The organism is Streptomyces sp. NPDC050264, from assembly GCF_040655895.1.
GTDB lineage: Bacteria > Actinomycetota > Actinomycetes > Streptomycetales > Streptomycetaceae > Streptomyces.
The window spans coordinates 418,522-474,722 of record NZ_JBFAKV010000001.1 but is presented as its reverse complement, the minus strand read 5'-3'; the positions used below and the strand labels follow the sequence as shown (position 1 = coordinate 474,722).

Below are 56,201 nucleotides of genomic sequence, written 5' to 3'. Positions count from 1 at the left end.
TGACGCGTGAGTGTGCCGTTGCGGCCCGGATGTGCCGCGGTCCGGGTGCCCGCCCCACACTGGCCGCAACGCGTCTTTCCGTGCGGTGAAGCGGCTGGCATTCTGCCGTACATGGGGGATTTGAGTCGGATCAGCCGGGATGTGCGAAGGTCGCGGGCCCCGCGAGTACTGGCCGTCGCGGGCATCGTGGCCGCTGCCGTGGCCGGCGCCGTCGCGTGTCAGCCGACCGACGGGGAACTGAACGTGACCACGGTCTCCGTCACGACGGAGAAGCAGGCCACGGAGGAGCTGAACCGGCAGCACGCCGATGTCGCCTGGATCAGCTGCAAGGGCACCTACACCGACGGCAGTGGCACGCCCGGCAGTTCGTCGCCGAGCGAGGTGACCGTGGACTGTGACGGGAAGACCAAGGACGGCAAGGACATCACGATCAAGGGCTGGGTGTACGGGGTCGTCCCCGACAAGTGTGTGCGCGGCAACCTGATCGCACGGGTCGACGACAAGGTCTGGTTCCACCTCCAGGTCCTCGGCAACTGCGCCGCGTCGGACACGGCGACGCCCACGTACACGCCTGAGGAGCCCCCGAAGGACGAGCCTCCTAACGAAGAGCCTCCTAACGAAGAGCCCCCGAAGGAAGAGCCCCCGCAGGACGAGCCCACCGAGCACGAGCCCACCGAGCACGAGCCCCCGCAGGATGAGCCGCAGCCCGGACCCACGCAGACCGTGACCGAGACCGTCACCGTCCCGGAGCCCGACTGCAGCTGCCCCCAGGACAAGTGAGTCGAGCACGAACTGATCAAAAGACCGACGCGCGGGCTGCCGCAAATTTAGGGTGGGCGGGGTGACGAATCCTGCCTACCTCCGGTTCCCGCACCTGCACGGCGAGTTGGTGGTCTTCACCGCAGAGGACGACGTGTGGGCCGCGCCCCTCGACGGCGGCCGCGCCTGGCGCGTCAGTGCCGACAACGTGCCGGTCACCCACCCCCGGATCTCCCCGGACGGGACGACCGTCGCCTGGACGTCGCGGCGCGACGGCGCACCCGAGGTGCACGTCGCCCCGATCGACGGGGGAGCCGCCGAACGCCTCACGTACTGGGGGAGCTGGACGACCACCGTGCGCGGCTGGACGCCCGACGGCCGGGTCCTCGCCACCAGTACGCACGGACAGGCCTCGCTGCGGCGCAGCTGGGCGCGGGCCGTGCCGCTGGACGGCGGCCCCGCCGACACGCTGCCGTACGGGCCCGTCGGCGGTGTCGCGTACGGCCCCGACTCCCAAGTGCTGCTGCTCTCCGCCCTGATGGGGCGGGAAGCCGCCTGGTGGAAGCGGTACCGGGGCGGCACCGCGGGCAAGCTGTGGATCGACCGGGAGGGCGCCGGCGACTTCGTCCGGCTGCACGAAGGCCTCGACGGGAACATCGAGTACCCGATGTGGGTGGGGGAGCGCCTGGCGTTCCTCTCCGACCACGAAGAGGTCGGGGCGCTGTACTCCTCCCTGGCCGACGGGTCCGGGCTGCGGCGGCACACGCCCGTCGACGGTTTCTACGCACGGCACGCCGCCACCGACGGGACCCGGGTCGTGTACGCGAGCGCCGGTGAACTGTGGGTCGTCGACGACCTGGAGGCGGGGGAGACCCGGCGGCTCGACGTGCGGCTCGGCGGGCAGCGGGTCGATCTGCAGCCGCGGCCCGTCGACGCCGCACGCTGGTTCGGCGCCGCCTCGCCCGACCACACCGGACGCGGCAGCGCGGTCGCCGTGCGCGGGGCCGTGCACTGGGTGACCCACCGCTCCGGGCCCGCCCGCGCCCTCGCCGCCGAGCAGGGCGTACGGGCCAGACTCCCGCACACGTTCCGCGTCGACGGCGAGGAACACGTGGTGTGGGTGACCGACGCCGAGGGCGACGACGCGCTGGAGTTCGCGCCCGCCACCGGGGCCGCGCCCGGCGCCACACCCCGCCGGCTCGGGGCCGGGCAGCTCGGCCGGGTCCTCGGCCTCACCGTCGCGCCGGACGGCGGCCGGGTCGCCGTCGCCGCGCACGACGGGCGCGTCCTGCTCGTCGAGCGCGACCTGGGTGACGTACGGGAAGTGGACCGCAGCGAGGACGGGCACGCGTCCGGGCTCGCCTTCTCGCCCGACTCGGCGTGGCTCGCCTGGTCGCACCCCGGACCGCACGGCCTGCGCCAGCTCAAGCTCGCCAACACCGCCGACCTCGCCGTCACCGAGGCGACCCAGCTGCGATTCCGGGACTACGCGCCCGCGTTCACCCTCGACGGCAAGCACCTGGCGTTCCTGTCGGCCCGCTCCTTCGACCCGGTCTACGACGAGCACGCCTTCGACCTGGCCTTCGTGGGCGGGTCACGGCCGCATCTGATCACCCTCGCCGCGACGACCCCGTCACCGTTCGGGCCGCAGCGGCACGGGCGGCCGTTCGAACCGGCGGACACTCCCGGGGCCGAGACTCCGGACAGCGAGGGCGCGCCCGCCACCCGCGTCGACCTGGAAGGGCTCGTCGACCGCATCGTGCCGTTCCCCGTCGAGGCCGCCCGCTACTCGACCCTGCGCACCGCCAAGGACGGCGTGCTCTGGCTGCGGCACCCGGTGCACGGCGTGCTCGGCGACTCGCGCGCGGACCGCGGCGACCCGGACCCGAAGACCCGCCTGGAGCGCTACGACCTCGCACAGCAGCGCATCGAGGAACTCGGTGCCGACGCCGACCACTTCGAGGTCACCGGCGACGGCAAAAGAGTGCTGCTGTGGACCGGCGAAGTGCTGAAGGTCGTACCGAGCGACCGGCGGCCCTCGCACGACGACGACAGCGACACGAACATCACCGTCGACCTGGCCCGGATCAGCCAGCGCGTCGACCCGGCCGCCGAATGGCGGCAGATGTACGACGAGACCGGCCGCCTGATGCGCGACAACTTCTGGCGCCCCGACATGAACGGGGTGGACTGGGACGGGGTGCTGGAGCGCTACCGGCCGGTCCTCGACCGGGTCGCCACGCACGACGACCTCGTCGACCTGCTGTGGGAGGTGCAGGGCGAACTCGGCACCTCCCACGCGTACGTCGTACCGGGCGGCGGGGGCGGCTCCGCCGCGCACCGGCAGGGGCTGCTCGGAGCCGACATCTCCCGGTCCACCAGCAACAGCGGCCCCCAGGGCGCGCCGCAGTGGCTGGTCGACCGGGTGCTGCCGTCCGAGACGTCCGACCCGCGCGCCCGCTCCCCGCTCGCCGCGCCGGGCGTCGCCGTACGTGCCGGGGACGCGATCGTCGCGGTCGGCGGGCGGCCCGTCGACCCGGTGACGGGACCCGGGCCGCTGCTCGTCGGCACGGCCGGCAAGCCGGTCGAGCTGACCGTGTCGCCCGCGGGCGGCGGAGATCCGCGGCATGTGGTCGTGGTGCCGGTGTCGAACGAGGAGCCGCTGCGCTACCACGCGTGGGTCGCCGACCGCCGCGCCTACGTCCACGAGCAGTCGGGCGGGCGGCTCGGCTATCTGCACGTGCCGGACATGCAGGCGCCCGGCTGGGCGCAGATCCACCGCGACCTCAGCGTGGAGGTCTCCCGCGAGGGCCTGGTCGTGGACATCCGGGAGAACCGCGGCGGACACACGTCGCAGCTCGTCGTGGAGAAACTGGCCCGGCGCGTCGTGGGCTGGGACGTGCCGCGCGGCGCCCGCCCCTCCAGCTACCCGATGGACGCGCCGCGTGGTCCTGTCGTCGCCGTCGCCAACGAGTTCTCCGGCTCCGACGGCGACATCGTCAACGCGGCGATCAAGGCGCTCGGCATCGGGCCCGTCGTGGGCGTCCGCACCTGGGGTGGCGTCATCGGGATCGACAGCCGGTACCGGCTGGTCGACGGCACGCTGGTGACGCAGCCGAAGTATGCGACCTGGATCGAGGGTGTCGGGTGGGGGCTCGAGAATTACGGGGTCGATCCCGATGTGGAGGTGGTCGCCGCGCCGCAGGACGCTGCGGCTGGGCGTGACCCGCAGTTGGACGAGGCCGTACGTATCGCTCTGGCGGCGCTTTCCGATGACCCGGCGAAGGTGGCACCGGGGTTGCCCTAGCCGATGTCGTCTGCCGGCCGGTGGGGGCTGGTCGCGCAGTTCCCACCGGGCCGCACCCGCCGACGGATCAACAGGGCAGACGCCGCCGCCCGCCCCACAGAGCTGATCGATACGATGCCGCCGTACGGAAACGCCCCGCAAAGGAGACCCGACGTGACCGGCGAACCCCAGGCCGACTGCCTGTTCTGCAAGATCGTCGCGGGGGACGTGCCCGCCACCCTCGTCCGCGAGACCCCGACCACCATCGCGTTCCGGGACATCAACCCCCAGGCCCCGACGCACATCCTGGTCATCCCGCGCGTCCACCACCCGGACGCCGCCTCCCTGGCCGCCGCCGAACCGGAGATCGCCGCGGACGTGCTGCGCGAGGCCGGCGAGGTCGCCAAGGAGGAGAAGCTGGAGAGCTACCGCCTCGTGTTCAACACGGGCAGCGGCGCGGGCCAGACCGTCTTCCACGCGCACGCCCACGTCCTGGGCGGCCGCGGCCTCCAGTGGCCCCCCGGATAACTCACCGTGTCCGTAAGGGAATTCGTCATCCTCGGCACCGCCAGCCAGGTGCCGACCCGCCACCGCAACCACAACGGCTATCTGCTGCGCTGGGACGCCGAGGGCATCCTCTTCGACCCCGGCGAGGGCACCCAGCGGCAGATGCTGCGCGCCGGTGTCGCCGCGCACGACCTGAACCGGATCTGTGTCACCCACTTCCACGGCGACCACTCGCTGGGGCTCGCCGGGGTCATCCAGCGCATCAACCTGGACCGCGTACCGCACCCGGTGACCGCCCACTACCCGGCCTCCGGGCAGCGGTTCTTCGACCGGCTGCGGTACTCCACCGCGTACCGGGAGACCGTCGGTATCACCGAGGAGCCGGTGAGCGGGGAGGGCGCGGTGCTCGCCGACACGCCCGCGTACCGGCTGGAGGCGCGCAGGCTGTCGCACCCCGTCGAGTCGTACGGGTACCGCCTCGTCGAGCCCGACGGGCGCCGGATGCTGCCCGAGCGGCTCGCCGCGCACGGGATCACCGGCCCGGACGTGGGGCGGATCCAGCGCGAGGGGGCCCTCGGCGGCGTCACGCTCGCCGACGTCAGCGAGGTGCGGCGCGGACAGCGCGTCGCGTTCGTCATGGACACCCGGCTGTGCGACGGGGTGACCGAACTCGCCGACGGCTGCGATCTGCTCGTCATCGAGTCGACCTTCCTCGACGAGGATCATCAACTCGCTTCGGATCACGGGCACTTGACCGCCGGGCAGGCGGCCCGCGTCGCCCGCGACGGGAACGTGCGCCACCTCGTACTGACGCACTTCAGCCAGCGCTACGGCGACCCGGAGGAGTTCGCGCGGCAGGCGCGCGCCGCCGGGTTCGACGGGGAGCTGACCGTCGCCCGCGACCTGGACCGGGTACCCGTGCCGAAACGGCTCTGAGGCCCTGACCTGCGCACACCTGCGTACGATGCTCGGATGTCCCTCGCACCACTCGCTCGCATCCCCAAGGCCGAGCTGCACCTGCACATCGAAGGCACCCTCGAACCGGAGCTGGCCTTCGCCCTCGCCGACCGCAACGGCATCACGCTGCCGTACGCCGACACAGAGGCGCTGCGCAAGGCCTATCTCTTCTCCGACCTGCAGTCCTTCCTCGACCTCTACTACGGCCTGATGGCCGTACTGATCACCGAGGACGACTTCGAGGCGCTCGCCGACGCCTATCTGGCGCGCGCCGCCGAGCAGGGCGTGCGGCATGCCGAGATCTTCTTCGACCCGCAGGCCCACATGGCGCGCGGCGTCGCCATCGGCACGGTCGTCGAGGGCCTCTCGCGGGCGCTCGCGCGCAGCGAGGAGCGGCACGGCGTCTCCACCAAGCTCATCATGTGCTTCCTGCGCGACCAGTCCGCCGAGTCGGCGATGGAGACGCTGGAGGCCGCGAAGCCGTACCTCGACCGGATCGTCGGCGTCGGCCTCGACTCGGCCGAGGTCGGCAACCCGGCCTCGAAGTTCCGCGAGGTGTACGAGGCCGCGGGCGAACTGGGCCTGCGCAAGGTCGCGCACGCGGGCGAGGAGGGTGACCCGTCGTACGTGTGGGAGGCCCTGGACCTGCTCGGCGTCGAGCGCGTCGACCACGGGCTGCGGTCCCTGGAGGACCCGGAGCTCGTCGCGCGTCTCGTACGCGACCGGATTCCGCTGACGCTCTGCCCGCTGTCGAACGTGCGGCTGCGCGCCATCGACGTCCTGGAGGAGCACCCGCTCGTCGCCATGATGGACGCCGGGCTGCTGTGCACGGTGAACTCCGACGACCCGGCCTACTTCGGCGGGTACGCCGGAGACACCTTCCACGCCGTGCACGAGGCGCTCGCCCTGGACCACGAACGGTTGCGTGAGCTCGCCCGCAACTCGTTCGTGGCGTCCTTCCTCGACGGCAGCGAAGAGGAAGAGGCGCTGCGGGCCCGCTATCTCGCCGAGGTCGAGGCGTACCCGCTGGACGACATCTCGGGCTGAACCCCGTCCGGGCCCGCCGTCGTGAACTCCACCGCGGCGACGGCGGGCACCTCCAGCGGGAAGATCTCGACGACGGGCTGCTCCAGCAGACCCGACGGCGGGACGATCGCGCCGACCGGGGCGCCGCTGCGGCGCCGGGCCGCACCCGGGAACAGCGGGCGTCCCGCGGTGTGCAGGGTGATCGCGGTGAGCGGCACCGCCAGCAGGAGCAGCGTGGCGGCGAGCGCCGTGCCCATCGCGGGGAAGCCGACCGCCTGCGACACGGAACTGCCCACCAGCGGGCCGCACGCCGTGCCGAGCGAGGACGCCGAGCCGACGAGGACCGCCCAGCGGCCGCGCGGGTCGAGCGAGGCGCCGAGGCCCAGCAAGTACGAGAGCACCACCGGGTAGAGGGTGTTCCAGGCGATCTCGCCCGTCGCGAAGGAGCCCAGACCGTCGGCGCTCGCGCTGAGCGCGATGCAGCCGGCGATGGCGGCCGTGCCGACGCCGATGGGCAGCGCGCGGCCGAGGCGGGTGCCGAGCGCGCCCGCGCCGATCACGCCGAGCAGGCCCGCGCCGAGCGCCACCGCGAACACGCTGCCGACCGTGACCTCGCTGAGGCCGGCCTGGACGGTGCCGATGCGGCTGCTGACGCCCCACAGGGAGTTCTGCGCCATCGACCAGCAGACGATGACCGCTGCCAGGGCCGTGCCGGAACGGGCGTACGGGAGCGGCGACTTGAGGGTGTGGTCGGTCTGGGCCGGACTGTTGTCCGGGCCCGCCGGGTCGGGCAGCCGGTGCGTCGCGGGCCACACGGCGAGTGCGGTGACGGCGAGCGCGGCGAACGGCAGGGCGTGGCCCGTCGGGCTGACCCGGGGGATCGTCAGGTAGAGGGCGCCCGCGAGTGCCGAGACGGTCAGCAGGCCGAGTGTGGACGCGCGGTGCGGGTCCTTCTGGGCGGCGATCCCGGTGGCCGCGACGGCCGTTGCCGTACCCGAGCCGAAGCCGCCGATCATCGCACCCGCGACGACCAGGGGGACGAAGGTGGACAGGGCCGCCGTGCCGTAGCCGACGGCGGCGAGGAGGAGCCCGGCGCGGGCGGCGCGGCGGGCGCCGACCCGTTCGACGCGGGACGCGAGCGTGAAGCCCGCGGTGGCCGAACTGAGCAGCAGCGTGCTGCCGATCAGACCGGCCTGGGTGGGGGAAAGGCGCAGGCTGTCGGCGAGTCGGCCGACGACCGTGGGCAGCAGGTAAGCGGCGAGGTAACCGGCCGTGAAGAGGGCTATGAGAGCCGGCCGGGGGGTGCGCGAAGACACGGGCGTTCCTGAAGACGGACCCCGCTGCCTTGGACGCTGTTTTGGGCAAGGGGGTGGTAAGGAAAGGGAGTGGGGAGCGCGACGTCTTTGCGAACGGGACCGAACCGGGGACGTTGGGGCGCGGCCAATTTGTATCAAGCCGAAAGGGCCCCACAAAAGCCGGGGCTGTGTGACCTGTGGCACATTCGGTTTGGTGGTGGTTCGGCCGGGTAGTCGAGGGCCTTTTCGGCAGGCGGCTAACGCCAGTTGGGGGTGCCCGAGGGGCCGCGGTGGGTGGCCGTCTCGATGCGTGCGCGGGTTTCGCGCATGACCGCCACGATCCGCTCCTCGTGCTCCGCCGTCAGTCGCGCGACCGGCACCGAGCAGCTGATCGCGTCGTGCGCCGGGGCCGCGTAGCGCAGCGCGAAGCCGAAGCCGACGATGCCCTCCACGCCCTCCTCGCGGTCGACCGAGTAACCGCGGGCACGGGTCGCCGCGAGGTCGGCGGCGAGGGCCTCGCGGGTGGTGTGGGTGTTCCCGGTGGCCGGGACGTACGGGCCGGGCGGCAGCTGCGTGTCGGAGCGCTCCGCGAGCAGTGCCTTGCCGAGGGCGCCGACGTGTGCGGGCAGCCGGCGGCCGACCCGGGTGATCGTGCGCAGGTACTCGTGCGATTCGCGGGTCGCCAGGTACGCGACGTCGAAGCCGTCGAGGCGGCCCAGGTGGATCGTCTCCCCGAGCGCCTCGGACGCCTCGTCCAGATGCGGGCGGGCGGTGCGGACGTACGGGTCGGTGTCGAGGTAGCTGGTGCCGGTCAGCAGGGCGTGGATGCCGATGCCGTAGAGCGAGCCGGTGACGTCGGTGCGGACCCAGCCGCGCGCGATGAGCGTCTGCAGCAGCGCGTACATGGAGCTGCGCGGCACGGCCAGCTCGTCGGCGAGCTCCTGGAGGCGGACGGGGCGGTCGCCGCGGGCGGCCAGCACTTCGAGCAGGTCGACGGTGCGGGCCGCGGACTTCACCTCGCGGACACCGCCCCTGGGCTGCGCGCTCTCTTGCTCCGTGTGCTGGTCCGGCATGTGCCGATCGTACGGCGATGACCGTAAGGCGATGACGGGCGGTGACCGGCGAGGGGGCCGGGGCATTGACGGTCCCCGTCCGCGTATCTAATCTCCATCTACATGTGTGGATGGCATCTACGTACGGAGACAGAAGGGCGTCACGACGACGTCGTGACCCGGCTGCGGGAAGGCATGGCGGGCGGCGTCCTCTCCTTCCCCCTGACGAGCTTCGACGACGACGACGGCGCGCTCGACCTCGACAGCTACCGCGAGTACGTCGCCGCCCAGGTGGCGACCGGACCCGGCGCCGTCTTCCCGGCATGCGGCACCGGCGAGTTCTTCTCGCTCGACGAGGACGAGTACCGGCAGGTCGTCACCGCCACCGTCGAGGAGACCGCCGGCCGCGTGCCCGTCGTGGCCGGCATCGGATACGGCTGGGCGCAGGCCGTGCGGTTCGCCCGCATCGCCGAGGAAGCGGGGGCCGACGCGCTGCTCGTCCTGCCGCACTACCTGGTGCGGGGACCGCAGAGCGGACTCGTCGCCCAGGTCGAGCAGATCGCCGCGCGGACCCGGCTGCCGCTCATCGTCTACCAGCGCGACCAAGTCGCCTTCAGCGCACAGTCGTTGACCTCGATCGCCGCCCTGCCGAACGTCATCGGCCTCAAGGACGGCCACAGCGACCTCGACCAGCTGCAACGCCTCACGCTCGCCGCGCCCGACGGCTTCCTCTTCTTCAACGGAGCCGCCACCGCCGAGGTCCAGGCCCGCGCCTACGCGGCCGTCGGCGTCCCCGCCTACTCCTCGGCCGTCCACGCCTTCGCGCCCGAGATCGCCGCCGCGTTCTTCACGGCGCTGCGGGACGGGGACGACGCGCGGGTGCGCCAGCTGCTGCGCGCGTTCTACATCCCCTTCGTCGAGCTGCGGGACCGGGTCCCCGGATACGGCGTCTCGCTCGTCAAGGCCGCCGCCCGGCTGCGCGGACGCCCCGTCGGACCGGTGCGCGCGCCGCTCGCCGACCCCACCCCGGCCGACCTCGCCGACCTGGAGCGACTGCTCGCCGCCGGCCTCGACCTCGTATCCGAAACCGCCGAAACCGCCACCGCAGGAGCCGCCCGATGACCGATCCGACCATCACCGACGTCCGCCTCACCCCGATCCTCGTCGCCGACCCGCCGCTGCTCAACACACAGGGCCTGCACCAGCCGTACACGCCCCGGCTCATCGTCGAAGTGGTCACCGCCGACGGCGTCACCGGGGTCGGTGAGACCTACGGTGACGCCAAGTACCTGGAGCTCGCCCGGCCGTTCGCCGACCGGCTGATAGGCCGTCAAGTCTCGGATGTGAACGGGCTGTTCACCGTCGCGGACGAGGTCTCCGTCGACGACGCGCGCGTCCAGAACCAGGTCGACGTCGGCGGCCTGCGCGGCGTCCAGACCGCCGACAAGCTGCGCCTGTCCGTCGTCTCCGGCTTCGAGGTGGCCTGCCTCGACGCGTTCGGCAAGGCGCTCGGCCTGCCCGTGCACGCGCTCCTCGGCGGCAAGCTCCGCGACTCCGTCGAGTACAGCGCCTACCTCTTCTACAAGTACGCCGATCACCCCGCAGGCATCGCGAGCGAGAGGGACGACTGGGGCGCGGCCCTCGACCCGGCCGGCGTCGTCGCGCAGGCCCGCCTGTTCAACGAGCGCTACGGATTCGAGTCCTTCAAGCTCAAGGGCGGCTGCTTCACCCCCGACGAGGAGATCGCGGCGGTCCGCGCGCTCGCCGAGGCCTTCCCCGGCAAGCCACTGCGCCTCGACCCCAACGGAGCCTGGTCCGTGGAGACTTCGCTCAAGGTCGCCGACGAACTCAGGGACGTACTGGAGTACCTGGAGGACCCGGCACTCGGCACGCCCGCCATGGCCGAGGTCGCGGCCAAGGCCGGCGTCCCGCTCGCCACCAACATGTGCGTGACCACCTTCGCCGAGATCAAGGAAGCCTTCACCACCGGCGCCGTCCAGGTCGTCCTCTCCGACCACCACTACTGGGGCGGCCTGCGCAACACGCAGCAACTCGCCGCCATCTGCCGCACGTTCGGAGTCGGCATCTCCATGCACTCCAACACGCACCTGGGCATCAGCCTCGCCGCCATGACGCACGTCGCGTCCACCGTGCCGAACCTGCACCACGCCTGCGACTCCCATTACCCCTGGCAGTCCGAGGACGTGCTGACCGAGCGCCTCACCTTCGAAGGCGGCCGGGTCGCCGTCTCCGACGCGCCGGGCCTCGGCGTCGAACTCGACCACGCCAAGCTGGAGTTGCTGCACCAGCGGTGGCTGGACGAGAACTTCGCCGCGATGCGCGACCGCGACGACGCGGCCGCCATGCGCGTCCTCGACCCCGACTGGGTCACCCCGGCCGTGCCGCGCTGGTAGCCCACCGCCTTCGGTCCAGCCGCACAAAGGAGTGCCGCTCGTGTCTGCAGCCGTCCCCGCCCCCACACCCGCCCCGGTGGAACACCCGCCCGCCGTTCAGTCGGCCATCCGCAAGATCTTCCGCCGCGTCGTCCCGCTCTTCTTCGTCATGTTCGTCGCCAACTACATGGACCGCGTCAACCTGGGCTTCGCCCAGGACCAACTCCGCGCCGACGTAGGCCTTTCCGCCGCCGCCTTCGGCCTCGGCGCCGGCATCTTCTTCATCGCCTACGCCATCTTCGAAGTCCCCAGCAACATGCTCATGGAGCGCTTCGGAGCGAAGGTCTGGCTGACCCGCATCATGATCAGCTGGGGCGTCGTCGCCACCGCGATGGTCTTCGTGAACAGCCCCGGCATGTTCTACGCCCTGCGGTTCCTGCTGGGCGTCGCCGAAGCCGGGTTCTTCCCCGCCGTCATCTACTACTTCTCGCGCTGGCTGCCCGACTCGCACCGCGGCCGCGCCACCTCGGTGTTCCTGATGGGCTCCGGCACCGCGACCGTGATCGTCGGACCCATCTCCGGCGCCCTCCTGGAGATGCACGGCATCTGGGGGCACTCCGGCTGGCAGTGGATGTTCTTCATCGAAGGCATCGTCTCGGTGGCACTCGGCTTCGTCGTGTACCGCTTCCTCGACTCCAGCGTCGAGGCCGCCACCTGGCTGACGCGGGAGGAGAAGGACGGGCTCGTCGCCGTCATCGACGCCGAACAGCACGAACGCGAGGAAGGGCGTGCCACGGCCCGTGTCTCGCGGTGGAAGCTGCTCGCCGACCCACAGATGCTGCTGTTCCTGTGGATCTACTTCGCGATCAACGTCGCCCTGTACGCCGTGACGTTCTGGCTGCCCTCGATCGTCGACGACATCGGCGGCCTGAGCGAGTTCCAGGTGGGGCTGCTCACCGCCGTCCCCTGGCTCTTCGCCATCGCCTCCGTGTACGTCTCCGGGCGGCTGTCCGACCGGATCGGCAAGCGGCGCCCCATCCTCGTGGCACTGCTGCTCGTCGGCGGCGCCGGAACACTGCTCGCTGTGTTCGTCTCGCCATGGGTGGGGCTCGGCGCTCTCTGCCTCGCGGCCGTGGGCTTCAAGCCGGCCTCGCCGATCTTCTGGACCATCCCGCAGAGCTACCTCGACGCGCGGGCCGCCGCGCCCGGCATCGCCCTCATCAACTCCATCGGCAACCTGGGCGGATTCGTCGCCCCGACCGCGTTCGGGCTCATCGAGGACGCGACCGGCTCGACCAAGGGGGGACTCGTCGGGCTCACCGTGGTCGGGTTCCTCGCCGCGCTGAGCGTCCTGCTCGTGCGGGGCGGTGGCCGCAACGACGTCGTGCGCGGGGCGCGGCGGACGCCGCCGGACCCGGCATCGGCCCCGGCGTCACGGATCGTGGGTGGTGGGGCGGCGCGTGTGACGGGCTGATGTCAACTGCCGTTGTACGGGCCCACTTCATGCACACTGGCCGGACCCGTACCACTGCAGGGAGAAGGACGTGACCCCCACCGAACCGGCCCACACGGACCCTCTCGCGGCGCTCCGCGCGCCCGGCGACCCGGCCTGCGACGTGTACCTCACCGGCACCGTCTTCCTCGACATCGTCTTCACCGGCCTGGACAGCGCGCCGGTACGGGGCACCGAGTCATGGGCGCGCGGCATGGGGTCGAGCCCCGGAGGCGTCGCGAACATGGCCGCCGCCCTCGCCCGCCTCGGCCTGCGCACGTCGCTGGCCGCCGCCTTCGGTGACGACCACTACGGCGAGTACTGCTGGGACACCCTGGAGCGCGGCGAGGGCATCGACCTGAGCTACTCGCGGACCGCGCAGGGCTGGCACTCGCCCGTCACCGTCTCCATGGCGTACGAGGGCGAACGCACCATGGTGAGCCACGGGCACGAGCCGCCCCCGCAGGAGCCCGCGCCCGCCTGCCCGCCCCGCACGAGAGCCGCGATCGCCGCCCTCGTCCCCGGGGTCGACGCGCCCTGGATCGCCGAGGCCGCGCGTGCGGGGACCCGGGTCTTCGCGGACGTCGGCTGGGACGACACCGGCCGTTGGGACCTGGCGGCCCTGGCCGACCTCCGGCACTGCGAGGCGTTCCTGCCGAACGCGGAGGAAGCGATGCGCTACACCGGGACGTCCTGTCCTCGGGCGGCGGCGCACGCCCTCGCCGAGCACGTACCGCTGGCCGTCGTCACGCTCGGTTCCGAAGGCGCGTACGCCGTGGACGGGCGGACCGGCGAGACGGCGTCCGTCCCGGCCATCGAGGTCGAGGCGCTCGATCCGACCGGGGCGGGGGATGTCTTCGTCGCCGGGTTCGTGACCGGCACGCTCGCGGGGTGGCCGCTGGCCGACCGGCTGGCGTTCGCCGGGCTCACCGCGGCGCTGTCGGTGCAGGAGTTCGGGGGGTCGTTGTCGGCGCCCGGGTGGTCGGAGGTCGCCGCGTGGTGGCGGCAGATCCAGGCGTACGAGGAGCGTGGCGAGCAGGATCCTGCGGCGCTTGAGCGGTATGCGTTCCTGGAGCCGCTGCTGCCGGAGGCGGGGCGGCCCTGGCCGCTTCGGCGTGCCGTGCCGACCATTGGGTTCGGACGATCCGCCTGACGCCTGAAGGGAGGGCGGCCGTCTGGGGTGTTGCTTTGCGGCTTTCCGTTGTCTCCGAGAGGTGTCGGGGTGGGTCCGGTGCCGCCCGCGGTATGTCCGTGCTCGCCGGGTGCGCGAATCAAGCCCCTTGGGGGGTCCCTCGGACGGAGCCCGGGGGAGATTGAGGAGCGGGGTCCGGGGCGGAGCCCCGGGGCTGGACGACGGCGCCGGGGGCGTGACCGGGCGGCGGCGATAAGAGCGCGGGAAAAGGCTACGGGTCCAGCAGCGGGGCGTCGTACGCTGGGGAACGTCAGACAACGGCTGTCACAAGGAGACTGCGGCCCTCAGAGCCCGCCCATGACGCAGACACCATCCAGCGCCCGTAGCGCAGGGCAGGAGCAGGCACGCGCGCAGTTCACCGTCCCGGCCAAGCACCCCATGGTCGAGGTGCTGGGTTCCGGTGACGCCCTGCTGCGAGTGATCGAGAAGGCTTTCCCGGCGGCCGACATCCATGTCCGGGGCAATGAGATCAGCGCGACCGGGGAGCCGGGGGAAGTCGCCCTCGTCCAGCGCCTGTTCGACGAGATGATGCTGGTCCTGAGAACAGGGGCACCGATGACAGAGGACGCCGTGGAGCGCTCCATCGCCATGCTGAAGGCGACGCAGAGCGGTGAGGGCGACGGCACGGAGACCCCGGCCGAGGTGCTCACGCAGAACATTCTGTCGTCCCGCGGCCGCACCATCCGGCCCAAGACCCTGAACCAGAAGCGGTACGTCGACGCGATCGACAAGCACACCATCGTCTTCGGGATCGGGCCCGCCGGCACCGGCAAGACCTACCTGGCCATGGCCAAGGCGGTGCAGGCCCTGCAGTCCAAGCAGGTCAACCGCATCATCCTGACCCGGCCGGCGGTGGAGGCGGGCGAGCGGCTCGGCTTCCTGCCGGGCACCCTCTACGAGAAGATCGACCCGTACCTGCGCCCGCTCTACGACGCCCTGCACGACATGCTCGACCCGGACTCCATTCCGCGACTGATGGCGGCGGGGACCATTGAAGTGGCGCCGCTGGCATATATGCGTGGCCGTACTCTCAATGACGCCTTCATCATCCTTGACGAGGCCCAGAACACGAGCCCCGAGCAGATGAAGATGTTCCTGACCCGGCTCGGGTTCGAGTCGAAGATCGTGATCACCGGTGACGTGACGCAGGTCGACCTGCCGAACGGGACGAAGAGCGGGTTGCGGCAGGTGCAGGACATCCTCGAAGGCCTCGACGACGTGCACTTCTCGCGGCTGTCGTCCCAGGATGTCGTGAGGCACAAGCTGGTCGGCCGTATCGTCGACGCGTACGAGAAGTACGACACCGAGAACGGTACGGAGAACGGCACCCGCAAGGGCCGTCCCAGAGGGACCCAAGGAAAGTAGTACGAGAGCGCCATGTCGATCGACGTCAACAACGAGTCCGGAACCGAGGTCGACGAGCAGGCGATCCTCGACATCGCCCGCTACGCGCTCGCGCGGATGCGTATCCACGCCCTCTCCGAGCTGTCGGTGATCGTCGTGGACGCCGACGCCATGGAGCAGCTGCACGTCCAGTGGATGGATCTGCCGGGGCCGACGGACGTCATGTCCTTCCCGATGGACGAGCTGCGGCCGCCGATGAAGGACGACGAGGAGCCCCCGCAGGGGCTGCTCGGGGACATCGTGCTCTGTCCCGAGGTCGCGAAGAAGCAGGGCGAGGACGCGCCCACGCAGCACTCCATGAACGAGGAGCTGCAGCTCCTCACGGTGCATGGGGTGCTGCATCTGCTCGGGTACGACCATGAAGAGCCTGACGAGAAGGCCGAGATGTTCGGGCTCCAGGCCGCCATCGTCGACGGATGGCGCGCGGAGAAGGGGATGAGCGGGCCGTCTCCGGCGCCGACCGTGTCATGAGTCCTTCGCTGATCGCGGGCGCCGTCGCGCTGGTCGTCGTCGCCTGGCTCGCCGCGTGTGCCGAGGCCGGTATCGCCCGGACGTCCAGCTTCCGCGCCGAGGAGGCCGTCAGGTCCGGGCGGCGCGGCAATGCCAAGCTCGCCCAGGTCGCCGCCGACCCGACCCGGTATCTGAACGTCGCGCTGCTGGTGCGGGTCGCCTGCGAGATGGCCGCCGCCGCTCTGGTCACGTACGCGTGCCTGGAGGAGTTCGCGGCGACCTGGCAGGCGTTGCTCGTCGCCATCGGGGTGATGGTGCTCGTCTCGTATGTGGCGGTCGGGGTTTCGCCGCGGACCATCGGGCGGCAGCATCCCCTCAACACCGCTACCGCGGCCGCGTACGTGCTGCTGCCGCTGGCCCGTGTGATGGGGCCGATCCCGCCGCTGCTGATTCTGATCGGCAACGCGCTGACCCCGGGCAAGGGGTTCCGGCGCGGGCCGTTCGCCTCCGAGGCCGAGCTGCGCGCCATGGTCGACCTCGCCGAGAAGGAGTCCCTCATCGAGGACGAGGAGCGCCGCATGGTGCACTCCGTCTTCGAACTCGGCGACACCCTCGTGCGGGAGGTCATGGTGCCGCGCACCGACCTTGTCGTCATCGAGCGGTACAAGACCATCCGGCAGGCCCTCACGCTCGCACTGCGGTCCGGATTCTCGCGGATCCCGGTGGTGGGCGAGAGCGAGGATGACGTTGTCGGGATCGTCTATCTGAAGGATCTCGTCCGGAAGACCCATATCAACCGGGACGCCGAGGCCGAGCTCGTGTCGTCCGCCATGCGGCCCGCCACCTTCGTGCCCGACACCAAGAACGCCGGTGATCTGCTGCGCGAGATGCAGCAGCTGCGCAACCACGTCGCTGTGGTCATCGACGAGTACGGCGGCACGGCCGGCATCGTCACCATCGAGGACATTCTCGAAGAGATCGTCGGCGAGATCACCGACGAGTACGACCGGGAGCTGCCGCCCGTCGAGGAGCTGGGCGACGACCGCTTCCGGGTCACCGCACGGCTCGACATCGGCGACCTCGGCGAGCTGTACGGCATCGAGGAGTACGACGACGAGGACGTGGAGACCGTCGGCGGGCTGCTGGCGAAAGCGCTGGGCCGGGTGCCCATCGCCGGGGCCTCGTCCGTGGTGACCCTGCCCGACACGCGGCAGCTGCGGCTCACCGCCGAGGCCGCCGCCGGCCGCCGGAACAAGATCGTGACCGTGCTCGTCGAGCCCGTCGGACCGGGCGAGGAGGAGAAGGCCGGGTGACACCGCGGGAGCTGCGCGCACTGTGTCTGTCGTTCAACGCGACGGTGGAGGAGTTCCCGTTCAACCCGGAGACCTCCGTCTTCAAGGTACTGGGGAAGATGTTCGCGCTCAGCTCCCTGGACGGCCGGCCGCTGACCGTCAACCTCAAGTGCGATCCCGAGGACGCGGTGCGGCTGCGCGGCGAGTACGAGGGCGTCATCGTGCCCGGCTGGCACATGAACAAGCGGCACTGGAACACCGTGACCGTGGGCGGACTCCCCGACGGGATGGTCCGGGAACTGGTCGAGGACTCGTACGACCTGGTGGTGGCGGGCCTGCCGCGCGCCGAGCGGCTCAGGCTCGACCGTCCCTGACGCCCCACCCCGTCGCCGCGTGCGGCGGGGCGGCCTCCTTATGCTCACCCCATGACTGAGAGCACCGACCTCGGCCCCGAGGACCTCAAGATCGTGACCCTGGCCCGCTCCGCGCGGGCGCGCAACGGTGTGCCCGAGGGGGCGGCCGTGCGTGACGAGACGGGGCGTACGTATGTCGCGGGCACCGTCGCCCTCGACTCCCTGAAGCTGAGCGCGCTGCGCACGGCCGTCGCCATGGCCGTGGCGTCCGGCGCGGAGTCCCTGGAGGCGGCGGCCGTCGTCTCCGGCGCGGATGTCCTGCCGGACGAGGACGTGGCCGCCGTACGTGATCTGGGCGGGGCGGGCACTCCGGTGTTCCTGGCCGGGGCCGACGGTGTCGTGAAGGGCGCGCTGCAGGCCGGCTGACGTGTCCCGCGTCACAAGATCGGCGTAGCGCGCCGGTGCAGGTGAACAGGGTCACATCCGGGTGTACCGGGGTCCGACGCCTCGGTGCGGCGGACGTGAGGCGTTCGGGTGGCGGGGCCCGCGAGGCCCGGCCGGGGGACCTTCGGCCCGGGGCGAAGGTCCCGCCGGGCGGCTGCCCGGCATCGGGACGAAAGTCCCTCGTGGGGGGTCGAACGCCGGATGCGGGCGGCGGCCGTCAGCCGTCACGGTGGAGCAGTTGCCCGATGCGCCGGACCTCCGGCCAGGGCACGTTCCCCGTCCCCGAACAAAGGCACCGCTTCGTGTTCTCCGCAGCCCGCACCACCGCCCGCACCGTCCGATTCCGTCACCTGGCCACCACCGCGGCCCTCGCGGGAGCGAGCGGCGTGCTCGTCCTCGCCGGTACCGGAAGCGCCTCCGCGGCGACGGCATCGGAAGGCACCTGGCAGGCCGTCGCCCAGTGCGAGTCGGGCGGCAACTGGTCCGCCGACACCGGAAACGGCTTCCACGGCGGCCTGCAGTTCACCGACTCGACGTGGTCCGCCTACGGCGGCTCGAAGTACGCCTCCTCCGCCGACCAGGCCACCAAGAGCCAGCAGATCTCCGTGGCGAACAAGGTCCTCGCCGCCCAGGGCGCGAACGCCTGGCCGGTGTGCGGCCCGAAGGCCGGACTGTAAAGAGCGCACTGCGCGGAGCGGGCTCAGACGGCGTCCGGGCCCCGCTCGCCGGTGCGCACCCGCACCACGCTGTCCACCGGCACCGCCCACACCTTGCCGTCGCCGATCTTCCCGGTGCGCGCGGCCCGCACGATCGCGTCCATCGCCGGTTCGGCGTCCTCGTCCCCGACGACGACCTCGATGCGCACCTTGGGTACCAGGTCGACCTGGTACTCGGCGCCCCGGTACACCTCGGTGTGCCCGCGCTGACGCCCGTAGCCGCTGGCCTCCGTCACCGTCAGGCCGAGCACGCCCAGCTCCTGCAGCGCCGTCTTGACCTCGTCGAGGCGGTACGGCTTGACGACCGCGGTGATCAGCTTCATGGCGCGACCTTTCGGGCGGCGGGGGCGGACGCGGGGTGGACCGTGGCGCCCAGGACGCCGTGATCGTACGCACTCTCCGCGTGCGCCGTCTGGTCCAGGCCCGTCAGCTCCTCCTCGGCCGATGCCCGGAAGCCCATCACCTTGTCGATGGCCTTCCCGATCCCGTACGTCACGAGGAACGTGTACGCGGCCACGACCACCACGGCGAGCAACTGCTTGCCGAGCTGCGCGAACCCGCCCCCGTAGAACAGGCCCTGCCTGTCGGCGGATCCGGTCATCGCCGACGTCGCGAACAGGCCGATGAGGACCGTGCCGACGACTCCGCCGATGAAGTGCACGCCGACGACGTCCAGCGAGTCGTCGTAGTCGAACTTGAACTTCCAGGCGACGGCGTACGAGCAGACGACACCGGCCGCGAGTCCGACGACGGCCGCGCCGAGCACGCCCACGACCCCGCACGCCGGAGTGATCGCGACCAGGCCCGCCACGGCGCCCGAGGCCGCGCCGAACGTCGTCGGATGCCCGTCGCGCCGGTGCTCCACGAACAGCCAGCCGAGCAGTCCGGTGCAGCCCGCGATCAGCGTGTTGAACAGGGACGCCGCGGCGAGCCCGTTCGCGCCGAGGGCCGAGCCGCCGTTGAAGCCGAGCCAGCCGAACCAGAGCAGGCCCGCGCCCATGACCACCATGGGCAGGTTGTGCGGGCGCATCGCGTCCTTCTTGAAGCCGATGCGCGGGCCGAGGACCAGGCACAGCGCGAGGCCCGAGGCGCCGGAGGCGATCTCGACGACGAGCCCGCCCGCGAAGTCCAGGGCGCCCAGGTGGTTCGCGATCCAGCCGCCGGGGCCCCAGACCCAGTGCGCCACGGGAACGTATACGAGCAGCGCCCATACGGGGACGAAGACGAGCCACGCGGCGAATTTCGTGCGGTCCGCGACGGCTCCGCTGATCAGCGCCGCGGTGATGATCGCGAAGGTCAGCTGGAAGGTCGTGAACAGGAAGGTGGGGACGGTGCCGGTGAGCGAGCCGGGGCCGACGCCGGCCATGCCCGCGTGCTCCAGGCCGCCGATCAGTCCGGCGAATGAGTCGTCACCGAAGGCGAGGGAGTACCCCGCCACCAGCCAGACCACCGTCACGAGCGCGATCGAGACGAAGCTCATCATCAGCATGTTCAGGACGCTCTTCGAGCGGACCATGCCGCCGTAGAACAGCGCGAGGCCGGGGGTCATCAGCAGGACGAGGGCGGTGGCGGCGAGCAGCCAGGCCGTGTCGCCGGTGTCGAGGGCGGGGGCTTTCGCTACGGCGAGGGGGACGGTCACGGGTTTCCTCCGGGTGGGGGCTGCCGTAGAGCGTCACCGGCCCGGGTTTCCGAATCCGCACCCAGGCGTTTCCGTCATGTTTCGTATTGCCGAGCGGTTACCGGAACCTCACGGTACTGCGGGGCTTCCCGGATCAGGGACAATGGGCGCCATGAGCGTTCGTACCCAGTCCTCCCAGCCGTCGGATTCGTCGGACCCCGGCCACCGCGCCGGCTTCGCCTGCTTCGTCGGCCGCCCCAACGCGGGCAAGTCCACCCTCACGAACGCTCTGGTCGGCAAGAAGGTGGCGATCACCGCCGACCAGCCGCAGACCACGCGGCACACCGTGCGCGGCATCGTGCACCGCGAGGACGCGCAGCTGATCCTGGTGGACACCCCCGGCCTGCACAAGCCGCGCACCCTGCTCGGCGAGCGTCTCAACGACGTGGTCCGCACCACCTGGGCCGAGGTCGACGTCATCGGCTTCTGCCTGCCCGCGAACGAGAAGCTCGGCCCCGGCGACCGGTTCATCGCCAAGGAACTCGCGTCCATCAAGAAGACGCCGAAGATCGCGATCGTCACCAAGACCGACCTCGTCGACAGCAAGACCCTCGCAGAGCAGCTCATCGCGATCGACCAGCTCGCCGTGGAACTCGGCTTCGAGTGGGCCGAGATCATCCCGGTCTCGGCGGTCGGCAACGAGCAGGTCGACCTCCTCGCCGACCTCATCGCCCCGCTGCTGCCCGAGGGCCCCGCCCTCTACCCGGAGGGCGACCTCACCGACGAGCCCGAGCAGGTCATGGTCGCGGAGCTGATCCGCGAGGCCGCGCTCGAAGGCGTCCGCGACGAGCTGCCGCACTCCATCGCCGTCGTCGTGGAGGAGATGCTGCCGCGCGAGGACCGCCCCGCCGACAAGCCGCTCCTCGACATCCACGCCTTCGTCTACATCGAGCGCCCCAGCCAGAAGGGCATCATCATCGGCCCGAAGGGCAAGCGCCTCAAGGACGTCGGCATCAAGTCCCGCAAGCAGATCGAGGCGCTGCTCGGCACGCCGGTCTACCTCGACCTGCACGTGAAGGTGGCCAAGGACTGGCAGCGCGACCCGCGCCAGCTGCGCAAGCTCGGCTTCTGACCTCGTCTACGTGCTGGGGGTCAGGTCCTGGAGGCCGACGACCCGCAGCAGTTCGAGCCGGTCGTACGTGTCCGTGCCCGGCCGCGCCGAGTGCACGACCAGCATCTGGTCGTGCCCGCCGCTGAGCAGCACTTCGCAGTCCAGGTCCAGGACGCCGACCACCGGGTGCAGGAAGCGTTTCGTCGCCGCCCGTCGCACGGCCACCTCGTGCGACGCCCACAGCTCCTCGAACTCGGCGCTGGCGCGCCGGAGTTCGGCCACGAGGGCGGCGGGGCCCGGCTCGTCGGGACGTGCCCCGACGACCGCCCGCAGATTCGCCACGTGCGCCCGGGCGTGCGTCCGGTAGTCCTCCGGCGGGACCAGGGCGCGGGCGGCCGGGTCCGTGAAGTAGCGGCGGATCATGTTCTCCCCGGTGTGCTCGCCCGACAGGGCCACCGCCATCGGGTTCTGCGCGAGCACCTCGCCCCAGTCGCTCAGCACCTGCGCCGGGGTGTCGTGCAGCCGGTCCAGGATCAGCAGCAGCCCCGGCCGCACATGGCCCGAGGAACCGCCCGGGCGCGGCGGCTCCTCGCCCGCCAGATGGAACAGGTGGTCGCGCTCGTCGGCCGTCAGGCGCAGCGCCCGGGCCAGCGCGGTGAGCATCTGCCGCGAGGGGTGCGAGCCGCGGCGCTGCTCCAGGCGCGTGTAGTAGTCCACGGACATCCCGGCGAGCTGCGCCACCTCCTCGCGGCGCAGCCCCGGCGTACGGCGCCTGGCACCCGCGGTCAGGCCCACGTCGGACGGGGCCAGGCGGGTGCGGGCGCGGCGCAGGAAGTCGGCGAGTTCGGTCCGGTTCACCCCTCCAGGGTCGCGCGGTACGCCCGTCTTATCCAGGGCGTGCCGGTCCCTGGATAAGGGCGTCTCTCCCGGCGCGGCGCGCTTTCGCCCACGGTGGTGTGCATGGCTACGACGACGAGGAGGCGGCCATGCTGACATTGGTGACAGGCGCGACGGGGCAGGTCGGGCGGCGGTTCGTGCCGAGGCTGCTGCAGAGCACGGCGCCCGGCGACGAGGTCCGGGTCCTGGTGCGGGACGCGGCCCGCGGCGAACGGTTCGCCGAGCTGGGCGCGCAGGTGGTGATCGGCGATCTGCGGGACGCCGGCGTGCTGGGCAAGGCGACGGCTGGGGCGGACGCGGTGGTGAACGTCGCCGCGGCCTTCCGCGGAGTGCCGGACGAGGAGGCCCGCGCGGTCAACCGGGACGCGGCGGTCGAGCTGGGGCGGGCCGCGGTGGCCTCCGGCGTGCGGCGGTTCGTGCAGGTCAGTACCGGGCTGGTGTACGGCCGGGGGCGCGGCAGGCCGTTCGTCGAGGACGACGCGACCGTTCCCGGGGGCCATCTCTGGGGCGCCTACCCCGAGTCCAAGGGGGAGGCGGAGCGGGCGCTCGGCGCGCTGGACGGCCTCGACGACCTGCGGATCGGGCGGCTGCCGTTCGTGTACGGCGACGGGGATCCGCATATCGCCGATGTGATGCGCTGGGCGCCGTCCTGGCCCGCCATGCGGCGGCTGCACATGGGTCACCACGCGGATGTGGCTCAGGGTCTGCAGCGGTTGCTGTACGCGCCCGGCGCGCGGGGCGTCTACAACATCGCCGACGACGCCCCTGTCACCACGGTCGATATCTACCTGCTCAATGGGGTGCCGGTGCCGGACGAGCTGCACGAGAAGGCGGACCCGGATCCCTGGGTCGGGGTGATGTCCACGGACCGGATCCGTCGGGAACTGGGCTATCGGCCGTTCTTCCCGTCGGTCCGGGTCGCCCGTGACATGGGCGCCCTGTAGTCCCGCTCCTCAATCGCCGGACGGGCTGGAGGTGGCGGCGGGGCTCGCACCGGCGATCAGCGCCGTCCCCACCGGGCGGAAACCCAGCCGCGCATAAATACGGGCCACATCATCGTCCCCGGCCGACAGGAACACCGTAGGGACGCCGGAGGCCACCGCATCGGCGACGAGCGCCCCTGTCACCGCCAGACCCAGCCCCCGCCGCCGCGCCGCAGGCAACGTGCCGACCCCCGCGATCTCCGACACGTCCCCGACGGGCAGGTGCATACCGGAGCTGAGGACCACCCCGTTCTCGACGGCCGCCGCGAGGACCGTGCGGCCCGCGCGGATCCGGTCCTGGAAATCGGGCACGCTGCCGTCCGCGGCCCGCGCCGTGAGTTCCGCGGTGAGTTCGGCGGCACCCGCCGGGCCCACCGTGGTGCCGGGGTACGCGAACGCCACGTGCGGCAGCGCCAACGCCCCGGCCAGGAACGGGTCCTGGGCGTCGAGGACACGGACCAGGGGGTGCGGGGCGGGCACCGGGGCCGACGCGTCCCGCGCCATCAGCGGGTACGCGCCGACCCGCAGACCCGCCGCCTCGACGGCCGCCCGCATCCCCGGCGTCGTCTCCGCCACCCACTCGAACGCCTCGGGCAACCCCAACTCCCGCTGCCGCGCGCACACTTCCCGTACGTCGCGGGTGCTCGGCGGCGGCGCGTCAGGGCGCAGCGCGGGCCGCGCGTAGTAAGGCCAGCCCGGCCCCTCCCGGACGAAGAGGGTGAGCGAGCCGAACTCCTCCACGCGGGCGGCGGCCCGCGGCACCGTGTCGTAGTACCGCTCCAGTCGGTCGAGGAGAGCGGGTGGCGGAGGGAGGGCGTCGGCGGCGGTCATAGGGGCGCAGGCTACGGCATGGCCGTCAGTCCACCGCCTTGATCTTCCGCACGAGCAGCGCCCCGAGAACCGGGACACCGTGCGGTCGGAGAGGGCGCCGAACAGCGGGTTCGCGGCCAGCGACACCATCGCGCCGACGCCCGTCACCCAGGCGAGCAGCGTCTCCTTGGACAGGCCGGTGCCCGGCGCGAAGTGCTCGGACTGGGTGGCGAGCAGGATCTGCAGCGGCCCGTACCAGCCCACCCGGATCGCGCCGTTGGCCAGCGACAGGGCGGTCGTCCAGCCACGCCCGACCCGGTCGGCCGGTTCCCGCAGCGCGCCTGCCGTCATCCCCGCCGCGCACGCAGCGCGTCCCGCAGCCAGCCGTACGACGCCTTCGGGGTGCGTACCTGGGTGTCGAAGTCGACGTGCACGAGCCCGAAGCGCTTCGTGTAGCCCTCCGCCCACTCGAAGTTGTCGAGCAGCGACCAGACGAAGTAGCCGCGGACGTCCACGCCCGCCTCCAACGCCCGGTGCAGCGCCCGCAGATGGCCGTCGAGGTAGGTGATCCGCTCCTGGTCGTCGAGGCCCTCGTACGCGCAGCCGTTCTCGGTGATCACCAGGGGCGGCAGCCGGTCCCCGTAGCGGTCGCGGAAGCCGGTGAGGAGCGAGGTGAGGGCGTCCGGGACCACCGGCCAGCCGAAGTCCGTCGTCGGGTACCCGGCTATCTCCCGGACGGAGAAGGGGAGTTCGGCCGGAAGCGTGAGTCCGGAGAACTCGACGTCCGCCGGGCCCGGCGCGCCCACCTTCGTCGGCTGGTAGAAATTGATCCCGTACCAGTCGAGCGTGGCGTCGGAGATCACTGTCAGGTCGGCGGCCACGTCGTCGCCCGGCATCAACTCGGCGAAACCGTCCGGGTATCGGCCGAGCAGCAGCGGGTCGGCGAAGAGCCGGTTCAGGATCACGTCGTACAGGTCCGCCGCCCCAATGTCGGCCGGGTCGTCGGAGGCGGGCCAGGTCGGGCCGTGCGAGTTGGCGATGCCGATGTCGTGCGCGCCCGCCGCGCGCAGCGCCCGTGCCGCGAGGCCGTGCGCGAGGAGCTGGTGGTGGGCGACCGGCAGCGCGTCGAAGAGCAGCTTCTTGCCGGGCGCGTGCTCACCGAGCGCATGTCCGAGCAGGGTGTGTTCCGCGGGCTCGTTGAGCGTGATCCACTTCTGGACGCGGTCGCCGAGCCGGGCCGCGACCGTCGCCGCGTGGTCGGCGAAGCGGGCCGCGGTGTCCCGCTCCAGCCAGCCCCCCGCCTCCTCCACGCTCGCCGGCAGGTCCCAGTGGAAGAGCGTGGGCACGGGCCGGAGCCCTTGCGCGCACAGCTCGTCGACGAGCCGGTCGTAGAAGTCGAGGCCGCCGGGTGCCAGCACCCGGGGCCAGGAGACGGAGAAGCGGTACGCGTCCACGCCCAGGTCGCGGACGAGCGCCACGTCCTCCCGGTAGCGGGCCACGTGGTCGCAGGCGACCGCCGCCGTCGAACCGTCCTTGATCCGGCCCGGCTCGGCGCCGAACGCGTCCCACACCGAGGGCGCGCGCCGGTCGACGGCGCCCTCGATCTGGTGGGCCGACGTGGCGACGCCCCACAGGAAGCCGGGCGGGAAGGAAGGGAGTGCGCCTCTGGTAGCTGCCATGGGCGCGATCATCCGTACCGGTCAGTACGAAGTCAACGCCCTCGCCAAGACCGTCAGTTGGGCGTCACGCCCCTTCTTTGAGGACCCAGGTGATCAGTTTGCGCTGTTCCTCGGTGAGCCGGGGGTCCGCGCAGTACACGGTCCGCCCGTCCACGCTGATGCTGTAGTTGAAGCCGTCGGGAACTCCTATGGGTGGCGTGTCCCGGCCCGCGGCCATCGCCTTGTCGGCCAGGGCATGCCACTCATGGGCGTCGGCGCGGCCGGCCGTGTCGACCTCGGCGTGCCGGTCGATGCCGGCGAATCCGCCCGTGCGGGTGACGTGTATACGCATGGCTCTCTGTCTACCGCCGGAAGAGCGTCCGGTCACCGGGTCGGCACGCCAACCTGTTCCCAGGCCTTGAGCACCGACTGGTACTCCTCGCCGGCGCCGTAGCGGGCCTGCGAGGCCTTCACCGTCGCCTTGGCGAAATCGGCGAACAGGCAGTCCTGCTTCAGCCCGCCGCCGGTGAGGGTGTCGTACCAGATCTGTCCGGCCCGCTCCCACGCGTACCCGCCGAGCGCTTCGGCGAGGATGTAGAAGGCGTGGTTGGGGATGCCGGAGTTGATGTGCACGCCGCCGTTGTCCCGGCCGGTCCGCACGAAGTGATCCATGTCGGCGGGCTGCGGGTCCTTGCCGAGCACGTCGTCGTCGTACGCCGTGCCCGGGGCCTTCATGGAGCGCAGGGCGACGCCCGTGACGCGCGGCGCGAGCAGGCCCGCGCCGATCAGCCAGTCGGCCTCCGTCGCGGTCTGGCCGAGCGTGTACTGCTTGATCAGTGAGCCGAAGACGTCCGAGACCGACTCGTTCAGGGCACCGGGCTGGCCGAAGTAGGTCAGGTTCGCCGTGTACTGCGTGACGCCGTGGGTCAGTTCGTGGCCGATGACGTCGACGGGGAGGGTGAAGTCGAGGAAGATCTCGCCGTCTCCGTCGCCGAACACCATCTGCTCGCCGTTCCAGAACGCGTTGTTGTAGTCCTCGGAGTAGTGCACCGTCGCGTTCAGCGGCAGACCCTCGCCGTCGATCGAGTGGCGGGCGAACTTCTCCAGGTAGACCTCGAAGGTCGCGCCCAGGCCCGCGTACGCGCGGTTGACGGTCGCGTCCATGCCGGGCTCGTCGCCCTCGCCGCGGACCTTGCGCCCCGGGAGCCCCGTCTGGTGCCGGGCGTCGTAGATGGTGCGCTGCGGCTTCTCGGGTGCGGCGCCGGAGGGCGGGGCCACGGAAGGGGCGCCGATGACGGTCGTCATCCGCCGCCGGGTGCGCTCGAAGGCGTCCCGCTCCAGGCTCTTGCGCGCGGCGGCGGCGATCGCCGCGTCCCCGGACTGAGCGGCCTGGTCGAGGATGTGAGGCGGCACGATGGTGCAGAAAACGGGCTCGAACCCCTTCGGGTCCCCCGCTGGGTTGTCGGTCATGCCAGGCAATGTGGCACTGAGTCATGACGCTGTCACTACCTGCCACCATGATTGATGAAATAGAGGTATTGATCACCCCTTACCCGTTACCTGACGGCGATCCCGCATACTGATACGGGCCCTCGCGTCCTGCGCGTCTCGGTTAGAGTGCGATGCATCATGCGTTTCGGGTTGCTTCTCCTTAGCTGCCGCGGCGAGGGCCTGTAGTCGAGGCCGACCCCCTCCCCGCGGAGTTTGGCGTTGCGCCGTCGGCCGCCTTACCGGCCACCTCTGAGGAGCCCCACGCATCATGTCGAACTTCCAGCGCCCCACGTCGATGCCGATTCACAAGTACGGCCAGTACGACCAGGTGGACATCCCCGACCGCACGTGGCCGAACAACCGGATCACGGTCGCGCCCCGCTGGCTCTCCACCGACCTGCGCGACGGCAACCAGGCACTGATCGACCCGATGTCACCGGCCCGCAAGCGCGAGATGTTCGACCTGCTGGTCCGCATGGGCTACAAGGAGATCGAGGTCGGCTTCCCCTCGTCGGGACAGACGGACTTCGACTTCGTACGGTCGATCATCGAGGACCCGGACGCGATCCCGGACGACGTGACGATCTCCGTACTGACCCAGGCCCGCGAGGAACTGATCGCGCGGACCGTGGAGTCCCTGGTCGGCGCCAAGCGCGCCACGGTCCACCTGTACAACGCGACCGCGCCGGTCTGGCGCGAGGTCGTCTTCCGCGGCTCCAAGGACGCCGTCAAGCAGATCGCCGTGGACGGCACGCGCCTGGTCATGGAGTACGCGGAGAAGCTGCTGGGCCCCGAGACGGTCTTCGGCTACCAGTACAGCCCCGAGATCTTCACCGACACCGAGCTGGACTTCGCGCTGGAGGTCTGCGAGGCCGTCTGTGACGAGTGGCAGCCGGGCCCGGACCGCGAGATCATCCTCAACCTGCCCGCCACGGTGGAGCGTTCGACGCCGTCCACGCACGCGGACCGCTTCGAGTGGATGTCCCGGAACCTGACGCGCCGCGAGCACGTGTGCATCTCGGTCCACCCGCACAACGACCGCGGTACGGCCGTCGCCGCCGCCGAGCTGGCCATCATGGCCGGCGCCGACCGCATCGAGGGCTGCCTGTTCGGCCAGGGCGAGCGCACCGGCAACGTCGACCTGGTGACGCTGGGCATGAACCTGTTCTCGCAGGGCGTCGACCCGCAGATCGACTTCTCGGACATCGACGAGATCCGCCGCACCGCCGAGTACTGCACCCAGATGGAGGTCCACCCGCGCCACCCCTACGCGGGGGACCTGGTCTACACCGCCTTCTCCGGCTCCCACCAGGACGCCATCAAGAAGGGCTTCGAGGCGATGGAGAGCCGCGCCGCGAAGGCGGGCAAGACCATCGACGACATCGAGTGGGCCGTCCCTTACCTGCCGATCGACCCGAAGGACGTCGGCCGCTCCTACGAGGCCGTCATCCGCGTCAACTCGCAGTCCGGCAAGGGCGGAATCGCGTACGTCCTGAAGAACGACCACAGCCTGGACCTGCCGCGCCGTATGCAGGTCGAGTTCTCCAAGGTCATCCAGACGAAGACGGACGCCGAGGGCGGCGAGGTCACGCCCAAGGACATCTGGGCCGTCTTCCAGGACGAGTACCTGCCCAACCCGCAGAACCCGTGGGGCCGCATCCAGGTCAGGAACGGCCAGACGACCACGGACACCGACGGGGTCGACACCCTGACGGTCGAGGCCGAGGTCGACGGCGTCGAGCAGGTCCTGGTCGGTTCGGGCAACGGTCCGATCTCCGCGTTCTTCCACGCGCTGCAGGGCGTCGGCATCGACGCCCGCCTGCTGGACTACCAGGAGCACACGATGAGCGAGGGCGCGTCCGCGGTCGCCGCCTCGTACATCGAGGTCGCGATCGGCGACAAGGTTCTGTGGGGCATCGGCACCGACGTGAATACGACACGTGCGTCGCTGAAGGCGGTCGTCTCGGCGGTCAACCGCGCGGCCCGCTGACCTGACTGAGCTGCACGTTCACGGCCCCGTACACCTTTTGTGGGTGTGCGGGGCCGCGTCGTGTATCGGCCACCCGGGCAGGTCCCTCGTGACCTCGGCGTGACCAAGGTGCTGACGCCGCATCGACAATGTGGCTAACATCACGCCAACGCCGCGATGTTGCGGCGCCGTTACGGAGGTGTGCGACGTGCTGCCGATTTGGGGACGTATGCGACGGACCGGGATCTCGCGGGTTCTGGGCGTGCACACCACCTGGGCCACCGTCGGCGACGGGGAGTTCTTCTGCCCCGGCTGCGGTGGCGACCGCAACTACCAGCGGCGCACGGGCAGGCGCCGCTTCACCGTGCTCGGCGTGCCGGTGGTGCCGCGCGGCGAGACCGGGCCCGTCGTCCAGTGCGCCGCCTGCGAGGACCGGTTCGGCACGGACGTGCTCGACCACCCCACCACCCACCGCTTCTCCGGGATGCTGCGGGACGCCGTGCACACGGTGGTGCTCGCGGTGCTCGCGACCGGCGGCTCCTCGTCCCGTACGTCGCTGGAGAGTGCCGTCGGCGTCCTGCGGGGGGCCGGGTTCGACGACTGCTCCGAGGTGCAACTGGCCGCGCTGGTCGAGGCGTTGGTGATGGACACCGGGCGGCTTCCGGAGCACTGCGGGGCCGGCGCCGGGCTCGCGATAGAGCTGCACGAGGCGCTCGACCCGCTCACCCAGCACCTCGCCCCGGCGGGCCGGGAGTCGATCCTGCTGCAGGGAGCGCGCATCGCCCTGGCGGACGGGCCGTACTCGGCGGCCGAGCGGGACGTGCTCGGGACGGTGGGCGCCGCCCTGACCATGTGCACGGACGAGGTGAACCGGCTGCTGGCCGTCGCCGCGCGCACGCCCAGCTGAGCCCCTGGGTGAGCCCGTGGCTTCCCACCCGCACCGCCCCGCGCTCCTCGTCATCGACATGCAGGACGGCCTGCTGCCGATCATGTACCGGCCCACCGCGACCGTCGGCGTCCTCGCGGACCTGCGCTCCCGGGCCCGGGCGGCGGGCGTTCCCGTCGTCACCGTCCAGCAGGGCGGCGAGGGGCCGGTGGTGGCGGAACTGCGCCCCGGTCCGGACGAGGTGCTGGTGACCAAGACGACGGCGGACGCGTTCCTGCGGACCGGGCTCGACGCGGCGCTGCGCGACCTGCGTGTGACCGAGCTCCTGATCACGGGGTTCGCCACGGAGAACTGCGTGGAGACGACCGCCCGCCAGGCGCTCAGTCACGGCTACGACCTCGTGCTCGTCGCGGACGGGCACACGACGTCCGTCCGCGACGAGCCGACGGATTTCGCCCCGCCGGACCGGTCGATCGCCCACCACAACGAGATCTACCGGCACATCGACTTCCCGGACCGGCACATCCGCGTACGGCCGGCGGCCCACGTGGACTTCTCCGCGCCGTAGACACAGCGGCGGGCGTGGGCGGTCAGGGCACCTCTTGGACGAGGTCGTGCGTGGACTGCTCCGCGGCTACGGGGTGGTGGCACCGGAAGACGTGGCCGTCGGCCCCCTCGGGCTCCGGCATCGTCGCCGCGCAGGCGCGGTCCGCCCGCCAGCACCGCGTACGGAACGGGCAGCCGGAGGGCGGACGCGTGGCCGACGGCACCGGGCCGGCCAGCGGAATCGGGTCGATGGGGTCGAGCAGTCCGGGCGTCGCCGAGAACAGGGCGCGCGTGTACGGGTGCCGGGACCGGTCCAGGACGTCGGCCGCCGGGGTCTCCTCCACGATGCGGCCCAGATACATGGTGATGACCCGGTCGCTCATCCGGCGCACGGTCTGGATGTCGTGCGAGACGAAGACCAGGGCGAGACCGAGACGTTCCTTGAGGTCGAGGAGGAGGTTGAGGATCTGGGCGCGCACCGATACGTCGAGGGCGCTCGTCGGCTCGTCGGCCACCACCAGGCCGGGCTCCAGGGCCAGCGCCCGCGCGATGGCGACCCGCTGCCGCTGCCCGCCCGAGAGCTGCCCCGGCAGGACGTCGGCCAGCGCCTTCGGCAGGCCGACGAGGCCCAGCAACTCCGCCGCGCGCGCTGCCCGTTCGGCGGGGGTGCCGCGCCGGTGCACGTCCATCGGGTCGCGCACGATCTGCCGTACGGTCAGCCGGCGGTTCAGAGCCGTCGACGGGTCCTGGAAGATCATGCCGACACCCGTGCCCAGCGCCGTGCGGCGCCGGGCGGGTGGCATGGTCCACAGGTCGTTGCCGCGGTGTGTCACGGTGCCGGCAGTCGGGCGCTGGACGCCCACCAGCACCTTGGCGAGGGTGGATTTGCCGCAGCCGGATTCGCCTACGACGCCGACGGTTTCGCCGGGGGCGACGGTGAGGTCGGCCGCGGTGAGGGCGTGGACGTGGTCGCGGGTGAAGAGGCCGCCGGAGCGGGCCTTGTGCACTACGTGCACGCCGGCCAACTCCACGAGGGCGGTGGTCATTTCGGCCTCCTGTCCGTCGGGGTCGCGCGTCGCGCCGTGGTCGCGTGCGCGGCCTCGGGTTCGTCGTCGTTCCCCGCGCCCCTTGCGGACGCTGCCGGGTGATGGCAGGCCGTCGCGTGGGCCCGGCCGCCGACCAGCTCCGGGGCCGTCTCCCGGCACACCTGCGACGCCGGCGGGCAGCGGTCCGCGAACCGGCAGCCCGCCGGGAAGCCGGCCGGGGACGGGACCACACCCCTGATCTGGGTGAGCCGGTCCGCCGCCGATTCGAGGGAGAGCACCGAGCCCAACAGGCCGCGTGTGTAGTGGTGTTGCGGCGACTCCACCAGATCGGCCGTCACGCCCGTCTCCACGATCTGCCCTCCGTACATGACGACGACCCGGTCCGTGACGTCGGCGACCAGCGCCAGATCGTGCGAGACGAGGACGAGCGCGAAGCCCAGTTCGGCGCGGAGCCGCAGCAGCAATTCGACGACCTGCGCCTGCACCGTCACGTCGAGCGCCGTCGTCGGCTCGTCGGCGATGACCAGCTTCGGGTCGCGGGAGAGCGCCATGGCGATCAGGACCCGCTGGCGCTGGCCGCCGGAGAGTTCGTGCGGATAGCTGCGCAGGGTGCGGTCCGGGTCGAGCCCGACGAGTTCGAGCAGCGTGGCGGGGGAGCGCCGGCCACCGCGCCGGACGACCTGTTTGAGCTGTGCCCGTACCGTCATCGCCGGGTTGAGGGACGACAGCGCGTCCTGGTAGATCATCGCCATGTCGTGGCCGAGGAGGCGGCGCCTGGCGCCCATCGGCAGGCCGACCAGCTCGCGGTCGCCGAAGGTGACGTGGCCGCGGACCCGGGCGCCCTTGGGCTGCAGCCCCATCACGGTCAGCGCGGTCAGTGATTTGCCGCAGCCGGACTCGCCGACCAGCCCGAGGACCTCGCCGGCGCGTACGTCGAAGCCGATGCCGTCGACGATGTCGACTCCGCCGTGCCGTCCGTCGAAGCCGATGGCCAGGTCGCGTACGGAGAGGACCGGCGGCCCGCCGGGCAGGGTTCTGGCGCGCGAGCGCAGCCGGGCCGCGGCCTCGGTGAGGCCGGGCAGTTCGAGGACCCGGCCGGTGCCGGGGGCGGGCGCCTCCAGGCGGTCCGGTTCCCCGGCGGGCACGTCCCGCGCGACGGGTGCCGCCCACGCGTCGGAGACGCCTTCGCTGAGGACGTTCAGGGACAGGACCGTGAGCAGCATCAGCAGGCCGGGGAAGACGGTCGCCCACCAGCCGCCGATCAGCACCATGTTCTTGCCGTCGGCGATGACGCTGCCCCACGAGGGGTCCGGGGGTCGCACTCCCGCGCCGATGAAGGACAGCGACGCCTCGAAGACGATGGCCTCCGCGACCTGCACGGTGCAGAAGACGAGGATGGGGGCCGCGCAGTTGATGGCGACGTGCTTGAGCACGATGTGCGGGGTGCGGGCCCCGATGACGCGCTCGGCCGTGACGTAGTCCTCGCCGTACTGGTCCAGGACGTTGGCGCGTACGACCCGGGCGATCGGTGGAGTGAACAGGAACGCGATCGCGCAGATCAGCACCGGGACGCCACCGCCGAACACGGCGACGAGCACGGCCGCGAGGGCGATGCCGGGGAACGCCATGACGATGTCGAGGCAGCGCATGAGCGTCTCGTCGACGGCCTTGCGGGACGTCGCCGCGACCGCGCCGAGCAGCGCGCCCACGACGAGCGCGAGCAGCGTCGCCCCGAGCCCGATCGCGAGGGACCAGCGGGCCCCGTACATCAGCCGGCTGAGGATGTCGCGGCCGAGGCTGTCCTGCCCCATCCAGTGCGTCCCGGACGGGTGACCGGTGCCGTCCGCCTGCGGCTGCTGGTCGAGCGGGTCGTGCGGCGCGAGCAGCGGGGCGAACAGGGCCATGAAGACAACGACGGCCACGACACCGAGAGAGATACGGGACAGCAGAGGCAGCCTGTGAAGCCCCTGCGGCGATTGAGCGGCGGGGGCCGGGGCGGAACCCCGTGGCATGAACCGTGTCATGCCGCCCCCCGCAGCCGCGGATTCACCAGCAGATACAGCACATCGATCACCAGGTTCACCACGACGAACCCCACGGCAGTGGTGAGCACGACCCCCTGCACCACAGCCGGGTCCCCGTTCTTCACCGCGTCGATCATCAGCTTCCCCATCCCGGGCAAGGAGAAGATCGTCTCCACGACCACCGCCCCGCCCAGCAGATAGCCCACGCGCAGCCCGAGCACCGTGAGCGGGTTGATCAGGGCGTTGCGCAGGACGTTGCGGCCGACCACGACGACCGGCGGGAGCCCGCTGCCGACGGCCGTGCGCACGTAGTCCTTGTCGAGTTCCTCCACCACGGCCGTGCGGACGATCCGGGTGAGCTGCGCGGCGACCGGCAGCGAGAGGGCGAGCGCGGGCAGCGTCATGGACCTGAGCCAGCCGGTGAGCGAGTCGGCCGGGTTGACGTAGCCGCCCGTCGGGAACCACCCCTGGTCGACCGCCAGGTACTGGATCATCAGCAGCGCCAGCCAGAAGCCGGGCGCGGCGACCCCGGTCAGTGAGATGACCCGGACGATCTGGTCCCAGGTCCGGTCGCGGTGGATGGCCGCGCTGATGCCGAGCGTCAGCGAGACGACGACGGCGATGCCGAGCCCGAGGAACGTCAGCTGCAGCGTGAGCGGCAGCGCGGTGGTGACCTGCTCGACGACCGGCTGCCGGGTCAGCACGCTGATGCCCATGTCGCCCTGGAGCAGGGAGCCGACGAAGTGGAGGTAGCGCAGCGGCATCGGGTCGAGCAGCCCGTTGCGTTCGCGGAAGTCGTGCAGTTGCCGCGGGGTCGGGTTGGCACCCTGGAAGTAGGCGGACGCCGGGTCGATGTCGGCGAAGCGCATCACGAGGAACACGAACAGGACGATGCCGAGCAGCAGCGGTACGAGCAGCACGAGCCGCCGGGCGAGGATTCTGGCGATCGCGACCACGGACACGAACTCCCTTGCGTGGCAGCCGGTTTGCGGGATGCGCGAGGTGCGACGTACGGCTTACGCGGGCCTGGCCCTGAGGACGTTGATGCCGGGGTAGGGCTGTGCGCGCACCCCGGTGATCTTCTTCGCGTCCCAGGCGGTGACCAGCTCGTTGTGTACGACGGGATAGATGACGGCCTGCTCGGCGACGAGGTCGAGGTACTCCTGGATCATCGTCTTCTTCTTGCCGGCGTCCGGTTCCCGGGTGGCCTGGTCCATCTGCTTGAAGAGCTGCCGCGCGGTGGAGTCGTCGGCCCAACGGGCGTAGCCCATCCACAGGTTGGCGGGCCCGTAGTTGTAGTGCATGATCAGGTCCGCGTCGAGGCCGAACTGGTTCGGGTTCGAGGCCGCGGCCACCACCTGGTAGTCCTTCTTCTGGTCCATCTTCGTGAAGACGGCGGTGGTCTCCTGCGGGTCGAGCGTGGTCCGCACGCCGATGGCGTCCCACGAGGCCTTGATGGTCGGCAGGCAGTCGGCGATCCACGACACGTTCACGGCCATAAGGTTGACGGAGAGGTCGCTGACCCCCGCGTCCTTCAGCAGCTTCTCGGCCTTCTCCGGGTCGTGGTCGTAGACCGTCCTCGCGCGGCGGTGGCTCGGGTTCCCCTCGTCGAGGAACGAACTCGACGCCTTGCCATGGCCCTTGAGCGCGACCTCGATCATCTTCTTCTTATCGATCGCGTAGTGCAGCGCCTGCCGTACCCGTACGTCGTCGAACGGCTTGTGGGCGGTGTTGAACATCAGGAACAGGTTGTTCATCCCGGCGCCGCCCTCGACGGTCAGCCCGTCCTTCTCCAGCTGCTGGATGTTGGCGTACGGGATGTTGTCGGCGATCTGCGCGTCGGCGCTGCCTCCGGAGATCTTCGCGACGCGCGGCGCCGCGTCGACGATGGTCAGCCAGTTCATCTTCCTGAAGGCGGGCTTGCGGGGGCCGTTGTAGGCGTCGAACGCCTCGAAGGTCGTGTTCGTCTTCGGCTGGTGCGAGGTCTGCCGGTACGGTCCCGAGCCGACGGCCTTGCCCTTCATCGCCTCGTCCCACGCGCCGGGCCGCGAGAACACGTGCTTCGGCATGATCTTGGCGAGGGTCAGCCGTGCCACCCCGTCCGGGAAGGGGAACCTGAGGACCAGCTCCACCGAGGAGTCACCGGTCTTTCTGACCTCCTTCAGCCAGCTCTCGAAGAAGCCCTTGGCGAGCGTCTGCGTCTTCGGGTCGAGGATCCGCGCGAAGACGAACACCACGTCGTCGGCCGTCACCGGCTTCCCGTCATGCCAGGTGGCACCCGAGCGCAGCGTGAACTTCCAGGACGTGCCCTTGAGTTGCGCCGCGTCCGGCACTTCGGTCGCGAGCGCCGGGTAGGGGGCCCGGGTGATCGGGTCGGTCTCGACGAGCCCCTCGTAGAGGTGATGGTTGCCCGCCATCGCGAAGGCGGACGCCGTCTGCGTCGGGTCCCAACTGCCGTCGTTGCCATAGCCGATGACGGCGGTCAGGCTCGTCGGGCCGCCCCCGTCGTCGTCGTCGCCCGTGTCGTTCGTGGACTTCGGCCCGGACGAACAGGCGGACAGCGACGTGGAGACGGCGGCGGCCGCACCCAGGGCGCCGGTGTACTTGAGGAAGGAACGGCGGCCGGTGGCGTCGTGGTCGCTCATGGTGCCTCCAGTGTGGAGATCCAACGTCCTACGTCTTGGTAGCGACGTGACCATAAGAGGCCCGGGAAGGGCGGTCAAGGGACCGCGCGGCGTTTGAGGTGGGACGTGGGATGTCCCGGGCGCCTACGATGCGGCGCATGCCAGACGAGCCCCGGAACACGGCCGTACGCCCTCCCCGCGTGAGCCACCGGGTCCAGCGTGCGGTGACGCAGCGGATTCTGGACGCGGGGCTGCGCCCCGGCGAACTGCTGCCCACGGAAGCCGAGTTGATGGAATCGCTCGGCGTGAGCAGGAACTCGGTCCGGGAAGCGCTCAAGGCCCTCCAGGCGCTCGACATCGTGGAGATCCGGCACGGCTACGGCACCTACGTCGGCCAGGCCTCGCTGACCCCGCTCGCCGACGGCCTCACCTTCCGCACCCTGCTGCGCCCCGCCGACGACGCGCACGCCCTCGCCGAGATCCTGCAGATACGCGAGATCCTGGAGGAGGGGCTGATCCGGCGGGTCGCCGCGGCCCCGCCCGACACCGGCATACTGGATCAACTCGACACCATCGTAAGGAAGATGGGGGAGTCGGGCGAGGCGGGCGAACCATTCACCGACCTGGACCGCGAGTTCCACGAGACGCTCTACCGCCCGCTCGGCAACGAGCTGATCCCCCAGCTGCTCGGCGCGTTCTGGAACGTCTTCGACCGGGTCGCCGGGGTCCGGCACTGGGCGGGCGACCCGGCGCCCGAGGTCACCGTGGACCGGCACCGCGCCATCGTGGCGGCGCTCCGCGCCAGGGACGCGGCCGGCGCCCAGCAGGCCATGGCCACACACTTCCGCGGCATCGAGAAGCGCGCGGAGCAGGAGACCCGCGGGGTCGGCTGAGTCCTGCCCCATGAGCCGCGCGGGGTCGTGGGGTTCGTGAGGCCTACGGGCCGACTCCGGCATCCAGGCTGTAGACGATCCCGTCGACGATGTCGTCATGCAGCCCGCCCTCGTACGCCTTCGTGTACGCGGCCTCGCCGAGCGCCTGCCGGCTTCGCCGCTCCGCGTCCTCGCGAACGGCGACGAGCTGCGGATTGCCCATCTGCGGACGGCCGAAGGCCAGCCACAGGCGTTGCGCCGCCCCCAGCAGCCGGGCCCCCCTCTCGCCCTGGCCGTCGGCCACGGCCGCGGCGGCCAGCACGTCGGCGGCGAGGGCGACCCCCAGCGTGTCGTGGAGTTCGGCCTTCCCCCGCAGGCTCGCGCGGGCGTGCCCGGCGGCCTCGGCCCAGTTGCCGAGCCCGAACTCGGCCAGGGCCTGCAAGTAGTCGCCGAACGCCCGCCCCCAGCACTCGCCGCGCGCGGCCAGCTCGACGGAGACCCCATGGGCGATGGCCTTGCCGAGGTCCAGCTCGCCGACGTGGACACGGGAGAACGCACGGGCGAGCCGGGTCAGGAGGTACGCGGCCTCGAAAGCGCCCCGCCGGGGCTCCGACGCGGCCGCGTCCAGCACGGTGACCGCCCGCTCGTGCCGGCCCTGAAGGCTCAGGATCGAGCCTTCGAGGTACTTCGCCGCCGTACACGCGGTCGGGTCGGCGGAGGCCTCGGCCAGGGCCCGGAACTCGGCGGAGCACCGCAGGGCCACCTCGAGGCTGCCCTGCACCATGGTCACGACCCCGTGGACCCACAGGGCCTTGGCGTACCCGGGTCCCGGCTCCGGGCCGTCGGCCAGGGACCGCTCCAGGTAGTGGCGGCCCTCACGGACGAATCCGCACGCGAACCAGAAGAACCACAGGGCGCCGGTCATCTCCAAAGCGATGTGGCGCTGCCCGTCGCGGAGCGCGAAGTCGAGCGCCGATCGGATGTTGGCGTGCTCGGCCGTGATGCACGCGCCCCAGGCCGGCTGCCGGTCGGTCAGCCACTCGCGGTCGGCCCGCACCACCAGATCCCGGTAGCGCTCCAGGTGGGCCCGGCGCACCGCCGTCTCCTCGCCGAGCTCGTGCAGCCAGTGCGCGCCGTACTCCCGCACGGTGTCGAGCAGCCGGTACCGGGTCGGCGTCGTCGTGCCCGGCACAGGGCGTACGAGCGACTTCGCGACCAGCTTGTCGAGCAGCACGGGCACGGCGTCCGCGGACAGTGGACCACCTGCGGTCACCGCCAGGGCGCCGGCCAGGTCGAAGCCGGCCGCGAAGACGGACAGACGCGCCCACAGCAACCGCTCCAGCGGCGCGCACAGTTCGTGGCTCCAGCCGATCGTGGTGCGCAGCGTGCGGTGCCGGGGCGCGGCCGGGGCACTCGGGTCGTCCGGGGCGACCAGGGTGTCGAACCGGTGCAGCAGCCGCTCGCCGAGCTGCCGCAGGGTCAGCTCCGGCAGCTGCGCCGCGGCGAGTTCGATGGCCAGCGGGATGCCGTCGAGGCGGCGGCACACGGTGACGGCCGACTCCCGTTCCGCGCGGCCGAGCAGGAAACCGTCGACCGCGGCTGTCGCCCGGTCCGCGAACAGGGCGACGGCGTCACCGCCCGCCGGGCCCGCCGCGGCACCGGCCGCCACGGGCAGCGGCTCCACCTCCATGAGCCATTCGCCCGGCGTGCCCAGCGGCTCCCTGCTCGTCGCCAGGATGCGCAGGCCGGGCGCCGCGTCGAGCAGCCAGGAAGTGAGGCGCGCGCACTCCGGGATCAGATGCTCACAGGTGTCCAGGACGAGCAGCAGGTCCCTCGGGGCGAGCCACTCGGCGATGAGCTCCTCGGGCGGCCTGTCCGACTGGTCGACCAGGCGCAGCTCCTCCAGGATGACGTGACCCAGCAGCGAGGGTTCGCGCAGCGGGGACAGCGGGACGAGCCGCGCGCCGTCACCGAAGAGCGGGGCCGCGTGACATGCGGCGCGCGCGGCGAGCCGTGACTTGCCGACGCCGCCCACCCCGGTGAGGGTGATGAGCCGGTGCCGGGTCAACGCCCCGTCGAGCAGGGCCAGTTCCTGGCCGCGTCCGATGAAGCTCGTCGTCTCAGGGGGGAAGTTCTCCACCTGCACCGCCGTCCCGGCTTCGTCCGCCGCGCGCTCGCGCGGCGTCGCCGGACAGTCTGCTCCGGCGGGGCGTCCGAGCCGGCGGATGACACAAGTTGAACGGGCACCCCGGGTCCGCCCCGCCGATATGGGCAGAAGGCGACAGCGGAGGACGGCTGCGGTCGCGGATGCACGCACTGTGGACAACGCGCGGCGCGGAACCGGTCGTTCGGCCAGAGTGGGTCGCTCGGTGCGGCGGTGCGGGCGGGCCGGGGCAGGCGGGAGGCTCCCGCATGACAGTGCGGGAAAGCGGGCGGATGCGCTGGAGGAGGGCGAGGGACCTGGCGCTGCCGGTGGCCGTCAGCGCCCTGCTCGCCGTCCCCGGCTGGCTCCACCACGGGTGGCGGCCCGCCGTCGCGGCGCTGCTGATCGGGCCGGTCCTCGCCTGTTCCCGGCTCGGCGTGCGCGGCACGCTCACCGCCGCCGGATGGAGCGCGGCCCTCGCCCTGTCGGACGGTTTCGTCCGGCATCTGGCGGGGACGCAGTCGTTCGTCGTCGAGTATCTGGTGCTGCTGGTGGGCGGCGCCGTGGCCGTCGGCGTCGCCAGGGAGAAGGCGGCCCGCACGGCAGCCCTCCGGCACGCCACGGAGGTCGCGCAGGTCGCCCAGGGCGCGATCATGCGGCCGGTGGCCGCCAAGGTCGGCGGGATCGACGTCTTCACCCGCCACCACTGCCCCCTGGAGCCCGCGACGGTCGGCGGGGACGTGTACGAAGTCGTCAACTCGCCCTACGGGACACGGGTGTTCATAGGCGACGTACGCGGCCACGACCTGGACGCGGTACAGACCAGCGCGTCGGTGCTCGCGGGCTTTCGCGACCTCGCCTACGTGACCCCCGAACTCACCGACATCGCCGTTCGGCTGGACGCACTCCTCGCCCCCGAGCTCGGCCCCGAGGGCTTCGTCACCGCGCTGTTCGCCGAGTTCACGCCGGGCGAGGTCCGGGTCGTCAACTGCGGCCATCCGCCGCCGCTGCGCACCGGTACGCCGCCCAAGCTGCTCGAACCGGCCGAGCCCGCACTGCCGTTGGGGCTCGGCGCCCGGCCCGCCGGGCGCCGGTGCTGGTTACAGCCGGGCGACCGGATCCTGTTCTACACCGACGGTCTGACCGAGGCGCGCGACGCCGACGGGACCGAGTTCCCGCTGCTCGAACAGTGCACGGAGCCGCTGTCGGCGGTCCTGCCGAGCGACGCGCTCGACGCGCTGTACGAGGCGGTGACCGCGCACACCGGGGCGCCGCTCCTGGACGACGTGGCTCTCGTCCTGTGCCAGCAGGCCGACTCTCTGAGCGCGCCCCGGGGAGCGCATGCCCGCGAGGGCGACCGGGTGGACGCGGAACACGGCTCCCCGTGAGCCACCACCGCTGGTCCGGCGCCCCGACAACAGGGCCGCCCCCACCGGCGGGTCCGCCGTCCTCGCGCGCCCGTGACCGGGCCCCCGGTCAATCGAGCGAAGCGCCCGTGTCCATCGACGGAATCGGGGCGTTGTCCGGTTGACGCGGCGCCCCGCCCGGCCGCCGTACTCCGCGCGCAGCAGGACGCACTACCGGACAGGAGCACCACCCGATGAAGCCAGCGATCGGTTCCTACGCGGTCGACACGAGCACGGGTCAGGTGGGCCGGGTGATGGGACACGAGGGCCCGTACGTACAACTGCGGCCCTTCGGCGGCGGCCGGGAGTGGGACTGCCCGCCCGAGACCCTGCGCGAGGCGACGACCACGGAGCGGCTGCGCGCGGCGACGGCGTACGAGAACAGAAGGAGCCGCGGAGAGGTCCCGTGAGGTGAAGGCCGGTGTGGTGAACACCACGTTCGCGGGGAACGGGCCGCCCGTTCCCGGGGCGAAGACCCGGCCGCGCCCGTCCCTCCGTTCGCGTAGAGGCAGAATGGGAGGCATGAGCCTGCTCCGTGAAGACGACGACGCCGCCCGCGGGGGTGCGCGATGAGTCTCTTCCGTGACGACGGGGTCGTCCTGCGGACCCAGAAACTCGGCGAAGCCGACCGCATCATCACCCTCCTCACGCGCAGCCACGGCCGGGTCCGCGCCGTCGCCCGCGGCGTGCGGCGCACCAAGTCCAAGTTCGGGGCGCGGCTCGAACCGTTCTCCCACGTCGACGTGCAGTTCTTCGCACGGAACAGCGAGCTGATCGGGCGCGGCCTTCCGCTGTGCACACAGAGCGAGACCATCGCCGCGTACGGCGGCGGGATCGTCACCGACTACGGCCGCTACACCGCCGGCACCGCCATGCTGGAGACGGCGGAACGGTTCACCGATCACGAGGGCGAGCCGGCCGTGCAGCAGTACCTGCTGCTCGTCGGCGCGCTGCGCACCCTCGCCCGCGGCGAGCACGAGGCGCACCTCATCCTCGACGCGTTCCTGCTCCGCTCCCTCGCCGTGAACGGGTACGCGCCCACCTTCGGCGACTGCGCGAAGTGCGGAATGCCCGGTCCCAACCGATTCTTCTCGGTCGGCGCGGGCGGCTCGGTTTGCGTCGACTGCCGGGTACCGGGCAGCGTCGTACCCTCACCGCAGGCCCTCACCCTGCTCGGTGCGCTGCTGACCGGCGACTGGGCGACGGCCGACGCGTGCGAGGCACGTTTCGTACGGGAGGGCAGCGGACTGGTGTCGGCCTATCTGCACTGGCACCTGGAGCGCGGACTGCGGTCGTTGCGCTACGTAGAGAAAAGCTAGCGAGAGCTGGCACTGAGCTGGTGAAAGCCAGTACTGAGCTAGGGGAGAGGCCCGGAACATGGCACGTCGCGGAATCCTCGGACGGTCCCGTCGTGAGTACAGCACGCCCGAACCGCACCCTTCGGGCGCACGGCCGCCGAAGATCCCCGGCGAGCTGGTGCCGGGACACGTCGCCATCGTCATGGACGGCAACGGACGGTGGGCCAAGGAGCGCGGGCTCCCGCGGACCGAGGGCCACAAGGTGGGCGCCGAGCGCGTCCTCGACGTCCTCCAGGGCGCCGTCGAGATGGGGGTGGGCGCCATCTCGCTGTACGCGTTCTCGACGGAGAACTGGAAGCGGTCGCCCGACGAGGTCCGCTTCCTCATGAACTTCAACCGGGACTTCATCCGCAAGACCCGCGACCAGCTCGACGACCTGGGGATCCGGGTGCGGTGGGTCGGGCGCATGCCCAAGCTGTGGAAGTCGGTCGCCAAGGAGCTGGAGATCTCCCAGGAGCAGACCAAGGACAACACCAGGCTGACCCTGTACTTCTGCATGAACTACGGCGGCCGGGCCGAGATCGCCGACGCCGCGCAGGCCATCGCCGAGGATGTGAGGGCGGGCCGCCTCGACCCGTCGAAGGTCGGCGAGAAGACCTTCGCGAAGTACCTGTACTACCCGGACATGCCGGATGTCGACCTGTTCCTGCGGCCCAGCGGCGAGCAGCGCACGTCCAACTACCTGCTCTGGCAGAGCGCTTACGCGGAGATGGTCTTCCAGGACGTGCTGTGGCCGGACTTCGACCGCCGCGACCTGTGGCGCGCGTGTGTCGAGTACGCCTCGCGCGACCGCCGCTTCGGTGGCGCGACGCCCAACGAGGTGCTGCTGCAGCTCGAGGCGGAGGGCTAGACCGGGCCGGGCCCCGGACGCGCGGTTCCCCGCGCCCTTCGGGGGCGCGGGGAACCGCACACGAGCGGCCCTTGTTCACCCGGCGGCGGCGCACTCCGCGCAGGTACCGAAGATCTCCACCGTGTGCGCCACGTTGACGTAACCGTGCTCGGAGGCGATCGCCTCCGCCCACTTCTCCACCGCCGGTCCCTCGACCTCGACGGCCTTGCCGCACATGCGGCAGACCAGGTGATGGTGGTGGTCGCCCGAGGAGCACCGCCGGTACACCGACTCGCCCTCGGAGGTGCGCAGCACGTCGACCTCGCCCGCGTCGGCGAGGGACTGCAGGGTGCGGTAGACCGTGGTCAGGCCGACCGAGTCGCCCTTGTGCTTGAGGACGTCGTGCAGCTCCTGGGCGCTGCGGAACTCGTCCACCGCGTCGAGTGCCGCCGCCACTGCCGCGCGCTGGCGGGTAGACCTGCCTCGAACCGGGGCTGCCACGGGTTCCTCCTCACATTCCTGCCACGTACGTGTCGCCGCCATTGTGCCAGGCGGCGCCATGACCGAGTCATACCTCGGCGGCAGCCTGCTTCGGGATCGAGCACTCCGCCGGGTCGCCGGTGACCGCCGTCGCCGCTCGTGCCCGGCGCCGGGCCAGTGGTGCGGCCAGCAGCGTGAGGGCGATGAAGACGCCGATGGTCAGGAGCACGATCGTCGCGCCGGGCGGTACGTCCTGGTAGTACGACGTGACGGTGCCGCCCAGCGTCACCACGACACCGATGGCGACCGCGATCACGAAGGTCGCCTTGAAACTGCGGGTCAGCTGCTGCGCCGCCGCCACCGGGACGACCATCAGCGCGGAGACCAGGAGCAGGCCCACCACGCGCATCGCCACCGTCACGGTGACCGCGGCGGTGACCGCGATCAGCAGGTTCAGGGCGCGCACCGGAAGGCCGGTGACCCGGGCGAACTCCTCGTCCTGGCTGACCGCGAACAGTTGCCGGCGCAGGCCCACCGTCACCAGGACCACGAACGCCGCGAGCAGGCAGATCGTGACGACGTCCTGCTGCGAGACCGTGGTGAGCGAGCCGAAGAGGTACGAGGTGAGGTTGGCGGTCGAGCCGCCCGGCGCCAGGTTGATGAACATGACGCCCGCGGCCATGCCGCCGTAGAAGAGCATGGCGAGCGCGATGTCGCCGCGGGTCCTGCCGTACCAGCGGATGAGTTCCATGAGGAGCGCGCCGAGGACGGAGACGAGCATCGCCATCCACACCGGGGACATGGAGAAGAGGAAGCCGAGGCCGACACCGGTCATCGCCACGTGGCCGATGCCGTCGCCCATCAGGGCCTGGCGGCGCTGCACCAGGTAGATGCCGATGGCCGGGGCCGTGATGCCGATGAGGACGGCGGCGAGCAGGGCCCGCTGCATGAAGGCGTAGTCGAGGAATTCCATGATCGTGTGGCCTCTAGCTCAGCAGTCCGGTACGGATCGGTTCGGCGTCCGCCGCGGAGTGCGGGTGGACGTGGTCGTGGCCCGGCAGCGCGTGCTGTCCGACCGCCTTGGGCGGCGGTCCGTCGTGCAGGACGCAGCCGTCGCGCAGTACGACCGCCCGGTCGATCAGCGGTTCCAGCGGGCCGAGTTCGTGCAGGACGAGCAGGACCGAGGCGCCGGTCGCGACCTGTTCGCGCAGGGTCGCGGCGAGGATCTCCTGGCTGGCCAGGTCGACGCCCGCCATCGGCTCGTCCATGATCAGCAGCTCGGGTTCGGCGGCCAGGGCGCGGGCGATGAGCACGCGCTGGTGCTGGCCGCCGGAGAGGGCGTCGACCGAGTCCTTGGCGCGGCCGGCCATGCCGACCAGTTCGAGGGCGCGGCGCACCGCGTCCCGGTCGGCGGCCCGCAGCATGCCGAAGCGGGCCCGGGACAGCCTCCCTGAGGAGACGACCTCGGTGACCGTCGCGGGCACGCCGCCGGCGGCCGTCGTGCGCTGCGGTACGTAGCCGACGCGCGCCCACTGCTTGAAGCGGCGCCGGTCCGTGCCGAACAGCTCGATCTCGCCGCCGGTGAGCGGCACTTGGCCGATGATGCTGCGCACGGCGGTCGACTTGCCGGAGCCGTTCGCGCCGAGCAGGGCGACGACCTCGCCGCGGCCCACGGTCAGGTCGATGCCGCGCAGCACCGGGCGCGAGCCCAGTTCTGCCGTCACCCCGCGCAGGGTGATGACGGGTTCCGTGGGGTCGCTCATCTCGGTGCCGCCCTTCAAGTCGCTTGCTCCGTACGTCACTTGGCGCCGAGAGCCTTTTGCAGCGCCGCCAGGTTCGACTTCATGACCTGGAGGTAGTCGTCGCCCTTGGACTTGTCGGTGATGCCCTCGATCGGGTCGAGTACATCAGTCTTGAGCTTCGCGTCGTTCGCCAGGGTCTTGGCCGTCTTGTCGCTGACGAGGGTTTCGTAGAAGACGGTGGTGACGCCGTCGGCCTTCGCCATCTTCTGGAGGTTCTTGACGCGGGCGGCGCTGGGCTCGCTCTCCGGGTCGAGGCCGCTGATGGCCTCCTCGGTGAGTCCGTAGCGCTCGGCGAGGTAGCCGAAGGCGGCGTGCGTGGTGATGAACACGTCGGAGTCGGTGTTCTTCAGACCGTCCTTGAACTCGGTGTTCAGTCCGTCCAGCTTCTTGAGCAGCGCGGCGGTGTTCTTCTTGTAGTCGGCCGCGTTGTCCGGGTCGGCCTTCTCCAACGCCTTGCCGACGCCCTCGGCGACCTCGGCGTACTTCACCGGGTCGAGCCAGATGTGCGGGTCGGAGCCCTCGCTGTCGTGGTCGTGCCCGTCGTCGGCCGCGTGCTCCTCCGCGTGCCCGCCGACCTCGTTGCCGTGCTTCTCCAGGGTGGTCAGGGAGGCCGCGTCGATCTTCGTCTTGGTGCCGGACTGGTCGATCGCCTCGTCCACGGCGGGCTGCAGGCCCTTCAGGTACAGGGCGACGTCGGACTCCTCGATCTGGGCGCGCTGCTGGGCGCTGACCTCCAGGTCGTGCGGCTCCTGGCCGGGCTCGGTGAGGTTGCTGACGTCGACGTGGCTGCCGCCGATCTCCTGCGCGAGGTACTGCATCGGATAGAACGACGCCACGACGTCGAGCTTGCCGTCGTTCTTGCCGTCCGCGCTCGACGAGGAGCAGGCGGACAGGGCCGTCAGCCCGAGCACTGTGGCGGCGGCGACGGCGGCGGTGGATATGAGGCGGCGGCGGGGGCGACGAGCGAGGCGTACGTTCATGACACTCATTTTCAACAAAAGTGGAAACGATTGTCAACAACGACTTCGTCACGCTCGGTCCCGCTCTGTACCCCGGAACCGATTTGGTTGGAGGGGTGGGCCCGCCGGTAACCTGAAGCATTCGCTCCCGGAGCGCGTATCCAGCGAGCTTCATCGTCGTCGTAATGAAGAGAGCACCGTGGCCGCCGACAAGATCGACACCATCGTCAGCCTCAGCAAGCGCCGTGGCTTCGTCTACCCCTGCAGCGAGATCTACGGTGGTCAGCGCGCCGCCTGGGACTACGGTCCGCTGGGCGTGGAGCTGAAGGAGAACCTCAAGCGCCAGTGGTGGCGCTACATGGTCACTTCGCGCGAGGACGTCGTGGGTATCGACTCTTCGGTGATCCTGGCCACGGAGGTCTGGCAGGCGTCGGGCCACGTCGCCACGTTCACCGACCCGCTCACCGAATGCACCTCCTGTCACAAGCGGTTCCGCGCGGACCACTTGGAGGAGGCGTACGAGGCCAAGCACAACAAGCTTCCCGAGAACGGCCTCGCCGACCTCAACTGCCCCAACTGCGGCAACAAGGGCACGTTCACCGAGCCCAAGCAGTTCTCCGGCCTGCTCTCCACGCACCTCGGCCCGACCCAGGACAGCGGCTCCGTCGCCTACCTGCGTCCCGAGACCGCGCAGGGCATCTTCACCAACTTCGGCCAGGTCCAGACGACCTCGCGCCGCAAGCCGCCGTTCGGTATCGCCCAGATGGGCAAGAGCTTCCGCAACGAGATCACGCCCGGCAACTTCATCTTCCGCACCCGCGAGTTCGAGCAGATGGAGATGGAATTCTTCGTCAAGCCGGGCGAGGACGAGGCGTGGCAGGAGTACTGGATGGAGCAGCGCTGGAACTGGTACACCGGCCTGGGCCTGCGTGAAGAGAACATGCGCTGGTTCGAGCACCCGGCGGAGAAGCTCTCCCACTACTCCAAGCGCACCGCCGACATCGAGTACCGCTTCCGCTTCGGCGGCAGCGAGTGGGGCGAGCTGGAGGGCGTCGCCAACCGCACGGACTACGACCTGACCGCGCACTCCAAGGCCTCCGGCCAGGACCTCTCCTACTTCGACCAGGAGAAGGGCGAGCGCTACACGCCGTACGTCATCGAGCCCGCGGCCGGTGTCGGCCGCACCATGCTCGCCTTCATGCTCGACTCGTACTTCGAGGACGAGGCGCCCAACGCCAAGGGCAAGATGGAGAAGCGCACGGTCATGCGCTTCGACCCGCGCATCGCCCCGGTGAAGGTCGCGGTGCTCCCGCTGTCCCGCAACCCCGAGCTGTCCCCGAAGGCCAAGGGCCTGGCCCAGGCGCTGCGCCAGCACTGGAACATCGACTTCGACGACGCCGGCGCGATCGGCCGCCGCTACCGCCGCCAGGACGAGATCGGCACGCCGTTCTGCGTCACGGTCGACTTCGACACCCTGGACGACAACGCGGTGACGGTGCGCGAGCGCGACACCATGAAGCAGGAGCGCGTCTCCCTCGACCAGATCGAGGGCTACCTGGCCAGTCGCCTGATCGGCTGCTGACACCGGTACGCGTACGTGCGTGAAGGTGCCCCGGTCCGCCGTTTCGACGGCGGGCCGGGGCCTTTTGCTGCACACTGCACTTCGGTAGGCGACGCCCTCACGGGGAGGCGATGACGGGATGCCCCAGACCACCGGCAGCAGCGTGAGCCGCTGGGACCAGCACGGGCGCGGTCATGTCGTACGCGTCGAACGGTCCGGCGTGCAGCGGCAGTTGACGTGCGAGACCTGCGGCTGGCGACGCTCGGCGCAGTTCCTGCCGTGGCTCAAGGCGCAGGAGCACCTGGAACGGGAACACCAGGCGACAGTGGACCCGTCGGCGTCCGGAGGCTGACGCTCCGGCGCGCGGCGACCGCCTAGCGGGCCGTGATGCCGCGCAGCACCAGGTCCACCACCGCGTCGAACGCCTCCCGGCTGCCCGGCAGGGACCACTCCGCGGCGTACACCGGATCGTGGAAATGGGCCGTGGCGTAAAAGAACGCGCGGGCCGTGGCGGCCACGTCCGGCGCCTCGAACTCGCCCCGCCCGACGCCCTCTTGAAGGATCGCGGCGAGCTGGCTCAGGAGCTCGCCGAGGTGGGCGTCGACCACGTCGCTGTTCTCCGTCGTCAGCACCGTGTACGTGGCGAACAGCTCGGGGTCGTCGCCCGCCTTGTGCTGCTTCGCCTCGAAGAGGGCCGTGAGCCAGTGGCGCAGCTTCGCCCCGGGCGCCTCCGGGCCCGCCACGACCTCGGACAGGACGCCGGTGGTGCGCTCCAGCCAGCGCTCGGTGACCGCGCCGCGCAGCTCCGCCTTCGTACGGAAGTGCCGGTACACCGAGCCGTGGCTGACCCCCAGCGCGCGCGCCACGTCGACCACGGTGGCCTTCGCGGCGCCGTGCCGGCGCAGCACGTCCTCGGTCGCGGCGAGGATGCGCTCGGGGGTCAGGGGTTCGGTCGGTGCCATGTCAGTGACCGTACCGGGCGGCGATCAGCGCTCGCTGTCGAGGTGTGCCATCTGGGCCGCCGGGTAGCGCTCGCCGGCCGCCGCGTCCGCGGGCACGGCCTCCTCGATCGCGGCGAGGTCGGCGGCGGTGAGGGTGACGTCGAGCGCGCCGAGGGCCTCGGTCAGACGGTCGCGGGTGCGGGCGCCGACCAGCGGCACGATGTCGTGGTCGTGCTGCGCGCCCCGGGCCAGCACCCAGGCGATCGCGATCTGCGCGACGCTCACGCCCTGCTGCTCGGCGATCTTGCGGAGGCGGTCGACGAGGTCCAGGTTGTGCCGCAGGTTCTCGCCCTGGAAGCGGGGGCTCATACCGCGGAAGTCGTTCGCGGCGAGCGTGCGGTCGCGGGTGAAGTGCCCGGAGATCAGGCCGCGCGACAGGACCCCGTACGCGGTGATGCCGATGCCCAGCTCGCGGGTGGTCGGCAGGATCGACTCCTCGATGCCGCGCGAGATGAGGGAGTACTCGATCTGCAGGTCGGAGATGGGCGCGGTCGCGGCGGCCCGGCGGATCGTCTCCGCGCCGACCTCGGAGAGGCCGATGTGCCGGACGTGCCCCTTCTCGATCAGCTCGGCGATGGCGCCGACGGTCTCCTCGATCGGCACGTCGGGGTCCAGGCGGGCGATGCGGTAGACGTCGATGTGGTCGACGCCGAGGCGCTGCAGGCTGTACGCGGCGAAGTTCCGCACGGCGCCCGGCCGCCCGTCGTAGCCGCTCCAGCCGCCGTCCGGGTCGCGCAGCGCGCCGAACTTCACGCTGGTCAGCGCCGCCTCGCGGGCCGCGGTGGGGGCCGTGCGCAGGGCCTCGCCGATCAGCATCTCGTTGTGGCCCATCGCGTAGAAGTCCCCGGTGTCGAGGAGGGTGACGCCCGCGTCGAGAGCGGCGTGGATGGTGGCGATCGCCTCCGCGCGGTCGGCGTCGCCGTACAGCGCGGACATCCCCATGCAGCCGAGGCCGAGCGCGGAGACGCGGGGGCCGGTGGTGCCGAGGGGGCGAGTGGGGAGGGTGGCGCTCATGCGAACTCCTTGGGGCTGAGGCTCGGGGTACCTCCACCTTGGCATGACAGATGACAGATTTCAATATCTGTCATCTGTCACCTGTCATTTGTTTCCTGTCAGGCCACCGCCCGGGGCAGCCGCAGACTCAGCGCCACCGTCAGCGCCACCGCCCCGAGCTGCACGAGCAGCGTCGTCACCAGGGCGTCGCGCATGCCCAGGGAAGGGGCCAGGGAGAGGAAGAGGGTGCCGAGCGTGGCCACTCCCAGGGCCAGGGCCGCCTGCTGGATCGTGGTCATCACGCCGCCGCCGACGCCTGCCCGCGTCGCCGGTACCTCGGACAGGATGATCCGGAAGAGGATGGGCAGTTGGAGTGCCTGGCCCGCGCCGGCGAGTGCGGCGCCCGGCAGCAGCTGGAGCACTCCGAGCTCCGGCCAGGTGCGCCAGGCCGCCAGCGCGATCAGCGCCACCCCGGCGCCCTGCAGCAGACCGCCCGCCGTGACGACACGGGTGCCCCAGCGGGCCACCAGACGCGGGCCGGCGAGCGACGCCGCGAAGAAGACCGCCGCCATCGGGGCCAGCGCCAGACCCGCCGCGGTCGCGCTCAGCCGCTCACCCTGCTGCAGCGCCACCGCGATGACGAACATGAACCCGCTGAAGCCGACGGAGAACGGCAGCACCATCACCAACCCCCGTCGCAGGGAGACCAGTTGGAAGAGGGGCGGCGGGATCAGCGGCGAGCCGCCCGCCCGGTCCGCCCGGCGCTCCACCGCGTAGAAGGCGTACGAAAGGACCGGGAACGCGGCGAGGGACAGCCACGTCCACAGCGGCCAGCCCGCCGCCCGGCCCTCGGTCAGCGGCGCGAGCAGCGTGACCAGGGCGAGGGTGAGCAGCACCGTGCCGGGCACGTCGACCGGTTCGGGGCGCGCCGAGCGGGTCTCCGGCACCGCCCGGACCGTGAGGACGAGGGCCACGACGACGACCGGCACGTTCACCAGGAAGACCGAGCGCCAGCCCGTGCCGAACAGGTCCGCCGAGACGAGTACGCCGCCCAGGACCTGCCCCGTCACCATCGACAGCCCCGCGGTCGCCCCGTACATGCTCATGGCCTTGGCCCGGCGCGGGCCGGCCGTCGTGGCCTGGATCGTGGCGAGCACCTGCGGCAGCATCGCGGCCGCCGCCGCACCCTGCGCGACCCGCGCCACCACCAGCGTCCACGCCGTCGGGGCCAGGCCGCAGGCGAGCGAGGTGAGACCGAAGGCGGCCATGCCACCGATGAACAGGCGGCGGCGGCCGAGCAGATCGCCCAGCCGGCCGCCGAGGACCAGCAGCACGGCGTACGCGATGCCGTACCCGGCGATGATCAGTTCCAGGACCGGCTCGCTCGCCGACAGATCGCGGTCGATGGTGGGCAGCGCGACGTTCACGATGAAGAAGTCGATGAGGGGCAGGGCCGCGCCGAGCAGCACGGTGAACAGACCCGGGCCGCTCAGCGAGAGGCCGGGCGCCGCGGTGGGCGGCGCGACCGGCGGGGACTGCGTGTGTGTGGTCATGGACCGAGCGTCCGCCGCCGCCCAGGCTGGTACCAGAGTCTCCTTATCCTGGTAGAACCTCTACCCGGAAACAGGATGGCCGCGGCTGCGCGGGCGGGTACACGCTGGGGAGATGACCACCATGACGCAGGACGCCCGGCCCACCGAGATCCGGCGGCACGAGCTGGCCGGGTTCCTGCGCAGCCGCCGCGAGCGCATCACGCCCGAGGAGGTGGGCCTGCCGCGCGGCCGGCGCCGCCGCACCCCCGGCCTGCGCCGTGAGGAGGTCGCGCAGCTGTCGGCGGTCGGCGTCACCTGGTACACGTGGCTGGAGCAGGCCCGCTCCATCCAGGTCTCGGCGCAGGTCCTCGACGCGCTGGCCCGCACCCTGCGCCTCGACGCGAGCGAGCGCGCCCATCTGTTCGGCCTGGCCGGCGCGATCGACCCGACACCGGCGGCGAGCTGCACCACGCTCACTCCCGAACTGCGGGAGATGCTCACGCAGTTGGAGCCGATGCCGGCCTGCGTGCAGAACAGCCGCTACGACATCCTCGCCTACAACCGCACGTACGGGCGGCTGCTCTGCGACCTCGACGCGATCCCGCCCGAGGACCGCAACATGATGCTCCTCGCGTTCACGCACGAGGAGTGGCGCTCCGCGATCGTCCACCTCGACGACGTGCTGCGCGTCATGGCCGCCAAGTTCCGGGCGGGCATGGCCGACCATCTCGCCGAGCCCGCCTGGAAGCTGGTCCTGAAGCGGCTGCTCGACGAGTCCGCCGAGTTCCGCGAGCTGTGGGGCCGCCACGAGGTCGTGCAGTCGATTCCCAGCAAGGTCAAGCACTTCCGCAACCCGCACGTGGGCGTGCTCGCCGTCGTGCACACCGATCTGTGGCTGGGCCGGGACTGCGGGGCCCGCATGGTGACGTACACCGCGGCGGACGACGCGACCCGCGAACGCCTCGACCGGCTCCAGGAGTTCGTCACCCGGCCGGTCTCGACCCGGCCGGTCTCATGACCCGGCGGCGGCCCGCGCGGCCGCCGCGTCCGCGGGCTCCTCAAGGCGTTCGGCCGTCCGCCGCGCCGTCTCGCGTGCCCAGCGCCCGCTGGTCAGCGCGCCGAGGACCAGCACCGCGAGACCGCACCCGGCGATGATCCACCAGCAGGCCCGGCCGGCGGCGACGAAGGAATGGGCGTACGAGGACCCCGCGACGCCCGACGCGAGGACCGCGCCGATGACGGCGACGCCGAGGGTCTGCCCGATCTGCCGGCTGGTCGAGGCGACGGCCGCCGCGACACCGGCCTGCGCGCGCGGCATCCCGGAGACGGCGGTGTTGGTGATGGGGGCGTTCACGAAGCCGAAGCCGATGCCGAACAGGACGTAGCCGATGAACAGCGTGACGTTCGACGTCTCGGCGTCGAACGCCGCGAACAGGACGCCGCTCACCGTCATCATCGTGCCCGCGACCAGGAGCGGCAGCCGCGGCCCCCGGTTGCCGACGAGCCGCCCGGACAGCGGCGCGCAGACCAGCGTCATCGCCGCCATCGGCAGCATCCACAGGCCGGCGTGCAGGGCGTCCAGGCCGCGTACGTCCTGGAGGTACAGCGTCGACAGGAACAGGAAGCCGCCGAGCGCGGCGAAGCCGCAGACCGCGATGACCGTCGCCCCGCTGAACGGCGCCGAGCGGAAGAACCGCAGGTCGATGAGAGGTTCGGCGCGGCGCGGCTCGTACAGCAGGATCCCGGCGAGCGCGGCGACGGCGACCACCGTGCAGGAGATGATCCGGGCCGACGTCCAGCCCGCCTCGGGCGCCTCGATGATCGCGTACGTCAGTGAACCGAGCAGCGCGATGACGAGGATCTGGCCGACCGGGTCGGGGCGGCGGGCCTTGGGGGCGCGGGACTCGGGCACGTAGCGGATGGTGAGCAGCAGCGCGGCGAGGCCGACGGGCAGATTGATCCAGAAGATCGAGCGCCAGCCGACCGAGTCCACGAGCACGCCGCCCACCAGCGGGCCCGCGGCCATCGAGATGCCGACGACCCCGCCCCACACACCGATGGCGCGGGCCCGCTCGCGCGGGTCCGTGAACGTGTTCGTGATGATCGACATCGCGACGGGGTTCAGCATCGAGCCGCCCACGGCCTGCACCATCCGGAACGCCACCAGCGTCTCCAGACTCGGCGCGAGCGAGCAGGCCACCGACGCCGCCGTGAACACGACGAGCCCGATCTGGAAGACCTTGCGCCGCCCGATCCGGTCGGCCGTCGAACCGGCCAGCATCAGCAGCGCGGCGAGGACCAGCGTGTAGGCGTCGATCGTCCACTGCATGCCCGAGAGGGTGGCGTCGAAGTCCTTCGCCATGGAGGGGAGGGCGACGTTCAGGACGGTGTTGTCGAGGCTGACGATCAGCAGGCTCATGCAGCAGATCGCCAGGATGAGCATGCGCCGCCGATGGGTCAGGGTGCGTGGTGCGTCGGGCATGTTTTCGACGGTAGCCGCAATGGTGACGGGACGGGCACGTGAGGTCATGACGCCCAGCGTCCTCGACCGCCCAGCCGGGTACCAGAGTCTCCTTATCGTGTTACAGGCAGTACCTGGCAACAGGATGAGCGCGGAGGCATCCTGGTGGTATGACGACTGCGACGAGGGCCGGGGCCACTGCCGGGGCCACTGCCGGATCCGCTTCCGCCGCTCCTGCTGCCGGTTCCTCGGCCGCCGAGCTGCGCCGCGCCGAGCTGGCCGCGTTCCTGCGCAGCCGCCGCGAGCGCATCACCCCGGAACAGGTGGGCCTGCCGGGCACCGCCCGCCGCCGCACCCCGGGCCTGCGGCGTGAGGAGGTCGCGCACCTCGCCTCGGTCGGCATCACCTGGTACACGTGGCTGGAGCAGGGCCGCGCCAGCAACGTCTCGGCCGGTGTCCTGGACGCCATCGCCCGCGCGCTGCTGATGGACCCCACCGAGCGCGCCCACGCCTTCGCCCTCGCCGGGACCACCGATCCGCGCGCCGAGACCGTGTGCCCGGCCGTCACACCCACGGTCCTGCGCATGCTGCGGCGGCTGGAGCCCTATCCGGCCGAGGTGAAGAACGCCCGGTACGACGTCCTCGCGCACAACCAGGCCTACGCCGACGTCTTCGGCGACCCCGCCGAGCTGGACCCCGGGCACCGCAACGCCCTGTGGATGATGTTCATGAACGACCGCCAACGCGTGCGGTTCCTCGACCGCGACGTGATGCTGCCCGAGCTCATCGCCAAGTACCGCAAGGCGATGGCCGAGCATCTCGCCGAACCCGCCTGGAGGACGCCCGTCGACGAACTCCTCGCGGCTTCACCGGAGTTCCGCGAGCTGTGGGAGCTGCGTGAGGTCGCGCCGATGGTCTCGCACATCAAGCGGTACGAGCACGTGGACCCGGAGATCGGCCTGCTGCGCCTCGAGCACCGCCACATGTGGCTGGCACCGGAGAGCGGCGCGTACCGCGTCGTCGCGTACGTCCCCGCGGACGACGAGACCGAGGAGCGCCTGGAGCGGCTGGCGGCCGCACCGCGCTGACCGGCGTACACCGCGCTGACCGGCGTATACCGCGCGGGCCCCCATCCGTGCGGACCCCCGTTCGGCGTACGGGACAATGGAGGCATGACCGCTACGACCCCGCCCCTCACCGTCGGACCGCACACCGTCGTCCCGCCCGTGGTCCTCGCACCCATGGCGGGGATCACCAACGCTCCGTTCCGCACCCTGTGCCGCGAGTTCTCGGGCGGCAAGGGGCTCTTCGTCAGCGAGATGATCACGACGCGGGCGCTGGTCGAGCGCAACGAGAAGACCATGCAGCTCATTCACTTCGACGAGAGTGAGAAGCCGAGGTCCATCCAGTTGTACGGGGTCGACCCGGCCACCGTCGGCAAGGCCGTCCGCATGATCGCGGAGGAGGGCCTCGCCGACCACATCGACCTGAACTTCGGCTGCCCCGTCCCGAAGGTCACGCGCAAGGGCGGCGGCTCGGCCCTCCCGTACAAGCGCCCCCTGCTGCGGGCGATCCTGCGCGAGGCGGTGACCGGCGCGGGCGACCTCCCGGTCACGATGAAGATGCGCAAGGGCATCGACGACGACCACATCACGTTTCTCGACGCCGGCCGGATCGCGGTCGAGGAGGGCGTGACGGCGATCGCGCTCCACGGGCGGACCGCCGCCCAGCACTACGGCGGCACCGCCGACTGGGATGCCATCGCCCGGCTCAAGGAACACGTCCCCGAGATCCCCGTCCTCGGCAACGGTGACATCTGGTCGGCCGACGACGCGCTGCGCATGGTCCGCGAGACCGGGTGCGACGGGGTCGTCGTCGGCCGGGGCTGCCTCGGCCGGCCGTGGCTCTTCGCCGACCTGGTCGCGGCGTTCGAGGGACGGCCCGAGCGGGTCCGTCCCACGCTGCGGGTCGTGGCCGACGCGATGGTGCGGCACGCGACGCTGCTCGGTGAGTGGATCGGGGACGAGGCGCGGGGCGTCATCGACTTCCGCAAGCACGTGGCCTGGTACCTGAAGGGCTTCGCCGTCGGCTCCGAGATGCGCAAGCGGCTGGCCATCACCTCGTCCCTCGCCGAACTCCGTTCGGGCCTGGACGAGTTGGACCTCGACCAGGACTGGCCGGCCGGCGCGGACGGCCCTCGCGGGCGGACGTCCGGCAACAACAGGGTCGTACTGCCGGACGGGTGGCTGCGGGACCCGTACGACTGCGCGGGGCTCTCCGAGGACGCCGAGTTGGACACGTCCGGAGGCTGACCGCCCCCGCCGCTGAGCGTCTGCGTGGTTTCCACCGTCCCCAGAGTGCGTCACCGCCGTGGCTGAACGCGCAGTTCCCCGCGCCCCTGAGCGTCTGCCGGGTTCCGCCGTCCTGACGGTGCGCCGTCGTCGTTGCTGGTCGCGCAGTTCCCCGCGCCCCTGGAGCATGCGGCTTCGCCGCAGTCTCATGAGGGTGCGCCCTGCGCAGTCC

General features: G+C 71.4%; 51 protein-coding genes and 1 pseudogene. 30 read left to right on the top strand and 22 right to left on the bottom strand.

The window, feature by feature from the left end; all coding sequences use genetic code 11:
* The first annotated feature begins 111 nt into the window (after positions 1-111).
* The 5 genes from AB0J02_RS02160 (at position 112) to AB0J02_RS02140 (ending at position 6,556) form a co-directional block, all read left to right on the top strand.
* The gene (locus AB0J02_RS02160; protein ID WP_363191585.1) at positions 112-780 is read left to right on the top strand and encodes a hypothetical protein; all 669 of its coding nucleotides are present in this window, start codon (positions 112-114) and stop codon (positions 778-780) included.
* 61 nt (positions 781-841) lie between these two features.
* Positions 842-4,066, top strand: a complete 3,225-nt coding sequence (locus AB0J02_RS02155; protein WP_363191584.1) for a S41 family peptidase — start codon at positions 842-844, stop codon at positions 4,064-4,066.
* Positions 4,067-4,219: 153 nt separating this feature from the next.
* A complete protein-coding gene (locus AB0J02_RS02150; RefSeq protein WP_363191583.1) occupies positions 4,220-4,573 on the top strand; it encodes a histidine triad nucleotide-binding protein in 354 nt (117 codons plus the stop codon).
* Between the two features lie 6 nt (positions 4,574-4,579).
* Entirely contained in the window at positions 4,580-5,488 is a 909-nt protein-coding gene (locus AB0J02_RS02145) for a ribonuclease Z (RefSeq protein WP_363191582.1), read from the top strand.
* 36 nt (positions 5,489-5,524) lie between these two features.
* Entirely contained in the window at positions 5,525-6,556 is a 1,032-nt protein-coding gene (locus AB0J02_RS02140; RefSeq protein ID WP_363191581.1) for an adenosine deaminase, read from the top strand.
* Here AB0J02_RS02140 and AB0J02_RS02135 read toward each other — a convergent pair.
* Together AB0J02_RS02135 and AB0J02_RS02130 are read right to left on the bottom strand one after the other, a co-directional pair.
* On the bottom strand, positions 6,508-7,851 hold the full coding sequence (locus AB0J02_RS02135) for an MFS transporter (protein WP_363191580.1): 1,344 nt from the start codon (positions 7,849-7,851) through the stop codon (positions 6,508-6,510). The genes AB0J02_RS02140 and AB0J02_RS02135 overlap by 49 nt on opposite strands.
* A gap of 236 nt (positions 7,852-8,087) precedes the next feature.
* The gene (locus AB0J02_RS02130) at positions 8,088-8,903 is read right to left on the bottom strand and encodes an IclR family transcriptional regulator (RefSeq protein ID WP_363191579.1); all 816 of its coding nucleotides are present in this window, start codon (positions 8,901-8,903) and stop codon (positions 8,088-8,090) included.
* 102 nt (positions 8,904-9,005) lie between these two features.
* Between AB0J02_RS02130 and AB0J02_RS02125 the strand changes: the two genes are divergently transcribed.
* The 10 genes and pseudogenes from AB0J02_RS02125 to AB0J02_RS02080 all read left to right on the top strand — a co-directional run.
* Positions 9,006-10,004 carry a 5-dehydro-4-deoxyglucarate dehydratase gene (locus AB0J02_RS02125; protein WP_363191578.1) on the top strand — a complete coding sequence of 333 codons (999 nt, stop codon included), beginning with the start codon at positions 9,006-9,008 and terminating at the stop codon, positions 10,002-10,004.
* Complete coding sequence (locus AB0J02_RS02120; protein WP_363191577.1) at positions 10,001-11,296, top strand: glucarate dehydratase family protein; 1,296 nt, start codon at positions 10,001-10,003, stop codon at positions 11,294-11,296. The genes AB0J02_RS02125 and AB0J02_RS02120 overlap by 4 nt, the downstream gene beginning before the upstream one ends.
* A gap of 148 nt (positions 11,297-11,444) precedes the next feature.
* The gene (locus AB0J02_RS02115; protein ID WP_363191764.1) at positions 11,445-12,749 is read left to right on the top strand and encodes an MFS transporter; all 1,305 of its coding nucleotides are present in this window, start codon (positions 11,445-11,447) and stop codon (positions 12,747-12,749) included.
* Between the two features lie 70 nt (positions 12,750-12,819).
* The gene (locus AB0J02_RS02110; RefSeq protein WP_363191576.1) at positions 12,820-13,920 is read left to right on the top strand and encodes a PfkB family carbohydrate kinase; all 1,101 of its coding nucleotides are present in this window, start codon (positions 12,820-12,822) and stop codon (positions 13,918-13,920) included.
* Between the two features lie 336 nt (positions 13,921-14,256).
* Positions 14,257-15,324, top strand: coding sequence for a PhoH family protein (locus AB0J02_RS02105; protein WP_363191575.1), 1,068 nt, complete (start codon positions 14,257-14,259; stop codon positions 15,322-15,324).
* Positions 15,325-15,336: 12 nt separating this feature from the next.
* Positions 15,337-15,834, top strand: a complete 498-nt coding sequence (ybeY, locus tag AB0J02_RS02100; protein ID WP_363191574.1) for an rRNA maturation RNase YbeY — start codon at positions 15,337-15,339, stop codon at positions 15,832-15,834.
* Complete coding sequence (locus AB0J02_RS02095; RefSeq protein WP_363191763.1) at positions 15,831-17,126, top strand: hemolysin family protein; 1,296 nt, start codon at positions 15,831-15,833, stop codon at positions 17,124-17,126. Before ybeY ends, AB0J02_RS02095 begins: the two co-directional genes overlap by 4 nt.
* A complete protein-coding gene (locus tag AB0J02_RS02090; protein ID WP_363191573.1) occupies positions 17,123-17,479 on the top strand; it encodes an MmcQ/YjbR family DNA-binding protein in 357 nt (118 codons plus the stop codon). The genes AB0J02_RS02095 and AB0J02_RS02090 overlap by 4 nt, the downstream gene beginning before the upstream one ends.
* Before the next feature lie 51 nt (positions 17,480-17,530).
* Positions 17,531-17,884, top strand: a complete 354-nt coding sequence (locus AB0J02_RS02085; protein WP_363191572.1) for a cytidine deaminase — start codon at positions 17,531-17,533, stop codon at positions 17,882-17,884.
* Positions 17,885-18,252: 368 nt separating this feature from the next.
* A pseudogene (locus AB0J02_RS02080) lies at positions 18,253-18,561 on the top strand (transglycosylase family protein); the annotation flags it as partial.
* A 41-nt stretch (positions 18,562-18,602) separates the two neighbouring features.
* Here the strand turns inward: AB0J02_RS02080 and AB0J02_RS02075 are convergent.
* Positions 18,603-18,941 (bottom strand): P-II family nitrogen regulator, encoded by a 339-nt coding sequence (locus AB0J02_RS02075; RefSeq protein ID WP_363191571.1) that lies wholly within the window; start codon positions 18,939-18,941, stop codon positions 18,603-18,605.
* Positions 18,938-20,257, bottom strand: coding sequence for an ammonium transporter (locus AB0J02_RS02070; RefSeq protein ID WP_363191570.1), 1,320 nt, complete (start codon positions 20,255-20,257; stop codon positions 18,938-18,940). The genes AB0J02_RS02075 and AB0J02_RS02070 overlap by 4 nt, the downstream gene beginning before the upstream one ends.
* 142 nt (positions 20,258-20,399) lie before the next feature.
* On the opposite strand from AB0J02_RS02070, the gene era reads away from it, so the two are divergent.
* Positions 20,400-21,368: a GTPase Era gene (gene era / locus AB0J02_RS02065; RefSeq protein ID WP_363191569.1), complete on the top strand. Its 969-nt coding sequence runs from the start codon at positions 20,400-20,402 to the stop codon at positions 21,366-21,368.
* Positions 21,369-21,374: 6 nt separating this feature from the next.
* On the opposite strand, the gene AB0J02_RS02060 is transcribed toward era, so the two are convergent.
* Complete coding sequence (locus tag AB0J02_RS02060; protein WP_363191568.1) at positions 21,375-22,205, bottom strand: helix-turn-helix transcriptional regulator; 831 nt, start codon at positions 22,203-22,205, stop codon at positions 21,375-21,377.
* 128 nt (positions 22,206-22,333) lie between these two features.
* Between AB0J02_RS02060 and AB0J02_RS02055 the strand changes: the two genes are divergently transcribed.
* Positions 22,334-23,188: an NAD(P)-dependent oxidoreductase gene (locus tag AB0J02_RS02055; protein WP_363191567.1), complete on the top strand. Its 855-nt coding sequence runs from the start codon at positions 22,334-22,336 to the stop codon at positions 23,186-23,188.
* Positions 23,189-23,197: 9 nt separating this feature from the next.
* On the opposite strand, the gene AB0J02_RS02050 is transcribed toward AB0J02_RS02055, so the two are convergent.
* From AB0J02_RS02050 to AB0J02_RS02035, 4 genes are all read right to left on the bottom strand, one after another.
* Complete coding sequence (locus tag AB0J02_RS02050) at positions 23,198-24,388, bottom strand: GNAT family N-acetyltransferase (protein WP_363191566.1); 1,191 nt, start codon at positions 24,386-24,388, stop codon at positions 23,198-23,200.
* Positions 24,385-25,716 (bottom strand): GH1 family beta-glucosidase, encoded by a 1,332-nt coding sequence (locus AB0J02_RS02045; RefSeq protein ID WP_363191565.1) that lies wholly within the window; start codon positions 25,714-25,716, stop codon positions 24,385-24,387. Before AB0J02_RS02045 ends, AB0J02_RS02050 begins: the two co-directional genes overlap by 4 nt.
* Before the next feature lie 64 nt (positions 25,717-25,780).
* A complete protein-coding gene (locus AB0J02_RS02040) occupies positions 25,781-26,047 on the bottom strand; it encodes a protealysin inhibitor emfourin (protein ID WP_363191564.1) in 267 nt (88 codons plus the stop codon).
* A gap of 32 nt (positions 26,048-26,079) precedes the next feature.
* Positions 26,080-27,165, bottom strand: coding sequence for a M4 family metallopeptidase (locus tag AB0J02_RS02035; protein WP_363191563.1), 1,086 nt, complete (start codon positions 27,163-27,165; stop codon positions 26,080-26,082).
* 289 nt (positions 27,166-27,454) lie between these two features.
* Between AB0J02_RS02035 and leuA the strand changes: the two genes are divergently transcribed.
* From leuA to AB0J02_RS02020, 3 genes are all read left to right on the top strand, one after another.
* On the top strand, positions 27,455-29,176 hold the full coding sequence (gene leuA, locus AB0J02_RS02030) for a 2-isopropylmalate synthase (protein WP_363191562.1): 1,722 nt from the start codon (positions 27,455-27,457) through the stop codon (positions 29,174-29,176).
* Between the two features lie 208 nt (positions 29,177-29,384).
* Positions 29,385-30,062 (top strand): TerB family tellurite resistance protein, encoded by a 678-nt coding sequence (locus AB0J02_RS02025; RefSeq protein ID WP_363191561.1) that lies wholly within the window; start codon positions 29,385-29,387, stop codon positions 30,060-30,062.
* A gap of 16 nt (positions 30,063-30,078) precedes the next feature.
* The gene (locus tag AB0J02_RS02020; protein WP_363191560.1) at positions 30,079-30,609 is read left to right on the top strand and encodes an isochorismatase family protein; all 531 of its coding nucleotides are present in this window, start codon (positions 30,079-30,081) and stop codon (positions 30,607-30,609) included.
* 22 nt (positions 30,610-30,631) lie between these two features.
* On the opposite strand, the gene AB0J02_RS02015 is transcribed toward AB0J02_RS02020, so the two are convergent.
* From AB0J02_RS02015 to AB0J02_RS02000, 4 genes are read right to left on the bottom strand one after another with little or no spacing between them, the layout of a single operon-like run.
* On the bottom strand, positions 30,632-31,633 hold the full coding sequence (locus tag AB0J02_RS02015) for an ABC transporter ATP-binding protein (RefSeq protein WP_363191559.1): 1,002 nt from the start codon (positions 31,631-31,633) through the stop codon (positions 30,632-30,634).
* Positions 31,630-33,645, bottom strand: a complete 2,016-nt coding sequence (locus tag AB0J02_RS02010; protein ID WP_363191558.1) for a dipeptide/oligopeptide/nickel ABC transporter permease/ATP-binding protein — start codon at positions 33,643-33,645, stop codon at positions 31,630-31,632. Before AB0J02_RS02010 ends, AB0J02_RS02015 begins: the two co-directional genes overlap by 4 nt.
* Positions 33,646-33,653: 8 nt before the next feature.
* Positions 33,654-34,613 (bottom strand): ABC transporter permease, encoded by a 960-nt coding sequence (locus AB0J02_RS02005; protein ID WP_363191762.1) that lies wholly within the window; start codon positions 34,611-34,613, stop codon positions 33,654-33,656.
* A gap of 60 nt (positions 34,614-34,673) precedes the next feature.
* The gene (locus AB0J02_RS02000) at positions 34,674-36,302 is read right to left on the bottom strand and encodes an ABC transporter substrate-binding protein (protein WP_363191557.1); all 1,629 of its coding nucleotides are present in this window, start codon (positions 36,300-36,302) and stop codon (positions 34,674-34,676) included.
* A 128-nt stretch (positions 36,303-36,430) separates the two neighbouring features.
* Here AB0J02_RS02000 and AB0J02_RS01995 point away from each other — a divergent pair, with 128 nt between their 5' ends.
* A complete protein-coding gene (locus AB0J02_RS01995) occupies positions 36,431-37,174 on the top strand; it encodes a FadR/GntR family transcriptional regulator (protein WP_363191556.1) in 744 nt (247 codons plus the stop codon).
* Between the two features lie 43 nt (positions 37,175-37,217).
* Here AB0J02_RS01995 and AB0J02_RS01990 read toward each other — a convergent pair whose 3' ends face one another.
* Positions 37,218-39,293 (bottom strand): hypothetical protein, encoded by a 2,076-nt coding sequence (locus AB0J02_RS01990; RefSeq protein ID WP_363191555.1) that lies wholly within the window; start codon positions 39,291-39,293, stop codon positions 37,218-37,220.
* Positions 39,294-39,565: 272 nt separating this feature from the next.
* On the opposite strand from AB0J02_RS01990, the gene AB0J02_RS01985 reads away from it, so the two are divergent.
* The 4 genes from AB0J02_RS01985 to AB0J02_RS01970 all read left to right on the top strand — a co-directional run bounded on the left by AB0J02_RS01985 (position 39,566) and on the right by AB0J02_RS01970 (position 42,910).
* Positions 39,566-40,684, top strand: coding sequence for a PP2C family protein-serine/threonine phosphatase (locus AB0J02_RS01985; protein WP_363191554.1), 1,119 nt, complete (start codon positions 39,566-39,568; stop codon positions 40,682-40,684).
* Positions 40,685-40,896: 212 nt separating this feature from the next.
* Positions 40,897-41,112: a hypothetical protein gene (locus tag AB0J02_RS01980; protein ID WP_363191553.1), complete on the top strand. Its 216-nt coding sequence runs from the start codon at positions 40,897-40,899 to the stop codon at positions 41,110-41,112.
* A gap of 159 nt (positions 41,113-41,271) precedes the next feature.
* Positions 41,272-42,021, top strand: coding sequence for a DNA repair protein RecO (recO, locus tag AB0J02_RS01975; RefSeq protein ID WP_363191552.1), 750 nt, complete (start codon positions 41,272-41,274; stop codon positions 42,019-42,021).
* 58 nt (positions 42,022-42,079) lie between these two features.
* Positions 42,080-42,910, top strand: coding sequence for an isoprenyl transferase (locus AB0J02_RS01970; RefSeq protein WP_363191551.1), 831 nt, complete (start codon positions 42,080-42,082; stop codon positions 42,908-42,910).
* A gap of 75 nt (positions 42,911-42,985) precedes the next feature.
* Here the strand turns inward: AB0J02_RS01970 and AB0J02_RS01965 are convergent, their stop codons facing one another.
* From AB0J02_RS01965 to AB0J02_RS01950, 4 genes are all read right to left on the bottom strand, one after another.
* Positions 42,986-43,390 (bottom strand): Fur family transcriptional regulator, encoded by a 405-nt coding sequence (locus tag AB0J02_RS01965; RefSeq protein ID WP_363191550.1) that lies wholly within the window; start codon positions 43,388-43,390, stop codon positions 42,986-42,988.
* A gap of 67 nt (positions 43,391-43,457) precedes the next feature.
* On the bottom strand, positions 43,458-44,342 hold the full coding sequence (locus AB0J02_RS01960) for a metal ABC transporter permease (protein WP_363191549.1): 885 nt from the start codon (positions 44,340-44,342) through the stop codon (positions 43,458-43,460).
* 13 nt (positions 44,343-44,355) lie between these two features.
* The gene (locus AB0J02_RS01955; RefSeq protein ID WP_363191547.1) at positions 44,356-45,132 is read right to left on the bottom strand and encodes a metal ABC transporter ATP-binding protein; all 777 of its coding nucleotides are present in this window, start codon (positions 45,130-45,132) and stop codon (positions 44,356-44,358) included.
* A 35-nt stretch (positions 45,133-45,167) separates the two neighbouring features.
* Positions 45,168-46,160 carry a metal ABC transporter substrate-binding protein gene (locus AB0J02_RS01950; RefSeq protein ID WP_363191546.1) on the bottom strand — a complete coding sequence of 331 codons (993 nt, stop codon included), beginning with the start codon at positions 46,158-46,160 and terminating at the stop codon, positions 45,168-45,170.
* Between the two features lie 169 nt (positions 46,161-46,329).
* Here AB0J02_RS01950 and AB0J02_RS01945 point away from each other — a divergent pair, with 169 nt between their 5' ends.
* Both AB0J02_RS01945 and AB0J02_RS01940 read left to right on the top strand, forming a co-directional pair.
* On the top strand, positions 46,330-47,712 hold the full coding sequence (locus AB0J02_RS01945) for a glycine--tRNA ligase (protein WP_363191545.1): 1,383 nt from the start codon (positions 46,330-46,332) through the stop codon (positions 47,710-47,712).
* 118 nt (positions 47,713-47,830) lie between these two features.
* Positions 47,831-48,043, top strand: coding sequence for a hypothetical protein (locus AB0J02_RS01940; protein WP_363191544.1), 213 nt, complete (start codon positions 47,831-47,833; stop codon positions 48,041-48,043).
* A 22-nt stretch (positions 48,044-48,065) separates the two neighbouring features.
* On the opposite strand, the gene AB0J02_RS01935 is transcribed toward AB0J02_RS01940, so the two are convergent.
* The 3 genes from AB0J02_RS01935 to AB0J02_RS01925 form a co-directional block, all read right to left on the bottom strand.
* The gene (locus tag AB0J02_RS01935) at positions 48,066-48,653 is read right to left on the bottom strand and encodes a TetR family transcriptional regulator (protein ID WP_363191543.1); all 588 of its coding nucleotides are present in this window, start codon (positions 48,651-48,653) and stop codon (positions 48,066-48,068) included.
* Positions 48,654-48,677: 24 nt separating this feature from the next.
* Positions 48,678-49,706 (bottom strand): aldo/keto reductase, encoded by a 1,029-nt coding sequence (locus AB0J02_RS01930; RefSeq protein ID WP_363191542.1) that lies wholly within the window; start codon positions 49,704-49,706, stop codon positions 48,678-48,680.
* Between the two features lie 98 nt (positions 49,707-49,804).
* Complete coding sequence (locus AB0J02_RS01925; RefSeq protein WP_363191541.1) at positions 49,805-51,238, bottom strand: MFS transporter; 1,434 nt, start codon at positions 51,236-51,238, stop codon at positions 49,805-49,807.
* A 112-nt stretch (positions 51,239-51,350) separates the two neighbouring features.
* Here AB0J02_RS01925 and AB0J02_RS01920 point away from each other — a divergent pair, with 112 nt between their 5' ends.
* Positions 51,351-52,235: a helix-turn-helix transcriptional regulator gene (locus AB0J02_RS01920; protein WP_363191540.1), complete on the top strand. Its 885-nt coding sequence runs from the start codon at positions 51,351-51,353 to the stop codon at positions 52,233-52,235.
* Here the strand turns inward: AB0J02_RS01920 and AB0J02_RS01915 are convergent.
* The gene (locus AB0J02_RS01915) at positions 52,230-53,699 is read right to left on the bottom strand and encodes an MFS transporter (RefSeq protein ID WP_363191539.1); all 1,470 of its coding nucleotides are present in this window, start codon (positions 53,697-53,699) and stop codon (positions 52,230-52,232) included. The genes AB0J02_RS01920 and AB0J02_RS01915 overlap by 6 nt on opposite strands.
* A gap of 149 nt (positions 53,700-53,848) precedes the next feature.
* Between AB0J02_RS01915 and AB0J02_RS01910 the strand changes: the two genes are divergently transcribed.
* Both AB0J02_RS01910 and dusB read left to right on the top strand, forming a co-directional pair.
* On the top strand, positions 53,849-54,766 hold the full coding sequence (locus tag AB0J02_RS01910; RefSeq protein WP_363191538.1) for a helix-turn-helix transcriptional regulator: 918 nt from the start codon (positions 53,849-53,851) through the stop codon (positions 54,764-54,766).
* Between the two features lie 84 nt (positions 54,767-54,850).
* The gene (gene dusB / locus AB0J02_RS01905; protein ID WP_363191537.1) at positions 54,851-55,990 is read left to right on the top strand and encodes a tRNA dihydrouridine synthase DusB; all 1,140 of its coding nucleotides are present in this window, start codon (positions 54,851-54,853) and stop codon (positions 55,988-55,990) included.
* Positions 55,991-56,201: the final 211 nt, after the last annotated feature.

Excerpts from the sequence above, each read along its gene's own strand:
- AB0J02_RS02140 (WP_363191581.1), top strand. The coding sequence starts at position 5,525 with ATGTCCCTCGCACCACTCGCTCGCATCCCCAAGGCCGAGCTGCACCTG.
- AB0J02_RS01995 (WP_363191556.1), top strand. The coding sequence starts at position 36,431 with ATGCGGCGCATGCCAGACGAGCCCCGGAACACGGCCGTACGCCCTCCC.
- AB0J02_RS02120 (WP_363191577.1), top strand. The coding sequence starts at position 10,001 with ATGACCGATCCGACCATCACCGACGTCCGCCTCACCCCGATCCTCGTC.
- AB0J02_RS02045 (WP_363191565.1), bottom strand. The coding sequence starts at position 25,716 with ATGGCAGCTACCAGAGGCGCACTCCCTTCCTTCCCGCCCGGCTTCCTG.
- AB0J02_RS02050 (WP_363191566.1), bottom strand. The coding sequence starts at position 24,388 with ATGACGGCAGGCGCGCTGCGGGAACCGGCCGACCGGGTCGGGCGTGGC.
- AB0J02_RS02085 (WP_363191572.1), top strand. The coding sequence starts at position 17,531 with ATGACTGAGAGCACCGACCTCGGCCCCGAGGACCTCAAGATCGTGACC.
- AB0J02_RS01935 (WP_363191543.1), bottom strand. The coding sequence starts at position 48,653 with ATGGCACCGACCGAACCCCTGACCCCCGAGCGCATCCTCGCCGCGACC.
- ybeY (WP_363191574.1), top strand. The coding sequence starts at position 15,337 with ATGTCGATCGACGTCAACAACGAGTCCGGAACCGAGGTCGACGAGCAG.
- AB0J02_RS02035 (WP_363191563.1), bottom strand. The coding sequence starts at position 27,165 with ATGACCGACAACCCAGCGGGGGACCCGAAGGGGTTCGAGCCCGTTTTC.
- AB0J02_RS01950 (WP_363191546.1), bottom strand. The coding sequence starts at position 46,160 with ATGAGTGTCATGAACGTACGCCTCGCTCGTCGCCCCCGCCGCCGCCTC.
- leuA (WP_363191562.1), top strand. The coding sequence starts at position 27,455 with ATGTCGAACTTCCAGCGCCCCACGTCGATGCCGATTCACAAGTACGGC.
- AB0J02_RS02040 (WP_363191564.1), bottom strand. The coding sequence starts at position 26,047 with ATGCGTATACACGTCACCCGCACGGGCGGATTCGCCGGCATCGACCGG.
- AB0J02_RS02075 (WP_363191571.1), bottom strand. The coding sequence starts at position 18,941 with ATGAAGCTGATCACCGCGGTCGTCAAGCCGTACCGCCTCGACGAGGTC.
- AB0J02_RS02130 (WP_363191579.1), bottom strand. The coding sequence starts at position 8,903 with ATGCCGGACCAGCACACGGAGCAAGAGAGCGCGCAGCCCAGGGGCGGT.
- AB0J02_RS01955 (WP_363191547.1), bottom strand. The coding sequence starts at position 45,132 with ATGAGCGACCCCACGGAACCCGTCATCACCCTGCGCGGGGTGACGGCA.
- AB0J02_RS01980 (WP_363191553.1), top strand. The coding sequence starts at position 40,897 with ATGAAGCCAGCGATCGGTTCCTACGCGGTCGACACGAGCACGGGTCAG.
- AB0J02_RS01985 (WP_363191554.1), top strand. The coding sequence starts at position 39,566 with ATGACAGTGCGGGAAAGCGGGCGGATGCGCTGGAGGAGGGCGAGGGAC.
- dusB (WP_363191537.1), top strand. The coding sequence starts at position 54,851 with ATGACCGCTACGACCCCGCCCCTCACCGTCGGACCGCACACCGTCGTC.
- AB0J02_RS01915 (WP_363191539.1), bottom strand. The coding sequence starts at position 53,699 with ATGCCCGACGCACCACGCACCCTGACCCATCGGCGGCGCATGCTCATC.
- AB0J02_RS02015 (WP_363191559.1), bottom strand. The coding sequence starts at position 31,633 with ATGACCACCGCCCTCGTGGAGTTGGCCGGCGTGCACGTAGTGCACAAG.
- AB0J02_RS02055 (WP_363191567.1), top strand. The coding sequence starts at position 22,334 with ATGCTGACATTGGTGACAGGCGCGACGGGGCAGGTCGGGCGGCGGTTC.
- era (WP_363191569.1), top strand. The coding sequence starts at position 20,400 with ATGGGCGCCATGAGCGTTCGTACCCAGTCCTCCCAGCCGTCGGATTCG.
- AB0J02_RS01925 (WP_363191541.1), bottom strand. The coding sequence starts at position 51,238 with ATGACCACACACACGCAGTCCCCGCCGGTCGCGCCGCCCACCGCGGCG.
- AB0J02_RS01920 (WP_363191540.1), top strand. The coding sequence starts at position 51,351 with ATGACCACCATGACGCAGGACGCCCGGCCCACCGAGATCCGGCGGCAC.
- AB0J02_RS01970 (WP_363191551.1), top strand. The coding sequence starts at position 42,080 with ATGGCACGTCGCGGAATCCTCGGACGGTCCCGTCGTGAGTACAGCACG.
- AB0J02_RS02095 (WP_363191763.1), top strand. The coding sequence starts at position 15,831 with ATGAGTCCTTCGCTGATCGCGGGCGCCGTCGCGCTGGTCGTCGTCGCC.
- AB0J02_RS01960 (WP_363191549.1), bottom strand. The coding sequence starts at position 44,342 with ATGGAATTCCTCGACTACGCCTTCATGCAGCGGGCCCTGCTCGCCGCC.
- AB0J02_RS02105 (WP_363191575.1), top strand. The coding sequence starts at position 14,257 with ATGACGCAGACACCATCCAGCGCCCGTAGCGCAGGGCAGGAGCAGGCA.
- AB0J02_RS02025 (WP_363191561.1), top strand. The coding sequence starts at position 29,385 with ATGCGACGGACCGGGATCTCGCGGGTTCTGGGCGTGCACACCACCTGG.
- recO (WP_363191552.1), top strand. The coding sequence starts at position 41,272 with ATGAGTCTCTTCCGTGACGACGGGGTCGTCCTGCGGACCCAGAAACTC.
- AB0J02_RS02160 (WP_363191585.1), top strand. The coding sequence starts at position 112 with ATGGGGGATTTGAGTCGGATCAGCCGGGATGTGCGAAGGTCGCGGGCC.
- AB0J02_RS02115 (WP_363191764.1), top strand. The coding sequence starts at position 11,445 with ATGTTCGTCGCCAACTACATGGACCGCGTCAACCTGGGCTTCGCCCAG.
- AB0J02_RS02010 (WP_363191558.1), bottom strand. The coding sequence starts at position 33,645 with ATGCCACGGGGTTCCGCCCCGGCCCCCGCCGCTCAATCGCCGCAGGGG.
- AB0J02_RS01940 (WP_363191544.1), top strand. The coding sequence starts at position 47,831 with ATGCCCCAGACCACCGGCAGCAGCGTGAGCCGCTGGGACCAGCACGGG.
- AB0J02_RS01910 (WP_363191538.1), top strand. The coding sequence starts at position 53,849 with ATGACGACTGCGACGAGGGCCGGGGCCACTGCCGGGGCCACTGCCGGA.
- AB0J02_RS02000 (WP_363191557.1), bottom strand. The coding sequence starts at position 36,302 with ATGAGCGACCACGACGCCACCGGCCGCCGTTCCTTCCTCAAGTACACC.
- AB0J02_RS02125 (WP_363191578.1), top strand. The coding sequence starts at position 9,006 with ATGTGTGGATGGCATCTACGTACGGAGACAGAAGGGCGTCACGACGAC.
- AB0J02_RS01930 (WP_363191542.1), bottom strand. The coding sequence starts at position 49,706 with ATGAGCGCCACCCTCCCCACTCGCCCCCTCGGCACCACCGGCCCCCGC.